Annotated in this window: 52 protein-coding genes (1 of these 52 running past the window's edge); 18 read left to right on the plus strand and 34 right to left on the minus strand. The window is 70.0% G+C overall.

The window, feature by feature from the left end; translation table 11 throughout:
- The 4 genes from FBY21_RS19800 to FBY21_RS19815 form a co-directional block, all read left to right on the plus strand.
- Positions 1–2,138: the 3' portion of a putative bifunctional diguanylate cyclase/phosphodiesterase gene (locus FBY21_RS19800; RefSeq protein ID WP_142013121.1), read on the plus strand. It extends 94 nt beyond the left edge of the window; only the last 2,138 of its 2,232 coding nucleotides appear in the window; the start codon falls outside the window, past its left edge; it ends in the stop codon at positions 2,136–2,138.
- Positions 2,135–3,718, plus strand: a complete 1,584-nt coding sequence (locus FBY21_RS19805; protein WP_142013124.1) for a PAS domain-containing methyl-accepting chemotaxis protein — start codon at positions 2,135–2,137, stop codon at positions 3,716–3,718. Before FBY21_RS19800 ends, FBY21_RS19805 begins: the two co-directional genes overlap by 4 nt.
- Positions 3,719–3,787: 69 nt before the next feature.
- A complete protein-coding gene (locus tag FBY21_RS19810; RefSeq protein ID WP_044401421.1) occupies positions 3,788–5,161 on the plus strand; it encodes a M16 family metallopeptidase in 1,374 nt (457 codons plus the stop codon).
- 77 nt (positions 5,162–5,238) lie between these two features.
- Positions 5,239–6,270: a DUF5924 family protein gene (locus tag FBY21_RS19815; protein WP_044401418.1), complete on the plus strand. Its 1,032-nt coding sequence runs from the start codon at positions 5,239–5,241 to the stop codon at positions 6,268–6,270.
- Between the two features lie 291 nt (positions 6,271–6,561).
- Here the strand turns inward: FBY21_RS19815 and FBY21_RS19820 are convergent, their stop codons facing one another.
- From FBY21_RS19820 to FBY21_RS19845, 6 genes are all read right to left on the minus strand, one after another.
- Positions 6,562–7,788, minus strand: coding sequence for a nucleoside recognition domain-containing protein (locus tag FBY21_RS19820; protein WP_074969981.1), 1,227 nt, complete (start codon positions 7,786–7,788; stop codon positions 6,562–6,564).
- 273 nt (positions 7,789–8,061) lie between these two features.
- On the minus strand, positions 8,062–8,526 hold the full coding sequence (locus FBY21_RS19825; protein WP_142013126.1) for an inhibitor of vertebrate lysozyme family protein: 465 nt from the start codon (positions 8,524–8,526) through the stop codon (positions 8,062–8,064).
- Positions 8,527–8,535: 9 nt separating this feature from the next.
- On the minus strand, positions 8,536–8,697 hold the full coding sequence (locus tag FBY21_RS19830) for a DUF1328 domain-containing protein (protein ID WP_044406249.1): 162 nt from the start codon (positions 8,695–8,697) through the stop codon (positions 8,536–8,538).
- Positions 8,698–8,725: 28 nt separating this feature from the next.
- On the minus strand, positions 8,726–8,932 hold the full coding sequence (locus FBY21_RS19835; protein WP_074969975.1) for a hypothetical protein: 207 nt from the start codon (positions 8,930–8,932) through the stop codon (positions 8,726–8,728).
- A 17-nt stretch (positions 8,933–8,949) separates the two neighbouring features.
- Positions 8,950–9,213, minus strand: coding sequence for a hypothetical protein (locus FBY21_RS19840; RefSeq protein ID WP_044406243.1), 264 nt, complete (start codon positions 9,211–9,213; stop codon positions 8,950–8,952).
- Positions 9,214–9,253: 40 nt separating this feature from the next.
- Positions 9,254–9,688 carry a ferritin-like domain-containing protein gene (locus FBY21_RS19845; protein ID WP_044406241.1) on the minus strand — a complete coding sequence of 145 codons (435 nt, stop codon included), beginning with the start codon at positions 9,686–9,688 and terminating at the stop codon, positions 9,254–9,256.
- A gap of 285 nt (positions 9,689–9,973) precedes the next feature.
- Between FBY21_RS19845 and algB the strand changes: the two genes are divergently transcribed.
- Together algB and FBY21_RS19855 are read left to right on the plus strand one after the other, a co-directional pair.
- The gene (algB, locus tag FBY21_RS19850; protein WP_044406239.1) at positions 9,974–11,323 is read left to right on the plus strand and encodes a sigma-54-dependent response regulator transcription factor AlgB; all 1,350 of its coding nucleotides are present in this window, start codon (positions 9,974–9,976) and stop codon (positions 11,321–11,323) included.
- Positions 11,320–13,107, plus strand: a complete 1,788-nt coding sequence (locus FBY21_RS19855; RefSeq protein WP_142013129.1) for a KinB sensor domain-containing domain — start codon at positions 11,320–11,322, stop codon at positions 13,105–13,107. Before algB ends, FBY21_RS19855 begins: the two co-directional genes overlap by 4 nt.
- A 9-nt stretch (positions 13,108–13,116) precedes the next feature.
- Here FBY21_RS19855 and FBY21_RS19860 read toward each other — a convergent pair whose 3' ends face one another.
- The 3 genes from FBY21_RS19860 to FBY21_RS19870 form a co-directional block, all read right to left on the minus strand.
- Entirely contained in the window at positions 13,117–13,902 is a 786-nt protein-coding gene (locus FBY21_RS19860) for an N-acetylmuramoyl-L-alanine amidase (protein WP_074969971.1), read from the minus strand.
- Positions 13,899–14,492, minus strand: coding sequence for a MarC family protein (locus FBY21_RS19865; RefSeq protein ID WP_142013132.1), 594 nt, complete (start codon positions 14,490–14,492; stop codon positions 13,899–13,901). The genes FBY21_RS19860 and FBY21_RS19865 overlap by 4 nt, the downstream gene beginning before the upstream one ends.
- Before the next feature lie 72 nt (positions 14,493–14,564).
- Entirely contained in the window at positions 14,565–15,185 is a 621-nt protein-coding gene (locus tag FBY21_RS19870; RefSeq protein WP_142013135.1) for a hypothetical protein, read from the minus strand.
- Between the two features lie 194 nt (positions 15,186–15,379).
- On the opposite strand from FBY21_RS19870, the gene FBY21_RS19875 reads away from it, so the two are divergent.
- Complete coding sequence (locus tag FBY21_RS19875) at positions 15,380–16,798, plus strand: DASH family cryptochrome (RefSeq protein ID WP_142013137.1); 1,419 nt, start codon at positions 15,380–15,382, stop codon at positions 16,796–16,798.
- 7 nt (positions 16,799–16,805) lie between these two features.
- Here FBY21_RS19875 and FBY21_RS19880 read toward each other — a convergent pair whose 3' ends face one another.
- The 5 genes from FBY21_RS19880 to FBY21_RS19900 form a co-directional block, all read right to left on the minus strand.
- Positions 16,806–18,860, minus strand: a complete 2,055-nt coding sequence (locus FBY21_RS19880) for a GGDEF domain-containing protein (protein WP_142013139.1) — start codon at positions 18,858–18,860, stop codon at positions 16,806–16,808.
- Positions 18,857–19,732, minus strand: a complete 876-nt coding sequence (locus tag FBY21_RS19885) for an endonuclease/exonuclease/phosphatase family protein (RefSeq protein ID WP_142013142.1) — start codon at positions 19,730–19,732, stop codon at positions 18,857–18,859. The genes FBY21_RS19880 and FBY21_RS19885 overlap by 4 nt, the downstream gene beginning before the upstream one ends.
- A gap of 19 nt (positions 19,733–19,751) precedes the next feature.
- Complete coding sequence (locus tag FBY21_RS19890) at positions 19,752–20,384, minus strand: thiol:disulfide interchange protein DsbA/DsbL (RefSeq protein ID WP_142013145.1); 633 nt, start codon at positions 20,382–20,384, stop codon at positions 19,752–19,754.
- A 151-nt stretch (positions 20,385–20,535) separates the two neighbouring features.
- Entirely contained in the window at positions 20,536–21,141 is a 606-nt protein-coding gene (locus FBY21_RS19895) for a c-type cytochrome (protein ID WP_142013147.1), read from the minus strand.
- Positions 21,142–21,195: 54 nt separating this feature from the next.
- On the minus strand, positions 21,196–21,486 hold the full coding sequence (locus tag FBY21_RS19900; RefSeq protein ID WP_142013150.1) for a c-type cytochrome: 291 nt from the start codon (positions 21,484–21,486) through the stop codon (positions 21,196–21,198).
- 177 nt (positions 21,487–21,663) lie between these two features.
- On the opposite strand from FBY21_RS19900, the gene yihA reads away from it, so the two are divergent.
- Entirely contained in the window at positions 21,664–22,320 is a 657-nt protein-coding gene (gene yihA / locus FBY21_RS19905; RefSeq protein WP_142013152.1) for a ribosome biogenesis GTP-binding protein YihA/YsxC, read from the plus strand.
- Positions 22,321–22,568: 248 nt separating this feature from the next.
- On the opposite strand, the gene polA is transcribed toward yihA, so the two are convergent.
- Positions 22,569–25,319, minus strand: a complete 2,751-nt coding sequence (gene polA, locus FBY21_RS19910; RefSeq protein WP_142013155.1) for a DNA polymerase I — start codon at positions 25,317–25,319, stop codon at positions 22,569–22,571.
- A 77-nt stretch (positions 25,320–25,396) separates the two neighbouring features.
- On the opposite strand from polA, the gene FBY21_RS19915 reads away from it, so the two are divergent.
- Positions 25,397–25,681, plus strand: a complete 285-nt coding sequence (locus tag FBY21_RS19915; RefSeq protein ID WP_044403825.1) for a DUF2782 domain-containing protein — start codon at positions 25,397–25,399, stop codon at positions 25,679–25,681.
- Between the two features lie 32 nt (positions 25,682–25,713).
- A complete protein-coding gene (locus FBY21_RS19920; protein WP_142013158.1) occupies positions 25,714–26,664 on the plus strand; it encodes a homoserine kinase in 951 nt (316 codons plus the stop codon).
- 430 nt (positions 26,665–27,094) lie between these two features.
- On the opposite strand, the gene FBY21_RS19925 is transcribed toward FBY21_RS19920, so the two are convergent.
- From FBY21_RS19925 to FBY21_RS19935, 3 genes are all read right to left on the minus strand, one after another.
- Positions 27,095–27,781 (minus strand): NrdJb, encoded by a 687-nt coding sequence (locus FBY21_RS19925; protein ID WP_044403830.1) that lies wholly within the window; start codon positions 27,779–27,781, stop codon positions 27,095–27,097.
- Between the two features lie 12 nt (positions 27,782–27,793).
- Positions 27,794–29,929 carry an adenosylcobalamin-dependent ribonucleoside-diphosphate reductase gene (locus FBY21_RS19930; protein WP_142013160.1) on the minus strand — a complete coding sequence of 712 codons (2,136 nt, stop codon included), beginning with the start codon at positions 29,927–29,929 and terminating at the stop codon, positions 27,794–27,796.
- Between the two features lie 145 nt (positions 29,930–30,074).
- Positions 30,075–31,052: a zinc ABC transporter substrate-binding protein gene (locus FBY21_RS19935; RefSeq protein ID WP_083422369.1), complete on the minus strand. Its 978-nt coding sequence runs from the start codon at positions 31,050–31,052 to the stop codon at positions 30,075–30,077.
- Between FBY21_RS19935 and FBY21_RS19940 the strand changes: the two genes are divergently transcribed.
- The 3 genes from FBY21_RS19940 to znuB are packed head-to-tail and all read left to right on the plus strand — an operon-like array spanning position 31,051 to position 33,132.
- Complete coding sequence (locus tag FBY21_RS19940; protein ID WP_044403839.1) at positions 31,051–31,551, plus strand: Fur family transcriptional regulator; 501 nt, start codon at positions 31,051–31,053, stop codon at positions 31,549–31,551. The two genes, FBY21_RS19935 and FBY21_RS19940, sit on opposite strands and share 2 nt — an antisense overlap.
- Positions 31,548–32,354: a zinc ABC transporter ATP-binding protein ZnuC gene (gene znuC, locus FBY21_RS19945; RefSeq protein WP_074970010.1), complete on the plus strand. Its 807-nt coding sequence runs from the start codon at positions 31,548–31,550 to the stop codon at positions 32,352–32,354. The genes FBY21_RS19940 and znuC overlap by 4 nt, the downstream gene beginning before the upstream one ends.
- Positions 32,347–33,132 (plus strand): zinc ABC transporter permease subunit ZnuB, encoded by a 786-nt coding sequence (gene znuB, locus FBY21_RS19950; protein WP_044403842.1) that lies wholly within the window; start codon positions 32,347–32,349, stop codon positions 33,130–33,132. The genes znuC and znuB overlap by 8 nt, the downstream gene beginning before the upstream one ends.
- Here the strand turns inward: znuB and FBY21_RS19955 are convergent.
- On the minus strand, positions 33,129–34,778 hold the full coding sequence (locus tag FBY21_RS19955) for a GMC family oxidoreductase (protein WP_142013163.1): 1,650 nt from the start codon (positions 34,776–34,778) through the stop codon (positions 33,129–33,131). The genes znuB and FBY21_RS19955 overlap by 4 nt on opposite strands.
- A gap of 234 nt (positions 34,779–35,012) precedes the next feature.
- On the opposite strand from FBY21_RS19955, the gene FBY21_RS19960 reads away from it, so the two are divergent.
- The 4 genes from FBY21_RS19960 (at position 35,013) to FBY21_RS19975 (ending at position 38,503) form a co-directional block, all read left to right on the plus strand.
- Complete coding sequence (locus FBY21_RS19960) at positions 35,013–35,825, plus strand: hypothetical protein (protein ID WP_142013165.1); 813 nt, start codon at positions 35,013–35,015, stop codon at positions 35,823–35,825.
- 179 nt (positions 35,826–36,004) lie between these two features.
- Positions 36,005–37,012 carry a methionine ABC transporter ATP-binding protein gene (locus tag FBY21_RS19965; RefSeq protein ID WP_044403850.1) on the plus strand — a complete coding sequence of 336 codons (1,008 nt, stop codon included), beginning with the start codon at positions 36,005–36,007 and terminating at the stop codon, positions 37,010–37,012.
- Positions 37,012–37,677: a methionine ABC transporter permease gene (locus tag FBY21_RS19970; protein WP_044403853.1), complete on the plus strand. Its 666-nt coding sequence runs from the start codon at positions 37,012–37,014 to the stop codon at positions 37,675–37,677. Before FBY21_RS19965 ends, FBY21_RS19970 begins: the two co-directional genes overlap by 1 nt.
- Before the next feature lie 55 nt (positions 37,678–37,732).
- Positions 37,733–38,503, plus strand: a complete 771-nt coding sequence (locus FBY21_RS19975; protein WP_074969941.1) for a MetQ/NlpA family ABC transporter substrate-binding protein — start codon at positions 37,733–37,735, stop codon at positions 38,501–38,503.
- 465 nt (positions 38,504–38,968) lie between these two features.
- Here the strand turns inward: FBY21_RS19975 and FBY21_RS19980 are convergent, their stop codons facing one another.
- From FBY21_RS19980 to FBY21_RS20045, 14 genes are all read right to left on the minus strand, one after another.
- The gene (locus FBY21_RS19980) at positions 38,969–39,370 is read right to left on the minus strand and encodes a YbaN family protein (RefSeq protein ID WP_044403858.1); all 402 of its coding nucleotides are present in this window, start codon (positions 39,368–39,370) and stop codon (positions 38,969–38,971) included.
- Complete coding sequence (locus FBY21_RS19985) at positions 39,363–39,956, minus strand: biliverdin-producing heme oxygenase (RefSeq protein ID WP_044403861.1); 594 nt, start codon at positions 39,954–39,956, stop codon at positions 39,363–39,365. The genes FBY21_RS19980 and FBY21_RS19985 overlap by 8 nt, the downstream gene beginning before the upstream one ends.
- Before the next feature lie 116 nt (positions 39,957–40,072).
- Positions 40,073–41,407, minus strand: a complete 1,335-nt coding sequence (locus FBY21_RS19990; protein ID WP_107330552.1) for a TolC family outer membrane protein — start codon at positions 41,405–41,407, stop codon at positions 40,073–40,075.
- Entirely contained in the window at positions 41,407–42,729 is a 1,323-nt protein-coding gene (locus tag FBY21_RS19995) for an HlyD family type I secretion periplasmic adaptor subunit (RefSeq protein ID WP_142013167.1), read from the minus strand. Before FBY21_RS19995 ends, FBY21_RS19990 begins: the two co-directional genes overlap by 1 nt.
- Positions 42,730–42,742: 13 nt before the next feature.
- Positions 42,743–44,518 (minus strand): type I secretion system permease/ATPase, encoded by a 1,776-nt coding sequence (locus FBY21_RS20000; protein ID WP_142013170.1) that lies wholly within the window; start codon positions 44,516–44,518, stop codon positions 42,743–42,745.
- A gap of 156 nt (positions 44,519–44,674) precedes the next feature.
- On the minus strand, positions 44,675–45,277 hold the full coding sequence (locus FBY21_RS20005; RefSeq protein WP_044410248.1) for a heme acquisition protein HasA: 603 nt from the start codon (positions 45,275–45,277) through the stop codon (positions 44,675–44,677).
- A gap of 77 nt (positions 45,278–45,354) precedes the next feature.
- Positions 45,355–48,015: a TonB-dependent receptor gene (locus FBY21_RS20010; protein ID WP_222119528.1), complete on the minus strand. Its 2,661-nt coding sequence runs from the start codon at positions 48,013–48,015 to the stop codon at positions 45,355–45,357.
- Between the two features lie 147 nt (positions 48,016–48,162).
- Positions 48,163–49,152 carry a FecR family protein gene (locus FBY21_RS20015; protein WP_142013172.1) on the minus strand — a complete coding sequence of 330 codons (990 nt, stop codon included), beginning with the start codon at positions 49,150–49,152 and terminating at the stop codon, positions 48,163–48,165.
- Between the two features lie 67 nt (positions 49,153–49,219).
- Positions 49,220–49,732, minus strand: a complete 513-nt coding sequence (locus tag FBY21_RS20020; RefSeq protein ID WP_044410239.1) for an RNA polymerase sigma factor — start codon at positions 49,730–49,732, stop codon at positions 49,220–49,222.
- 84 nt (positions 49,733–49,816) lie between these two features.
- Positions 49,817–50,452, minus strand: a complete 636-nt coding sequence (locus tag FBY21_RS20025) for an SCO family protein (RefSeq protein WP_044410236.1) — start codon at positions 50,450–50,452, stop codon at positions 49,817–49,819.
- Between the two features lie 147 nt (positions 50,453–50,599).
- Complete coding sequence (gene cyoE / locus FBY21_RS20030) at positions 50,600–51,505, minus strand: heme o synthase (protein ID WP_074969925.1); 906 nt, start codon at positions 51,503–51,505, stop codon at positions 50,600–50,602.
- A gap of 23 nt (positions 51,506–51,528) precedes the next feature.
- The gene (locus FBY21_RS20035; RefSeq protein WP_142013174.1) at positions 51,529–52,572 is read right to left on the minus strand and encodes a COX15/CtaA family protein; all 1,044 of its coding nucleotides are present in this window, start codon (positions 52,570–52,572) and stop codon (positions 51,529–51,531) included.
- 21 nt (positions 52,573–52,593) lie between these two features.
- On the minus strand, positions 52,594–53,172 hold the full coding sequence (locus FBY21_RS20040; protein ID WP_107331452.1) for a hypothetical protein: 579 nt from the start codon (positions 53,170–53,172) through the stop codon (positions 52,594–52,596).
- Positions 53,147–53,917, minus strand: a complete 771-nt coding sequence (locus FBY21_RS20045) for an SURF1 family protein (protein ID WP_253543757.1) — start codon at positions 53,915–53,917, stop codon at positions 53,147–53,149. The genes FBY21_RS20040 and FBY21_RS20045 overlap by 26 nt, the downstream gene beginning before the upstream one ends.
- Positions 53,918–53,948: 31 nt before the next feature.
- Here FBY21_RS20045 and FBY21_RS20050 point away from each other — a divergent pair, with 31 nt between their 5' ends.
- Positions 53,949–54,152, plus strand: coding sequence for a twin transmembrane helix small protein (locus FBY21_RS20050; protein ID WP_044410219.1), 204 nt, complete (start codon positions 53,949–53,951; stop codon positions 54,150–54,152).
- Positions 54,153–54,166: 14 nt separating this feature from the next.
- Here FBY21_RS20050 and FBY21_RS20055 read toward each other — a convergent pair whose 3' ends face one another.
- Positions 54,167–55,054, minus strand: coding sequence for a cytochrome c oxidase subunit 3 (locus FBY21_RS20055; RefSeq protein WP_142013179.1), 888 nt, complete (start codon positions 55,052–55,054; stop codon positions 54,167–54,169).
- Positions 55,055–55,074 lie beyond the last annotated feature (20 nt).

The raw sequence follows: 55,074 nt of genomic DNA on the forward strand, positions 1-55,074 counted from the left end.
CCCTGGACGCGGAGCGCCTGAACCGCCATGCCGACGCCATGGAGGCCGTCCACCTGGCCTTCGTCGAGCACCTCTACGCGCACCTGGAGGCGTTCCCGCCGCTGGCCAGCATCCTGCGCAACCCGGCCACCCTGGCCCGGCTCAAGGCCAGCCAGCTGGACTACTACAAGCGCCTGTGGAGCGGCCCCTACGACCCGGACTACGTGCTCAACCGGCTGCGCGTGGGGCTGGTGCACCAGCACGTCGGCGTGGACCTGAAGTGGTACCTGGGCGCCTACCGCCTGTACCTGGCGCAGATGGTCGAAAGCCTGCTGGGCGACAGCGACGCCACCCGCACCCTGGGCAGCCTGCTGAAGGTGGTGTTCTTCGACATCTCCCTGGCGGTGGACACCTACAGCGCCGCCCAGCGCCAGGCCCTGGAGGACAGCGAGGCGCGCTTCGCCCGCGCCCTGCGCGGTGCCCACGACGGCATCTGGGACTGGGACCTGGCCCACGACCGGCTCTACGTCTCCGAGCGCTGGGCGAGCATGCTCGGCCTGCCCCGGGACGCCCTCGGCGAGACCAGCGCCGCCTGGTTCGCCCGCGTCCACCCCGACGACCTGCCAGCCCTGCGCCAGGCCATCGACGCCCACCTGCGTGGCGACGCGCCCTGGCTCAGCCACGAGTACCGCATCCGCCAGCAGACCGGCGGCTACCTCTGGGTGCAGGTGCGCGGCGTTGCCGAAGGGCAGCGCATGGCCGGCTCCCAGAGCGACATCAGCCAGCGCAAGGCCACCGAGCACCAGCTCAGCCATGCCGCCCGCCACGACCCGCTCACCGGCCTGGCCAACCGCCTGCGCCTGGACGAGCTGCTGCAACAGGCCCTGCAGCGCCAGCTCAAGCCCGGCGCTCGGCAGGCGGCGCTGCTGTTCATCGACCTGGACCGCTTCAAGCTGATCAACGACAGCCTCGGCCACGCCGTGGGCGACCGCGTGCTGGTGGAGGTGGCCCAGCGCCTCAAGCGCTGCCTGCGCCCCGGCGACCACCTGGCGCGCTTCGGCGGCGACGAGTTCGTCGTGCTGCTGGACGACCTGGCCCACCTGGGCGATGCCGAACAGGTGGCCAAGCGCATGCTGGAAAGCCTGCACCAGCCGTTGCACCTGGACGACCGCACCCTGGTGGTCAGCGCCAGCATCGGCTTCACCGCCCTGCAGGCCGAAGGCCAGACCATCGACGCGCTGCAGGCGGCGGACCTGGCGCTGTACCGCGCCAAGGAATCCGGCAAGGCGCAGATCGCCCGCTTCAGCCAGGACCTGCAGACCGCCGCCAAGCAGCGCCTGGAACTGGAAAGCGCCCTGGCCCAGGCCCTGGCGCGGCAGGAGTTCTTCCTCCACTACCAGCCCATCTGCCGGGTCGACCAGGGCCAGCCGCGCCTGGTGGCGGTGGAGGCCCTGCTGCGCTGGCGCCAGGGCGATGCCCTGGTGTCCCCGGCGCGCTTCATCCCGGCCCTGGAGGAGTCCGGCGAGATCATCGCCGTGGGCGACTGGGTGCTGCGCGAGGCCTGCCGCCAGACCCGCGCCTGGCAACGGGCCGGCCAGGCCGACCTGCGCTGCTCGGTCAACCTCTCCAGCCGCCAGCTGCACCAGCCGGGCTTCGCCCAGCGGCTGCGGGCGATCCTCGCCGAGACCGGGCTGGACCCGGCCAGCCTGGTGCTGGAGATCACCGAGAGCCTGCTGATGCAGGACGGCGCCGACACCCTCGCCTGCCTGCGCGAGCTGGCCTGCCAGGGCGTGCGCCTGGCGCTGGACGACTTCGGCACCGGCTACTCGTCCCTCGGCTACCTCAAGCGCTTCCCCCTGCACATCCTCAAGGTGGACCGCAGCTTCATCGCCGGCGTGCCCGACGACGCCGAACTGCGCACCATCTCCCGCGCCATCATCGGCCTGGGCGCCAGCCTCGGCCTGGAGGTGATCGCCGAAGGTGTGGAGAGCCCGGCCCAGCTGGACTTCCTCCTCGACGAGGACTGCCGCTACGCCCAGGGCTTCTGGTTCAGCCAGCCGCGCGCCCCGGACCACCTGCAGCGCCTGCTGGACGGCGAGGACAGCTTCGCCTGCCTGCACGGGCAGCCCAGCCGCACCTTCGAGGGGGTCCAGCGATGAAGCGCAACCTGCCGGTCACCGGACGCGCGGTGGACTTCCCCGCCGACGCCAACATCCTCTCCACCACCGACCTGAAAGGCGTGATCACCCACGTCAACCAGGACTTCATCGACATCAGCGGCTTCACCCGCGAGGAGCTGCTGGGCCGCAGCCACAACATGGTGCGCCACCCGGACATGCCGCCGGCGGCCTTCGAGCACCTGTGGCAGACCCTCAAGGCCGGCCGCAACTGGATGGGCCTGGTGAAGAACCGCTGCAAGAATGGCGACCACTACTGGGTCAGCGCCTTCGTCACCCCGGTGGTGCGCGAAGGCCAGGTGGTGGAGTACCAGTCGGTGCGCACCCGCCCCACCCGCGAGCAGGTGGCCCGGGCCGAGCGGCTCTATGCCGAGCTGTCCAGCGGGCGCCCGCTGCGCCCGCCGCCCCTGCCATTGCACCTGCGCCTGCTGGGCGGCCCGTTGCTGGGTGGCGTGCTCGGGTTGCTGACCCACGCCGTGCTGGCCCCCGAGGGCGAGTGGGCCGCGCTGCCCTCGCTGCTGGTGGCGGTGCTCACCGCCGGCGCCTGGCTGCGCTGGCAGCTTCGCCCGCTGGACGCCCTGCTGGCGCGGGCCGGCGCCATCGCCGACAACCCCCTGAGCCAGGCGGTGTACTGCCAGCGCCACGACGAATTCGGCCGCCTGGCGCTGTGCCTGCAGATGCTGGAGACCGAAGCCGGCGCCCTGGTGGGGCGCATCGCCGAATCCTCCCACCTGCTGGCCGAGCACGCCGAGCGCCTGGCCGAGGCGGTCAGCCGGGGCAGCGCCGGCAGCCAGCGCCAGCTGGAGGAGACCGACCAGGTGGCCGGCGCCATGAGCCAGATGGCCAGCAGCGTGCAGGAGGTGGCGCGCAGCGCCCAGCACAGCGCCAGCGCCGCCGACCGCACCGACGACGCCGCCCGCCTGGGCCGCGAGGAAGTGCAGGCCACCTGCGAGCGGATCGCCGAACTGGACCGCGAGGTGCGCGAGGCCGGCTGGGTGGTGGAAACCCTGCAGGCCCGCAGCGGCGAAATCGGCCAGGTGCTCGACGTGATCCGGGGCGTGGCCGAGCAGACCAGCCTACTGGCGCTCAACGCCGCCATCGAGTCGGCCCGTGCCGGCGAGGCCGGGCGCGGCTTCGCCGTGGTGGCGGACGAAGTGCGGGCCCTGGCCGGGCGCACCCAGCAGTCCACCGCCGAGATCCACCGCATGATCAGCGCCCTGCAGAGCTGCAGCGAACAGGCGATGCAGGCCATGCGCCGCAGCGGCGAACGCGCCGGCGACAGCCTGGAGCAGGCCCGGCGCGCCAGCCAGGCGCTGGAGCAGGTCAACCAGCAGGTGGCGGCGATCACCCACATGAGCCTGCAGATCGCCAGCGCGGTGGAGCAGCAGGGCGCCGCCGGCGACGAGATCCAGCGCAGCCTGGAGGCCATCCGCCTGGCGGCCGACCAGAACGCCGCCAGCGGCCAGTGCAGCCACCACAGCGCCGGCGAGGTGGCAGGGCTGGCGGTCAACCTGCGGCAGTTGGCGCTGCAGTTCTGGAGCGGGCGGCGCAGCCTGTCGTAGACGGGCACGGGGGCGGACGATCCGCTATGCTCGGCGCTTCGTTCCCGCCAGCCGCCGTCCCCGCCCGCCATGCGCTACCTGCTTTGCCTGCTGCTCCTGCTCGGCACCCCGGCCCACGCCTTCGACCGTGACCAGGTCGAAGGCTACCTGCTGGAGAACGGCCTGCAGGTCATCCTCAAGCCCACCCCGAACCGGGGCCACGTCTCCATCCGCCTGGTGGTGGGGGTCGGCTTCGACGACTTCGCCTGCGACGAGAAAGAGCTGCCGCACCTGCTGGAGCACCTGTTCTTCAGTGGCCTGCCCGGCAACGGCGAGGCCGACCTGGAGGCGCGCATGCAGGCCCTGGGCGGCGAGTGGAACGCCTTCACCAGCGACAGCGACACCGCCTTCGTGCTGGAAGTGGCCGCGCGCAACCAGCGCCAGGCCCTCGACCTGCTGCTGGCGATCCTCCGCGAAACGCCCCTGGACGAGGGCCGCGTCGCCGCCGCCAAGCGCGTGGTGCAGCGCGAGGGGGGCGGCCACTACTCGCACCTGGAGCGCCTGCTGGACCACCAGTCCCTGGGCCGCGAGGCCCACGAGCAGCTCGCCGTGGAGCTGGGCCTGGCCTGCGCCGAGCGCCCCTCGGTGGAGGGGCTGACCTTGGAGCGCCTGCAGGATGTGCGTGACACCTGGTACGGCGCCAACAACATGTCCCTGATCGTGGTCGGCGACCTCGACCCGCGCCTGCCCGCCTACCTCGATCGCCGCTACGGCGAGCTGCCGCCGGTGGAGGTGCGCGAGCACCCGGCGCTGCCCACCATCAGCGCCGAGGCCGCGCCGCGCCTGACCCTGCGCAAGGGCCTGGTGGGCAATGGCGCCACCCTGCACTGGATCTTCCCCGAGCCGCTGGAGGATGGGGCCGACTACGCCACCCTGGAGCTGCTGCAGGACTACCTGGACTGGGAGCTGTACCAGCAGCTGCGCATCCGCAGCGGCCTCTCCTACGGCCCCTGGACGGACCGCCGCGCCTATGGCGGGCAAAGCTTCACCAGCCTCAACGCCGACCTGGAGCGCGAGGACCTCGACGAAGCGGTGCAGGTGCTGCAGGACACCACCCGGCGCCTGCGCGAGCATGGCGTCGACCGGACCAGCTTCGAGCGCCTGCGCCGGCTGGCGGTGGATCGCCAGGCCTGGGCCGCCCAGGGCGACGTGGCCCTGGCGGACTACTACTGGGGCGCCCTCGGCACCTACCAGGACGGGCGCTTCGAGAGCACCGCCAAGGCCTTCGCCCAGGTCACCCCGGAGCAGGTCGACAGCACCGTCCGGGCGCTGTTCGCCGAACCGGGCTACCTGCGCATCGAGGCACCGCTGCTGACCTACGAGCAACTGGCCTGGCTGCTGGCCGCGCTGCTCGCCCTGCTGGCCCTGGCCGGCTGGTGGCTGCACCGCCGCCTGCGGCGCTGAACTGGCCGTCGGCCCGGCTTCTCAGCCTGCGGCCGACGGCAGTATCCTTCCGCCCCCGCCTGCCACGCCGCCCTGCCATGACGTTCTGGAAAGACCGCCTGTTCGCCCTCATCGCCTTCATCCAGCGCCACCCGCGCCTGGTGGCGCTGTACGGGTTCTGCTCGGGGGTGGGCAGTTTCATCCTGGTGGACCGTGGCGCGCGCCTGGCCAAGGTGGTGGCGGTGCTGATGCTGGTGAGCTGGGTCTGGCTGCTGGCGGAGAACCTGTTCCGCCGGGCCATCGAGCGCTGGCTGAAGATCGAACTGCCGCCGGCGCTGACGCGCTTCCTGACCCAGCTGATCCACCAGGAAAGCTTCTTCTTCGTGCTGCCGTTCTTCTTCATCACCACCAGCTGGAACAGCGGCCAGGCCCTGTTCACCGGGGTGCTGGGGCTGGCGGCGCTGTTCTCCATCACCGACCCGGTCTACAACAACGCCCTGGCACCGCGCCGCTGGCTGTACCTGGCCTACCACTCCCTGGCGCTGTTCGCCGTGCTGCTGACGGCGCTGCCGATCATCCTGCACCTGACCACGGCGCAGAGCTTCCAGTGGGCCCTGGGCATCGCCGTGCTGCTGTCGTTCCTCAGCCTGTGCAGCGCCATGCGCGTGCGCAGCCTGCGCCGGGGCCTGGCCCTGGTGGGGCTGACCCTGGCCCTGGGCGCCGCCGGCTGGCTAGGCCGGGTGATGGTGCCGCCGGCCACCCTGTGGCTGACCGAAGTGGCGGTGACGCCGGAGATGAACCAGCGCACCCCAGGGCAGGGCGTGGAGCAGATCTCCGCCGCCAAGCTGCGGGCCGACGGCCTCTACGCCTACACCGCGATCAACGCCCCGCGCGGGCTGAACGAGCGCATCTACCACGTGTGGCGCTTCGAGGGCCGCGAGGTGGACCGCATCGCCCTCGACATCCACGGCGGCCGCGAGGCCGGCTACCGCGCCTGGACCCACAAGCAGCGCTTCCCCGCCAACCCGGTGGGCAAATGGCAGGTGCGGGTGGTGACCGAGGCCGGCCAGATGATCGGCACCCTGCGTTTCGAGGTCACCGAAGACCCGTTGCCGCCCAAGCCCCGTTGAGCGGATGCACGGCCCAGCGGCGGTGGGATGCCGTGGCGGTGGGCTGAAGCCCACCCTACGAACGGTGGCTCGGGGTTCGATGCGGTTCGCCGAGCTCGCCGCATCCTACGAACGGCACTCGGCACGGCCACGACGGTGGATCGGTGAAGCGCGATCCCCCCTACGAAGCGGGGCATGGCGGCAAACGCAGGATGGGCTGAGCGGTGCGACGCCCATCATTGCCCGGGCGCCGGGTTCGATGCGGAGCGCCATAGCCCGGGCTTCAGCCCGGGAAGCGCCGGGAAGCCGGGATCAGCCGAAGAACCAGTAGCACACGCCGATGGAGGCCAGCACGCCGGCGAAGTCCGCGAGCAGGGCGCAGCCCACGGCGTGGCGGGCGCGCTGGATGCCGACGGCGCCGAAGTACACGGCGAGCACGTAGAAGGTGGTCTCGGTGCTGCCCTGCACGGTGGCGGCGACCAGGGCGGGGAAGCTGTCCACCCCCTGGCTCTGCATTGTCTCGATGAGCATGGCCCGCGCGGCGCTGCCGGAGAACGGCTTGACCAGCGCGGTGGGCAGGGCGTCGACGAAGCGGGTGTCCCAGCCGGCCCACTCCACCAGGCTGCGGATGCCGTCCAGGCCGAACTCCAGTGCGCCCGAGGCGCGCAGCACGCCGACGGCGCAGAGCATCGCCACCAGGTAGGGCAACAGGCCCTTGGCCACGTCGAAGCCTTCCTTGGCGCCGTCCACGAAGGCTTCGTAGACCGGCACCTTCTTCAGGGCCCCGGCGAGCAGGAAGACCAGGATCAGCCCGAACAGCACCAGGTTGCCCAGCAGCGAGGACAGCGCCGCCAGGGCGGTGGCGGAGAGCCCGGCGAGCACCGCCATGAAGGCGCCCAGCAGCAGCGCACCGGGCACCAGGTAGGCCAGCACCACCGGGTCCCACAGGCGCAGGCGCTGCATCACGGCAACACTCAGCAAGCCCACCAGGGACGAGGCGGTGGTGGCCAGCAGGATGGGCAGGAACACCAGGGTCGGGTCGCTGGCACCCTGCTGGGCGCGGTACATGAAGATCGACACCGGCAGCAGGGTCAGGGACGAGGCGTTGAGCACCAGGAACAGAATCTGCGCGTTGCTCGCCACGGTGGCGCTGGGGTTGAGCTCCTGCAGGGCCTTCATGGCCTTGAGGCCGATGGGGGTGGCGGCATTGTCCAGGCCCAGGCCGTTGGCGGCGAAGTTGAGGGTGATCAGCCCCAGCGCCGGGTGCCCGGCCGGCACCTCGGGCATCAGCCGGCGGAACAGCGGCCCCAGCAGCCAGGCCAGGCGCTCCACCAGCCCGGCGCGCTCGGCGATGCGCAGGAAGCCGAGCCAGAGGGTGAGGGTGCCGAACAGCAGCACCATGACCTCCACCGAGAGCTTGGCCATGGCGAACAGGCTCTCCACCATGGCCGCCCAGACGCCGGGATCGCCGCCGATCCAGCGTGCCGCCGCGGCGGTTGCCGCCACCAGGAAGAAGCCGAGCCAGAGGCCGTTGAGCATGGGGATGTCCCTCGAATCCGATGGGGGCGGATGATAGCGGCGGGCATCGGGGCGGCGCCAGAAGGGCTACCGGACGGGTGGCCAGCTGTGGGCTGGACATCAATGAGCCGCGCCGGGCGTCCCGTGTGGAACGCCCGGCGTCGGTTTCGCCTGACCCGGCCCGCCTGTGCGGAGGTACCCCTTGTACCCCTAGGTCATGCCGCTCCTGTCGACGCGGAACAACCCGGCCCCCTGGTCATGTGGCCCCGCCTGCGGGGCCTGTGGTCTGAATGCTCAGTACCAGTTCGGATCACGCCGGAGCTCGGCGTCGAGGATCGCCTTCTGGGCCTCGTCCGGCTCGCCCAGCCAGCGCAGGCTGGCGTGGCGGCTGGGCGATTTGTCCGCCGGCAGGCCCGGCGGGACCTGCACCAGCAGGGCGTAGGCGTCCTCCTTGTCCCAGCTGAAGGCCACCAGCAGCTTCTGGTGGGCGCAGTCGGCGCTGTCGCACAGCTGGCCCACCAGGTACTTGTCGCCATCCTCGTTGACCGCCTGCATGGGCGTGGCGGTGCCGCTGAGGTTCATCACCCATTCGGGCAGGCGGCTTTCGTCCTCCACCAGGTCCTGCCACGTCTCGCGGTACTGCGGGTCGGTGCCCAGCAGTTCGTTGAGGCGGTACTCGGCGTCGGTGTCGGCGGCCAGCGCCGTGCTGCCGGCAAGGCCCAGCAGCAGGGCGGCGCAGAGTGGGCGCAACGTGCGCATCGGGCCTCCCTAGCCGCGGCGGCGGCCGAAGATGAACGAGACGATGAACAGCACCAGGAACAGCACGAAGAGGATCTTCGCGATGCCTGCGGCGGTGCCGGCGATACCGCCGAAGCCCAGGACAGCGGCGACGATGGCGATGACGAGGAAGGTAAGGGCCCAACTGAGCATGGTGAGTTCTCCTGCGTGGTAGGTAGGTTCAGCGCGCCAGGCCGAGGCCGAGGTCGTGCTGTGCACCGAACGAGGCGGAGGCTTCGTCCTGGGGCGTGTGGGGATCCGGGGTGTCGAGGTCGAGGTCGCTGAGGTAATGGCTTTCCAGCAGCGCGTTGCCCATCGCCAGGGCGCTGGCCAGGGCCAGCAGGCTGAGGGTGAGCAGGGCGGCGAATACGAGGGCCAGGGTCCACATGGTCGTGCTCCTTGGGGTCAGAACACCCAGCGCGGTTGCTGCGTCGGTTCGAGGAAGCGCTGTTGCGCCACGGTGTGCAGGTCGTCCGCCGGCGCGGTGGCCGGGCGCTGGTCCGCCGCCGGCGTGGGCACCACTTCGATGTGGGCGGGCAGCGCGGGCAGGTGTTCGCGAGCCTTGAGGGCGCTGCGCAGCTGGTGTTCCACCAGCATCAGCAGGAACACCGCGAAGGCGACCAGCAGGCCTTTGCCGATGAGCGCGAGACGGGGTTGTGGACGGTTCATGCCGGTTCTCCTCCCTGCACAGGTGGCGGACGGGGCCGCCTCAGGCCATGGACTGCTTGAGGCTGCGCATGCGGTCGTGGCAGGCGCGGACCTTGGGCATTTCCACCGCGATCAGCTCGCGGACCTTGGGTTCGGCGGTCTCCAGGGCATCCTCGAAGGCGTGCAGGATGCGGTCCTCGGCCTGCTCCAGCTGGCCGACGTAGGCGGCGTACTCGTCCTTGGCCAGGGCGGCGCGGGTGTCGGCATAGACCTGGCGCAGGGTGCCCATGAGGGTGCCGCCGGTGGAGGGCGTCTCGTGGTTGGCGGCGACGCGCACGGTGAGCGCCTGGATGACCTCGGTCTTGGCACTGGCCATCTCGCGGAACAGGCTCTGCAGGTTGGGGTCGCGGACTTCTTCGATGGCGTGCTGGTAGAAGCGCTCGCCGTCGCGGGTGATCTCGATCAGTTCATTCAGTTGTGCGGTGGTGCTGGTCATCTTCCGTTCTCCTGGTCCGAGCGATTCCGGACGCTCTCGGCAGGAGATTTCGCAAGCGTTGTGCCAGGTTTTGAAAAAGTCGTTTTTCCTTTTAAAACAGTCAGTTAGCCTCGCTCCGAAAATACCGCCTGCATGCAGGCTGCAATCCGTGTAAGAAATCATCTTGCAACTTGCACGATCTTTCCTGGACTAAGCACCAGACGGCCACCTAGGCCCCCTACGCGTCCCGCCCCGGTGGCGGGGTACGCGCCCTCGAACAACGACACGACACAGCGGAGCAAGAACATGGCATCGGCAACGGAAACCCGCGGACGCATCCTGCTGGTGGATGACGAATCGGCGATCCTGCGCACCTTCCGGTACTGCCTGGAGGACGAGGGCTACAGCGTGGCCACCGCCAGCAGCGCGGCGCAGGCGGAGGCGATCCTGCAGCGGCAGGTGTTCGACCTGTGCTTCCTCGACCTGCGCCTGGGCGAGGACAACGGCCTGGACGTGCTGGCGCAGATGCGCGTGCAGGCGCCGTGGATGCGGGTGGTGATCGTCACCGCGCATTCGGCGGTGGACACGGCGGTGGACGCCATGCAGGCCGGCGCGGCGGATTACCTGGTCAAGCCCTGCAGCCCCGACCAGCTGCGCCTGTCGGCGGCCAAGCAGCTGGAAGTGCGCCAGCTGACCGCGCGCCTGGAGGCCCTTGAGGGCGAGGTGCGCAAGCCCGGTGACGGCCTGGACTCCCAGAGCCCGGCGATGATGGCGGTGCTGGAAACGGCCCGGCAGGTGGCCAACACCGACGCCAACATCCTCATCCTCGGCGAGTCGGGCACCGGCAAGGGCGAGCTGGCCCGCGCCATCCACGGCTGGAGCAAGCGGGCGAAGAAGGCCTGCGTGACCATCAACTGCCCGTCGCTGTCGGCGGAGCTGATGGAGAGCGAGCTGTTCGGCCACACCCGTGGCGCCTTCACCGGGGCCAGCGAGAGCACCCTGGGTCGGGTCAGCCAGGCCGACGGCGGCACGCTGTTCCTCGACGAGATCGGCGACTTTCCCCTCACGTTGCAGCCCAAGTTGTTGCGCTTCATCCAGGACAAGGAATACGAGCGGGTGGGCGATGCTGTGACCCGCCGCGCCGATGTGCGCATCCTCGCCGCCACCAACCTCAACCTGGACGAGATGGTCCGCGAGGGGCGCTTCCGCGAGGACCTGCTCTACCGCCTGAACGTGATCACCCTGCACCTGCCGCCGCTGCGCGAGCGCACCGAGGACCTGCTGGGCCTGGCCGAGCGCTTCCTCGCGCGCTTCGTGAAGGACTACGCGCGGCCGGCCCGGGGCTTCAGCGAGGCGGCGCGGGAGGCGCTGCTGAACTACGCCTGGCCGGGCAACGTGCGCGAGCTGCGCAACGTGATCGAGCGCGCCAGCATCATCTGCGGCCAGGAGCTGGTGGACGTCGGCAACCTCGGCCTGAGCGAGGCGCCGAGCGCCAACAACGCCCCGCGCATCGGCGCCGCCATGAGCCTGGAGGACCTGGAGAAGGCCCACATCGCGGCGGTGCTGGCCACCAGCGACACCCTGGACCAGGCGGCCCGGACGCTCGGCATCGACGCCTCCACGCTGTACCGAAAGCGCAAGCAGTACGGCCTATGAGGTTCCCGATGAAGCTGCGCACACGGCTGTTCCTCAGCATCTCCGCGCTGATCACCGTGGCCCTGCTGGGACTGTTGCTGGGGGTGACCAGCGTGATGCAGCTGGCGCGTTCCCAGGAGCAGTTGATCGCCTACAACTTCTCCACCATCGACCTGGGCGAGCAGATGCGCCGCCACCTGGGCGACCAGTTGGTGCTGCTGACGGCGCCGCACACCGACCCGGTGAAGCTGCACGACGCCCAGCAGCACTTTCGCAGCGTGGTGGAGCGGGGGCTGATGAATGCGCGGGACGAGAGCACCCGGGAGGGCTTCCGGGCCATCGCCGAGCATTTCGCACGCTTCGTCGAGGTGTCGGCAACGCCGGCCCGCGACGACCGCCAGCCGATGGACGATGTGGCCTTCAGCGAGGCCCTGAACGCCACCCGCAACGCCATGCTGGACCTACAGCGCCTCGCCCTGGACAACATCTCCAGCACCGAGCGCTACACCCGCGAGCGGGCGGTGCTGGTGGCCGGGTTGCTGGGCCTGCTGGCCCTGGCGGTGCTGCTGATCGGGGTGGTGACCGCCCACGGCATCGCGCGGCGCTTCGGCGCGCCCATCGAGGCGCTGGCGCGGGCGGCGGACCGCATCGGCCAGGGTGATTTCCAGGTCACCCTGCCGCTCTCCTCGGTGAGCGAGATGGCCTCCCTGAGCCGGCGCTTCGGGCTGATGGCCGAGGCGCTGCGGCAGCTGAAGGAGACCAACATCGAGAAGATGCTGGCCGAGCAGCGGCGGCTGAAGGCGGTGCTGGACAGCATCGACGACGGCTTGCTGATCCTCGACCGCGATGGCCGCATCGAGCACGCCAACCCGGTGGCGCAGCGCCAGCTGGCCTGGGACACCGAGCAGCTGGGCCAGCCGCTGAGCCGGGCCCTGGCGGTGCCGGCGCTGGAAGAGACCACCCGGCGGGTGCTGGCCGGCCAGGCCCTGGACCAGGTGCACCCGGACCTGGACATCCTCGCCGAGGGCGAGCACCGCCTGCTGAGCTGGCGGCTGACCCCGGTGAGCCTGGACGATGCGCGGGTGCTGGGCGCGGTGATGGTGCTGCGCGACGTGACCGAGCAGCGTGCCTTCGAGCGGGTGCGCAACGAGTTCGTGCTGCGCGCCTCCCATGAATTGCGCACGCCGGTGACCGGCATGCAGATGGCCTTCGGCCTGCTGCGCGAGCGGGTGAAGGTGGCGCCGGACTCCCGCGAGGCGGACCTGCTGCAGACGGTGGACGAGGAGATGCAGCGCCTGGTGCGGCTGATCAACGACCTGCTGCACTTCTCCCGCTACCAGAACGGCATGCAGACCCTGACCCTGGCGCCCTGCGACCTGGACGAGCTGCTCGGCGGGGTGCGCGAGCGCTTCCTGGCCCAGGCCGAGGAGCGGCAGGTGGCCATCGAGCTGGACCTGCAGGGCCCGCTGCCCCGGGTGCCGGTGGACCGGCCGCAGCTGGAGCGGGTGCTGGACAACCTGATGAGCAACGCCCTGCGCCACGCCCCCCGCGACGGGCGTATCCGCCTGCAGTCACGCCGCCACGGCGAGCGGGTGATCCTCAGCGTGGAGGACAACGGCGACGGCGTGCCCTACAGCCAGCAGGCGCGCATCTTCGAGCCCTTCGTGCAGCTGGGGCACAACCCCGGCGGCGTGGGCCTGGGGCTGGCGCTGTGCAAGGAGATCGTGCGGCTGCACGGCGGGCGCATCGGCATCTATTCGCGCCCCGGCGAGGGGGCGCAGTTCTACCTGACGCTGCCGGTGTAGAAGCGGCGCTCAGCGCGCGCCGCGGTTGAGTACCAGCAGCAGAGCGGCGGTCTCGGCGTCCGGCTGGCCGTCGTAGCGGCTCGGGCGGTACTTCATCTGGAAGGCGGCGATGACGTTGCGGGTGGCTTCGTCCAGCTGGCCGTTGCGTGGCACGGCGTAGCCCTGGCGCTCCAGCTGCATCTGGAACCAGTCCACGGTGGGCAGGGCGGTGGCGAAGCGCACCTGTTCCTCGGCCACGGCGCGGTCGTCCGGCCAGGGCACCAGGCCGGCGTCGGCCAGGCGCTTCCAGGGGAACAGCGGGCCCGGGTCGACCTTGCGCTGGGGAGCGATGTCGCTGTGGCCGATGATGCTGCCCATCGGCAGGCCGTGGCGCTTGACCAGGTCCTTGAGGAGCGGGATGAGGGCGTTGATCTGGCCCTCGTCGAAGGGCTCCCATTCCAGCCCGTGGCCGGTCTGCCGGTAGCCTTCGTTGACCAGTTCGATGCCGATGGTGCTGGCGTTCAGCCAGGTGCGCCCCTGCCATTCGCTCTGCCCGGCGTGCCAGGCGCGGCGGTCCTCGCCCACCAGCTGGTAGACGGTGGGCGGCTGGGCGCCGATCAGGTAGTGGGCGCTGACGTCGCCTTCGGTCAGCAGGTGCAGGGAGTTGGCCAGGTTGGTGGAGGTGTAGTGCAGGACGATGTACTGCACCCGGCTGTTCTGGTTCTGCGAGGGGTGGCTGCGGTCGATCTGCAGGCCGTCGTGGGCGCAGCCACCGAGCAGGGTCAGGCACAGGCCGAGGGGGAGAAGTCGTTTCATGGGCGGATGTGCAACACGCTTTGCAGGTTGTCCAGGAGCATGTCGACGCTGAGCATGATCAGCAGCATGCCGGTGAGGCGCTCGACGGCCATGAGGCCGCGCTCGCCGAGGAAGCGCTGGAGGAAGGCGGCCTGCAGGAGGATCACGGCGGTGCAGGCCCAGGCCAGGATCACGGCGATGTACAGCTCCCACAGCTGGCCCTGGTGGGTGTTGCGCAGGGTCATCAGCACGGCGAGGGCGGAAGGGCCGGCCACCGCCGGGGTGGCCAGGGGCACCAGCATCGGTTCGCCGCCGGGCAGGTCGCCGAGCACGCCTTCGGGCCGGGGGAAGATCAGCCGCAGGGCGATGATGAAGAGGATGATGCCGCCGGCGATGGCGATGGCCTCGCGGGACAGGCCCAGGCCGCTGAGGATGTTCTCGCCGAAGGTGAGGAACAGCAGCAGCAGGCCGAGGGCGAACACCAGCTCGCGCAGGGCAACCTTGAGGCGTCGCTCGGGGGCGACGTTCTTCAGGGCGGCGATGAAGATAGCGATGTTCCCGAAGGGGTCGGTGACCAGGAAGATCAGCACCGCGATTCCGAGGATGTCCATGAGCGCTCCTGTGCGGGATACGGAATGGTAGGAGGGTGGGCCGGGTGCCGTCGAGCGGCACCCGGCGAGGCGTCAGAAGCGGTAGCGCAGGGTGCCGCGCAGGGCGCGCTGGTCGCCCGGCAAGGGCAGCAGGCGGTCGTCGCCCTGACCCAGGCCGCCGCTCTGCTGCAGGTACTGCAGGCCGAGCAGCAGCTCGCGCTCGCGGGAGAAGAAGTAGTCGCCGGCATCGAAGCTGAGTTGCGGGCTGAAGCCGAAGCCGGCCGCCCGCGAGCCTTCGCTGCCGGCCCAGTCGAGGCCGCCGTCCAGCAGCCATTCGCTGTCGCCGATGCCGAAGGCATACAGCCAGGTGCCGCTGAGCTGGGCGGTGCGGCCCGGTTCGCGGGCGTCGTCCCGGGGCAGCAGCGCCAGGTCCAGCAGCTCAAGCTCCGGCGCGGCGACGATCAGGCTCAGCCCGCTCAGGGCCAGGTGCTCGGCACTGCTGGCGTGCCAGCCGAGGCCGGCGCTGGCCAGGGGCGGGCGCGGGGCCTCGTTGCCGGGGCGGACGAAGCTCTCCCCGGCAGAATAGGGCAGGGTGGTGAACGCCAGGTTGCTGTCCATCAGCGGCAGCAGGGATTCGGCAGGCGCCTGGGCGGAGCACAGGCCCAGGGCCAGCGCGCCCAGCCAGCAGGCGGCGCGGTGGAAGGATGCACGCATCGAAAGGCTCCGGTGAGGATGACGGCCCCCCGTTCATCGCGGGGGTGCCAGGCAAGGGGGCGCGATTATACGCAGCCGCCCGGCGTGCGTCCGGCCCTTCCGGACGGCACTGTTCAACGACCGGAAATTGCCTATAACGTGTACAGACACTAGGACAACCCGGGAAACGGACCTGCCCAATGAGGACCCTCGCCATGCGTCGCCTGCTCTGGTTCAAACAGGACCTGCGACTCGACGACCACCCGGCCGTGCAGGCCGCCCTGGGCGCCGAGCGCGTGTTGCCGCTGTACGTCTTCGACCCGACCCTGCTGCGCCCCGGCCCCCTCGGCACCCGCCCGATGGGCGTGCACCGCATGCGCTTCCTGCTGGAAAGCCTGGCAGCGCTGGACGGCGAGCTGCGCCACCGTGGCTCACGCCTGCTGGTGGTTCAGGGCGTGGCGTCCCAGGTGATCCCGGCGCTGGTGGACCACCTGCAGCTGGACGAGGTGCTGACCCTGGACGAGGTGGCACCGGCGGCGCGGACGCTGATCGAGGAGACCCGCCAGGCCCTGGCCGGCGTGCCGCTGACCACCTTCGCCGGCGATACGCTGTTGCGCCGAGAGGAGCTGCCGGCGCCGGTGGAGGCCCTGCCGGCGGTGTTCAGCCAGTTCCGCGACCAGGTGCAGCAACGCCTCAGCGTGTTCCAGCCGCGCTCGGCCCCGGCCGCCCTGCCCCCGACGCCGGAACCGGCGGACCGGCTGTTCGAGCCGCTGCCGAGCCTGTCCCGCCTCGGCCTGGGGGAGCCCCTGGCCCATGTGAACAGCACCTTCCCCTTCGCCGGCGGCGAACCGGCGGCCCTGGCCCGGGTGCGCGACTACCTGTGGGAAGGGCGCGGGGTGCGCGACTACGAGACCACCCGCTACGGCCTGACCGGAACCGAATATTCCTCGAAGTTCTCCCCCTGGCTGGCCAACGGCTGCCTGTCGGCACGCCGGGTGGTGGCGGAGCTGCGCCGCCACGAGGCGCAGTACGGCGCCAATGCCTCGACCCGCCTGCTGTGGGAACAGGTGCTATGGCGCGACTTCTTCCGCTGGACGCTGCTGCGCCACGGCGAGGCGCTGTTCCAGCCCGGCGGCGTGCGCGCCACGGCGCGGGCACCGCAGAACCTGGACGCGCGCTTCGAGGCCTGGTGCCACGGGCGCACCGGCCTGCCCCTGGTGGATGCGGCCATGCGCGAGCTGGCGACCACAGGCTTTCTCGCCCACCGCCTGCGCCAGGTGGTGGCCAGCTACCTGGTCAGCGACCTGCAGCAGGACTGGCGCCATGGCGCGGCCTGGTTCGAGGAGCACCTGCTGGACCACGAGCCGGCGAGCAACTGGGGCAACTGGGCCTACTTGGCCGGGGTGGCGAGCGATCCGCAGCGCAGCCAGGCGTTCAATGCCCTGCGCCAGGCGCGCCATCTGGACCCGGAGGCGGAGTACGTGAGCCTGTGGCTGCCGGAGCTGCGGGCGGTGCCGCGCAACCTGCGGCACACACCTTTCGTGCTGTCGCGCCTGCAACTGGATGCGCTGGACTACCCGCGCCTGGAGCAGGTGCCGGAGGCGTGGAAGCCCTACCTGACGAGCGCAGCGTAGGCGGCGCTCAACCCAGTTCGATGCGGTTGCGGCCGCCGCGCTTGGCCCGGTAGAGGGCCTGGTCGGCACGCTCGAACGCAGCCGCGTCGCTTTCCCCCTGCGCGAAGGACACCAGCCCGCCCGAGAGGGTGATGGTCACCGGCTCGCCCTTGAAGTGGAACGGGCACTGCTCGATGCCGGCACGCAGGTTGTCCAGCAGCTGGCGGCCGCCGTCGAGCTGGGTGGCGGGGATCAGCAGGACGAACTCCTCGCCACCGAAGCGGGCGATGAAGTCGGTCTTGCGCAGGCGCTTGGCGATCTCGCCGGCGATCAGCTTGAGCACCTTGTCGCCGGCCAGGTGGCCGTAGTTGTCGTTGATCCGCTTGAAGTGGTCGATGTCCAGCACGCCCAGCAGCAGCTCGCCGCCGTAGCGCTTCCAGCGCGCCACTTCCAGCTCCAGGCGTTCGCTCCAGGCGGCGCGGTTGGGCAGGCCGGTGAGGGTGTCGCGCAGGGCTTTCTGGCGCTGCTCTTCAAGGTGGTCGCGGAAGGTGTTGGCTTCCTGCTCCATGGTGGAGACGCGCTCGATGAGGCTCTGCAGGCGCCCACTGACCTCGGCCTCACGCACTTCGCGCTCGCGCTGGAAGCTGTTCATGGTGCTGAGCAGGCCTTCGAGGCGCTGCTCGACGGCGCGCTTGAGGTCGTCCAGGTCGGTGGCTTCCTGCACGCTGCTCTGCAAGCCGCTGACCTGCTCGCGCAGCTGGTCGTCGAGCTGGCGGGCGTTCTGCAGTTCGTCGTTGTAGCCCTGGTGGGCGCTGGTGAGGGTGGCGACGAAGGCCGCCAGGCGCTCGTTGAGCTGCTGCAGGTAGCCGGCGAATTCGCGATGGCCGTTGTCGGTGATGGCCAGCACCAGCACGGCGAGGTCATCCAGCACGGGAACCAGTTCGTACCAGTTGAGGTTGCCTTCCAGGCGCCGCCGCAGGTCTTCGGCCTGGGGCTTGTGGCGTTCGGGCAGCTCCAGTTCGTCCAGCAGGCTGCGCAGGCTGGCGGCGACGTGGGGGGCGACCGCGCTGTAGCCGGGCTCGGGGGCGGGCGGCAGTTCGTAGGCCGGGTCCCCTTCGCCGGTGATCAGGCTGTGGGGCATGGGTAGGCTGTCGAGGCCCGGGCGGGGTTCATCCGCAGCGGCTACGGACCGGACGGCGGACGCGGGCGCTGCCTCGGGCGTGGCCGGGCTGGGCGCGAGGGCGACCGGGGCGGCTACGGGCGGGGCATCCGGCGCTGGGGTGCTGGGGGCGACGGCGTCTGCCGCCGGCTCGGGAGCGCTCGGCGGGGCTGCGGTGCTGGTTGCAGGTGCAGGTGCAGGTGCAGGTGCAGGTGCAGGTGCAGGTGCAGGTGCAGGTGCAGGTGCAGGTGCAGCAGCCTGGGGCGCGGCGGCGGGGCTGTCCAGCGCGTCGTCGTCCTCATCGTCGTCCGGGGCCGGGGCGGGCACCGGGGCAGGCGCGGCCGGAGCGTTGGCTACGGGGGCATCTTGCGCGGCGGGCAGGGCCTCGTCGGCCCCGCCCTCGCCGTTGCCGAACAGGCGCTGCAGCAGGCCGGGGCGCGGCGGCGGGGCGTCGCCGGTCAGCACTTCGAGGGCGCGGTTCTGCAGCTCGCTCAGTTCGCTGAGCAGGGCGGGCATCTCACGGGAGCTGCCGGCGCGCTCGTCGAGGCGCTTGGCGAACTGCTTGAGGGATTTGCGCACGTCCCGTGGCACGTCGAGCTTGAGCAGCTGGTTGGCCAGGCCACCCAGGGCGCCGACGTTCTGCTGGATGCGTTGCTGGCGGCGCTGCTCGGAGTCGAGCACGGCCTTTTCCAGCCGGGGGATGAGGGCGGACAGGCCGGCGTCGATCTTGTCGCCACGGATGATCTCCCGCAACTCCTGCATGCAGGCGTCCACCGACTTGTCGGTGCCTTCGGCGGCCAGGGAGCTGCGCACCAGGCCCCGGCGCAGCAGGTCGAGGCGCGCCTCCCAGAGGCGTTCGAGCTTTTCCTGCTCTTCCAGGCTTTCCAGGTACTTGGCTTTCCAGCGCTGGCCGTCGTCGCTCATGGTGCGGATCCGGAAGGGTCGAGCCTGGCCGGGAGTGCGTCGCCGCGCAGGAAGGCGGGCAGACGGATGTCCACGGCCACCGGCAGGTGGTCGGAGATGGGTTGGCTGAGCACCTGCACGCGCTCCAGGGTGAGGCTGGGGCTGAGCAGGATGTGGTCGAGGCAGCGCTGGGGGCGCCAGCTCGGGAAGGTGGCCTCGACCTGCGGCGCCAGTAGCCCGAGGTCACGCAGGGGCGAGTGGTGCAGCAGGTCGGTGGCGTGGGTGTTCATGTCCCCCATGAGCACCTGATGGCGGTAGTTGCCGATCAGCTCGCGGATGTAGGCGAGCTGGCGGGTGCGGGCCTTGGTGCCGAGGGCGAGGTGCATCATGACCACCACCAGGGCGTCGTCGCCCTCGCCGAAGCGCATGAGGATGGCGCCGCGACCGGGCGGGCCGGGCAGGGGGTGGTCTTCCAGCTGGGTGGGCTGCAGGCGGCTGAGCAGGCCGTTGCTGTGCTGCGCCAGGCGCCCGAGGTTGCGGTTGAGTTGCTGGTACCAGTAGGGAAAGGCACCGAGCTGGGCCAGGTGTTCGACCTGGTTGACGTAGCCGGAGCGCAGGCTGCCACCGTCCACTTCCTGGAGGGCGACGAGGTCGAAGTCACCCAGGAGGGCGCCGATGCGCTGGAGGTTGCCGGCTCGCCCGGCATGGGGCAGGAGGTGCTGCCAGCCGCGGGTGAGGTAGTGACGGTAGTGACCGGTGTTGATGCCGACCTGGATGTTGAAGCTGAGCAGGCGCAGCCGCCCGTCTTCGGGCAAGCCGCTGGCGTCGCAATGAGGGTTGACCTGCGCGGTGCGCAGGCCAGCGGTGCGATCGTTGCTCCAGCGGCGCAGCATGGGCCTGCCCCGGTGCCGCTTACTTCGCGGCACGCTCCTTGGCGATCAGGTAGTCGGCGACGGCAGTGGTCTGCTCCAGGCCACCGGAGGAGCCGATGTCGAAGCGGTACTTGCCGTTGACGATGAGGGTCGGTACGCCGGAGATCTGGTAGGCAACGGCCAGCTTCTTGGCTTTCTCCATCTGGCTCTTCACGCCGAAGGAGTCGAAGGCCTTGAGGAAGGCTTCCTTGTCGACACCGTGGGCGGCGAGGAAATCAGCCATGGCTTCCTTGGTGGCGAGCTTGTTGCCTTCCTTGTGGATGGCGTCGAACACGGCTTTGTGCACGCTGTGCTCCACACCCATGCTCTCGAGGGTGATGAACAGCTGGCCGTGGACGTTCCACAGGCCGCCGAACATGGCGGGAACGCGCACGAAGTTGACGTCTTCCGGGAGCTTCTCGGACCAGGCGTTGACGGTCGGTTCGAATTGGTAGCAGTGCGGGCAGCCGTACCAGAACAGCTCCACCACCTCGATCTTGCCGGGCTTGGAGACCGGCACCGGGCTGCTCAGCTCGACATACTGCTTGCCCACCTGGATGTCTTCGGCGTGGGCGGCGGTCATGCCGAACAGGCTCGCGCTGGCGAGTACGGCGGAAAGGATCAGGTTACGCATGCTTGGCTCCTAGACGGATCGTGGGGTTCTGCGACGGGCCCAGCTTCGACCGGGGGCCGCTGGGCGGGTTCCGCATTGTAGCGAGGCTGCCAATGAAAAAGGGTGGCCATAGCCACCCTTTCATTTACCGTTTACTACCGCTCGGGAAAGCTTAGTGCAGACCCTGGATATAGCTGGAAACGGCTTCGATGTCCTTGTTGCTCAGCTTGGCGGCGATGGCGCGCATGATCATGTTGTCGCCGTCGTTGGTGCGGTTGCCTTCGCGGAAATCGGTCAGCTGCTTGGCCACGTACTGGGCATGCTGGCCACCCAGGTGCGGGAAGCGGGCAGCGGCGTTGCCGGCGCCGTTCGGGGAGTGGCAGCCGGTGCAGGCGGGCATGCCTTCTTCCAGCTTGCCGCCACGGAACAGGGCTTCGCCACGGGCCACCAGCTTGGGATCGGCGGCGCCGACACTGCCGGACTGGCTGGAGAAGTAGGCGGCGATGTCCTGCAGGTCCTGGTCGCTGAGGTTGGTCAGCAGGCCGGTCATTTCCAGCACCTGGCGCTTGCCGTCCTTGATGTCATGCAGCTGCTTGAGCAGGTAGGGCTCGCCCTGGCCGGCGAGTTTGGGGAAGTTCGGGGCAAGGCTGTTGCCGTCCGGACCGTGGCAAGCGCCGCATACGGCGGCCTTGGCCTGGCCGGCCTTGGCGTCGCCTGCGGCGTGGGCCAGACCGGTGATGCCCAGGGTCAACAGCAGACTCACGAGTACTTTGTTCATCAGCTAATCCAATTACGGCTAAGGGTGAAAGAATCTAGCGCCCGACTACCTTCGTTATTGGCTCATCCACTGGATGACCGCTTTGTAGTCTTCGGCACTGCAGTCCATGCACAAGCCTCGGGGAGGCATGGCGTTCAAACCATTGATGACGCTCTGAACCAGAGCATCAGTGCCCTTGGCCAGTCGCGGCTCCCAGGCCGCCTTGTCGCCCTTCTTGGGCGCCATAGGCAGTTGACCATTGTGGCAGGCCCCGCAGGTCCGGTTGAAAACGGCTTCCGGATCCTGAGCAGCCTGAGCGCCAAAGGCCAGCGCCGCAAGGCTTGCGACGAATACCATCTTCTTCATGATCAACCTCATCAGAGGGGCTTCGCCGGGCTTTCTGCAGTGCCCTGGTCGTTCCCGTGGCCCTTGTACCCTGGGGGATAAAGCGCACACTAAATCTGCGGCATTATATACTGGCGCTGCCCAAACGGAAACGAAACCGCCCTCTGCGACACCAGGTCGCACCCTGTGGACTCCTTCATGTCATTCAAGAATCCGATCATCGGCCTGTGCCAGCAGGCCCGCTTCCTCATCAGTGCCGCCAAGGTGGACCAGTGCCCGCCCGACCAGGGCCTGGAGGTCGCCTTCGCCGGCCGCTCCAACGCCGGCAAGTCCAGCGCGCTGAACACCCTGACCCACGCCAACCTGGCGCGTACCTCGAAGACCCCGGGCCGCACCCAGCTGCTCAACTTCTTCTCCCTGGACGAGGACCGCCGCCTGGTGGACCTCCCCGGCTACGGCTACGCCAAGGTGCCGATCCCCCTCAAGCAGCACTGGCAGCACCACCTGGAGGCCTACCTGAGCAGCCGCGAGAGCCTGGTCGGCCTGGTGCTGATGATGGACATCCGCCACCCGCTCACCGACTTCGACCGCCTGATGCTGGACTGGTCCAGCGCCGGCCACATGCCGCTGCACATCCTCCTGACCAAGGCCGACAAGCTGGCCTATGGCGCCTCGAAGAACGCGCTGCTGAAAGTGCGCCAGGAAATCCGCAAGGGCTGGGGCGATGACGTGAGCATCCAGCTGTTCTCCGCACCCAAGCGCCAGGGCGTGGAAGAGGCCCAGGCCGTACTGGCCCGCTGGCTGCAGCTGGGCGAGGAATTCGAAGAAGACGGCGACGGCGCATCCGACGCCTGAATCGCAGGCAAAAAAAACCCCGGACTTCGTATGGGGAGGGGGAAGTTCCGGGGTTCAAGTCTGAACCGCTAGGGCGGGGTTCAGATATCTGCCAACACTAAACACAGCAAAAGGAGCATCGAAGGCTTCACCAGCCATTCCCAGTCTCTGACCGGGCATGCTTCACAAAAGTTCACCGCTGCGTCAGAAATTATTCGTCCGGTCAGCGCTGCCCCTTATGCGAAACAGCGCTAAGCCGATGGGCGCACTCAGTGCGCCTCGTCCCAGTTGTCGCCCACCCCGACTTCCACCACCAACGGCACATCCAGCTCGGCGGCATCGCTCATGAGCGGACGGATGGCGTCGCGCACGGTGTCCACCAGGTCCTCGCGCACCTCCAGCACCAGTTCGTCGTGCACCTGGAGGATGACCCGCGCATCCAGGCCGCTCTCCTGCAGCCAGGCATCCACCGCCACCATGGCGCGCTTCATGATGTCCGCCGCCGTGCCCTGCATCGGCGCGTTGATCGCGGTGCGCTCGGCGCCCTTGCGCATGGCCTGGTTCTTCGAGTGGATTTCCGGCAGGTACAGCCGGCGCCCGAACAGCGTCTCGACGAAGCCCTGGGCAGCCGCCTGCTCGCGGGTGCGCTCCATGTAGGCGAGCACGCCGGGGTAGCGGGCGAAGTAGCGGTCGATGTACGCCTGGGACTGCTTGCGGTCGACGCCGATCTGCTTGGCCAGGCCGAAGGCGCTCATGCCGTAGATGAGGCCGAAGTTGATGGCCTTGGCGCTGCGGCGCTGGTCATTGCTGACCTGGTCCAGCTCGACGCCGAAGACTTCCGCCGCCGTCGCCCGGTGCACGTCGCGGTCATGACGGAAGGCGTCCAGCAGGCCTTCGTCCTTGGCCAGGTGGGCCATGATGCGCAGCTCGATCTGCGAATAGTCCGCCGCCAGCAGCTTGTAGCCCTTGGGTGCGACGAAGGCCTGGCGGATGCGCCGCCCTTCGGCCGTGCGGATCGGGATGTTCTGCAGGTTCGGATCACTGGAGGACAGGCGCCCGGTGGCCGCCACCGCCTGGTGGTAGGAGGTGTGGATGCGCCCGGTGCGCGGGTTGATCTGCTCCGGCAGCTTGTCGGTGTAGGTGCTCTTGAGCTTGCTCAGGGAGCGGTACTGCATGATCACCTTGGGCAGCTCGAAGTCCTGCTCGGCCAGGTCTGCCAGCACGTTCTCGGCGGTGGAGGGCTGGCCGGTGGCGGTCTTGGCCAGCACCGGCAGGCCGAGCTTCTCGTAGAGGATGGCGCCGAGCTGCTTGGGCGAGCCCAGGTTGAACTCCTGCCCGGCCAGCTCGTAGGCCTGGCGCTCCAGGGCCACCATCTTCTCGCCCAGTTCCAGGCTCTGCTGGCCCAGCAGCTTGCCGTCCACCAGCGCACCGTTGCGTTCGATGCGCGCCAGCACCGGCACCAGCGGCATCTCGATGTCCTTCAGCACCGTGACCAGGGACGGGACGGCCTCCAGCTTCTGCCACAGCGCCTGGTGCAGGCGCAGGGTCACGTCGGCGTCCTCGGCGGCGTAGGGGCCGGCCTGCTCCAGGGCGATCTGGTCGAAGGTCAGCTGCTTGGCGCCCTTGCCGGCGATGTCCTCGAAGCGGATGGTGCTGTGGCCCAGGTACTTCAGGGCCAGGCTGTCCATGTCGTGGCGGGTGGCCGTGGAGTCCAGCACATAGGACTCGAGCATGGTGTCGAAGGCGATGCCCTGGACAGTGATGGGGGTCGAGGCGTTGGCCAGGACGTTCATGTCGTACTTGGCGTGCTGGCCGACCTTGGCCTTGGCCGGGTCTTCCAGCAGCGGCTTCAGGGCCTGCAGCACCGCGTCGCGGTCCAGCTGCGCGGGCACGCCCATGTAGCTGTGGGCCAGGGGCACGTAGGCGGCTTCGCCGGCTTCCACGGCGAAGGACACCCCAACCACCTGCGCCTGCTGGGCGTCGAGGCTGGTGGTCTCGGTGTCGAAGGCGATCAGCGGCGCCGCTTCCAGCTTCTTCAGCCAGGCGTCGAACTGCGCCTGCTCCAGCACGGTTTCATAGCGCGTCTCGACGGCCGGCTCCGCAGGGGCATCCAGCAGGGCCAGTTGTTCGCCGTCCGACTTGGCCTGGCGCTGCAGGTCATCCAGCCAGCTCTTGAACTCCAGGGTGCGGTACAGCTCGGCCAGGGCCTCGCGGTCCGGCTCGCCGGGGTGCAGGGCATCGATCGCGACGTTCAGCTCCACGTCGCACTTGATGGTGGCGAGCTGGTAGGACAGGTAGGCCATGTCCTTGTGCTCCAGCAGCTTGGCCGGCAGCCCCTTGGCGCCGCGGATCGGCAGCTCGGGCACCTTGTCCAGGCTGGCGTAGAGCACATCGAGCCCGCCGCCCACGCCGGTGAGCAGGCCCAGGGCGGTCTTTTCGCCCACGCCGGGCACGCCGGGGATGTTGTCGACCTTGTCGCCCATCAGGGCCAGGTAATCGATGATCAGCTCAGGACCGACGCCGAATTTCTCTTTCACGCCATCGATGTCCAGCGTGCTACCGGTCATGGTGTTGACCAGCGTAATGTGCGGATCGACCAACTGCGCCATGTCCTTGTCGCCGGTGGAGATCACCACCTGGCGCCCGCCCGCCGCGCTCTGCCGGGCCAGGGTGCCGATCACGTCGTCGGCCTCCACGCCCTCGACGCACAGCAGCGGCAGGCCCAGGGCCCGCACCGTCGCGTGCAGCGGCTCCACCTGCACCCGCAGCTCGTCGGGCATGGACGGCCGGTTGGCCTTGTACTCGGCGAACATCGCATCGCGAAAGGTCCCGCCCTTGGCGTCGAAGACCACCGCGAACGGGCTGTCCGGGTACTGCTTGCGCAGGCTCTTGAGCATGTTCAGCACACCCTTGACCGCACCGGTGGGCAGGCCCGCCGAAGTCATCAGCGGCGGCAGGGCATGGAAGGCGCGGTACAGGTAGGAGGAACCGTCGACGAGGACGAGAGGGGCTTGGCTCATGCGTGAATTCAACCTTTATTCACCGGACCCGCAGTAGAATGGCCCGGTCATTGACGATAAGGGACAAGGTTACCACCATGCGCGCTTTCAACCGCCTGTTGCTCGCCGGTCTGCTGGCCCTCCTGCCGGTGAGTGTCTTCGCCGACGACGAGGCCCCCTCGCCGGAACCCGATGTCACCATCCGCCAGGACGGCGACAAGACCATCCAGGAATACCGTGTGAACGGCTTCCTCTATGCGATCAAGGTCACCCCCAAGGGTGGCAAACCCTATTTCCTGGTCCGCGCTGACGGCGACAGCAACTTCATCCGGTCGGACAACCCCGACATGCTGATCCCGCAGTGGGAGATCTTCAGCTGGTAAGGCCGCCACGGTGGCCGTAACAAGGTAGTCGAATGTCCGTTTTCACCCCGCTGCAGCGCCCCGAACTCGAAACCTTCCTCGCCCCCTACGGGCTGGGCCGGCTCCGGGACTTCAAGGGCATCGCCGAAGGTTCGGAGAACAGCAACTTCTTCGTCAGCCTGGAGCGGGGTGAATACGTCCTGACCCTGGTGGAACGAGGCCCGGTGGCCGACCTGCCGTTCTTCATCGAACTGCTGGACGTGCTCCACACCGCCGGCCTGCCAGTGCCCTACGCCCTGTGCAGCGAAGACGGCCAGGCCCTGCGCAGCCTCGCCGGCAAGCCCGCGCTGCTGCAGCCGCGCCTCGCCGGGCGCCACCTGCGCGAACCCAACCCGCACCACTGCGGCGAAGTCGGCACGCTGCTGGCGCGCATCCACCTGGCCACCCGCGACCAGCCCATCGAACGCAAAAGCGACCGCGGGCTGGACTGGATGCTCAGCGAAGGCCCGCACCAGGCCGAGCGCCTCGACGCCCAGGCCCGTCCGCTGCTGGAGCAGGCCCTGGCCGAGATCGAACGCCTCAAGCCCCGCATCCAGGCCCTGCCACGAGCCAACCTGCACGCCGACCTGTTCCGCGACAACGCCCTGTTCGACGGCCCGCACCTGGCCGGGGTGATCGACTTCTACAACGCCTGCTCCGGCCCGATGCTCTACGACCTGGCCATCACCCTCAACGACTGGTGCTCCGACGACGACGGCCAGCTCGACGAGGCCCGCGCCCGCGCCCTGCTCGGCGCCTACGTTGCCCTGCGCCCCTTCACCGCCGCCGAGGCCGAACTCTGGCCGACGCTGCTGCGCGTCGCCTGCGTGCGCTTCTGGCTGTCGCGCCTGATCGCCGCCGAGGCCTTCGCCGGCCAGGACGTGCTGATCCACGACCCCGCCGAATTCCAGCGCCGCCTGGCCCATCGCCAGGTGGTGGAGCTGCCGCTGCCCTTTGCGCTCTAGGGCGCCTCTGCGCCCCGTAGGGTGGGCTTCACCCCACGCGGGTGCCTGTCTGTCCTAGGCATCCCCGTCGATACTCCGCTGCCCAAGCTCGGGCATACCGCAAACCGTAGCCTGGGCTTCAGCCCAGGGATGGCGGGTGTAGACGGTCATGCATGGTGGTTTCAAGGGGTTTGCCGGCGCAACGCATGCTTGTCTGGCGTGAAGATACGCTTAGGCGCAGACATCCCTGTCGATACTCCGCTGCCCAAGCTCAACCCCGGCCCGGCCATCCATGGCCGGTCGTTCGCCCTTCAAAACGCATGCTCGTCTGGCGTGAAGATCCGCTTAGGCGCAGACATCCCTGTCGATACTCCGCTGCCCAAGCTCAACCCCGGCCCGGCCATCCATGGCCGGTCGTTCGCCCTTCAAAACGCATGCGTTTTGAACGGGCTCACCCACATTTCGAGTGCCCGCAGTTGAGGCAGGTGGCGCAGCCGTCCATGCGGACGACGGCCTGGGTGTTGCACTTGCCGCAGAGCTGGGCGCCGGGGGGGAAGCCTTCGCCGGGTTCGGCGGTGGTGGTGCCGAGGCTGGCTTCGTAGGCGGCGCGCTTTTCGGCGAGGAAGCGCTGCTGCTCCGGATCGGGCTGGGGGCCCTGCATCAGGCCGATGGCCACCAGGTGGCGCTCCAGCACGGCGCCGATCTCGGCCACCAGGGAGGGCATGTACAGCCCGCCGCGCTTGAGGTAGCCGCCACGGGGGTCGAACACCGCGCTCAGCTCCTCCACCAGGAAGGTGCAGTCGCCGCCCTTGCGGAACACCGCCGACATGATGCGGGTGAGGGCGACGATCCACTGGAAGTGCTCCATGCCCTTGGAGTTGATGAAGATCTCGAAGGGCCGGCGCTGCTCGTGGGGCGTGCCGGGGTTGAGGACGATGTCGTTGATGGTCACGTACAGCGCGTGCTCCGACAGCGGCGACTTGATCTTGTAGGTCGCCCCCACCAGGGTTTCCGGGCGCTGCAGGGTCTCGTCCATCTGCACCACGGCGGCCGCTTCCTCGGCGGCGCGGCGGGCGCGCTCGGCCTCCACGTCCACCACCTGGAAACCCTTGATCCGCTGGTTGATCTTCACGCTCATCGCCGCCTCCGCTCAGTAACGCCCGTAGTAGCCCTCCTTGAGGGCCTCGTACAGGTTCGCCGCCGTGTGCACCTCGCCGTCGTACTCCACCTCCTCGTTGCCCTTCAGCTCCACCACACTGCCGTCCTCCAGTTCGAAGCGGTAGCGGGTCTTCTCCAGGTCCGCGTCCTTCACCAGCACGCCCTGGAAGGCCGCCGGGTTGAAGCGGAAAGTGGTGCAGCCCTTCAGGCCCTGGCGCCAGGCGTAGAGGTAGATGTCCTTGAAGGCCTCGAAGGGGTAGTCGGTGGGCACGTTGGCGGTCTTGGAGATGGAGGAGTCGACCCACTTCTGCGCCGCCGCCTGGATGTCCACATGCTGGGCGGGGGTGATGTCCTCGGCGGTGACGAACCACTCCGGCAGGCCATGGCCCGCCGACTCGGCCCCCGGCGCCGCCTGCGGGTCCACCAGGGCGCGGTAGGCCAGCAGCTCGTAGCTGACCACCTCGACCTTCTGCTTGGTCTTGCGCCCGGGGCGGATCAGGTTGCGTGAATAAACGTGGGCGAAGCTCGGCTCGATGCCGTTGGAGGCGTTGTTGCCCAGGCTCAGGCTGATGGTGCCGGTGGGGGCGATGGAGCTGTGGTGGGTGAAGCGCGCGCCCACCTCAGCCAGTTGCGCCACCAGCTCCGGCGCGTGCTCGGCGATGCGCTGCATGTAGCGCGAGTAACGCGCGTGCAGCACGCTGCCGGGCACCGAGTCACCCACCTTGTAGCCGTCGGCAGCCATCTCCGGGCGCTGCCGGAGCATCGCCTCGGTCACCGTGAAGCGCTGCGCCAGCAGCGGTGCCGGGCCTTTCTCCTTCGCCAGGTCGAGGGCCGCCTGCCAGCCCACCAGGGCCATCTCCCGGGCCACTTCCTCGGTGAACACGCAGGATTCCGGGCTGCCGTAGCGCAGGCCGAGCAGGGCGAGCGCCGACCCCAACCCGAGGAAGCCCATGCCATGGCGGCGCTTGCCGGTGATCTCCTCGCGCTGCTGCGCCAGGGGCAGGCCGTTGATCTCCACCACGTTGTCCAGCAGGCGGGTGAAGACCTTCACCACCTCGCGGAAGCGTTCCCAGTCGAACCGCGCCTGGTCGGTGAACGGGTCGTCGACGAAGCGGGTCAGGTCGATCGAGCCCAGCAGGCAGGAACCGTAGGGCGGCAGCGGCTGCTCGCCGCAGGGGTTGGTGGCACGGATCGCCTCGCACCACCAGTTGTTGTTCAGCGCGTTGACCCGGTCGATGAGGATGAAGCCCGGCTCGGCGTAGTCGTAGGTGGAGGCCATCACCATGTCCCACAGGTGCCGCGCCTTGAGCCGACCGTAGATGCGGCAGGCCACCCGGCCATCCTCCCGCACCTGGTAGCCCGCGTGGATCGGCCAGTCGCGCCAGAGCACCTGGGCCGGGTCGTCCAGGTCCACCTCGTCCAGCTCGCGGGCATGCAGGGGAAACACCAGCGGCCACTCGGCGTCCTGCTCCACGGCCTGCATGAAGGCATCGGTCACCAGCAGGCTGAGGTTGAACTGGCGCAGGCGGCCGTCCTCGCGCTTGGCGCGGATGAACTCGCGCACGTCCGGGTGGGCGATGTCGAAGGTGGCCATCTGCGCCCCACGCCGGCCCCCGGCGGAGCTGACGGTGAAGCATATGCGGTCGTACACGTCCATGAACGACAGCGGCCCGCTGGTGTGCGCCCCGGCACCGGAAACGAAGGCGCCCCGGGGGCGCAGGGTGCTGAACTCGTAGCCGATGCCGCAGCCGGCCTTGAGGGTCATGCCGGCTTCGTGGACCTTGCCGAGGATGTCGTCCATGGCGTCATGGATCACCCCCGAGACGGTGCAATTGATGGTCGAGGTGGCCGGCTTGTGGGCCTGGGCACCGGCGTTGGAGAGGATGCGCCCGGCCGGCAGCGCCCCCTGGCGCAGGGCCCAGAGGAAACGCTCGTACCAGTGCTCGACGTCCTTCGGCTCCACCTCGGCCAGGGCCCGGGCCACCCGTTGCAGGCTGTGGTCCGGGGTGTCGTCCAGCGGCGTACCGTCGCGCCGGCGCAGGCGGTACTTGCTGTCCCAGATGTCTTCGGAAGCCGCCTGCAAGGGCAGCGGCAGGCGGGTCTTTGCGGGGGAGCCGGTGCGGGTCATAGGGGTCGGAGCCTCCTGTCGCCGGGGCAGAGATGTCCCGAGAGGAAGTTAGACCGTCGACCAACGAAAAGTCGTCGCGACTCGACCGATGGTGTGGCTTGTGCGCGCGCAGGCTACGCGCTGTGGATAAGTGGCCCGGGGCGCCTCAAAGCGCCTCCAGGCACCCCGCCAGGCCCTGGGCCAGGTCGTCCAGCAGGCGCTCGTAGCCACCTGCGGCCACCGGCACCTGCATGCCCAGTGCGTCCAGCTCGGCCAGGCGCACCGGCAGGCCCTGGGTCAGGGTCTCGGCCAGGCGCGGGCGCACCGGCGGCTCGCTGAACACGCAGCTGGGGCCGGCCGCCCGCAGGCGCTCGCGCATCGCCGCCACGTGGCGGGCACCCGGCTGTACCTCGGCCGCCACGCTGAACACCCCGGCGTGACGCAGGCCGTAGGCGCTCTCGAAGTAGTCGAAGGCCTCGTGGAAGACGAAGAACGGCTTGCCGCTGACGGCCGCCATGCGGGCCTTGAGGCGAACGTCGAGCTGGTCGAGGCGCTCGCCGAAGGCCTTCAGGTTGGCCTGGTAGCGCGCCGCGTTGGCCGGGTCCGCCGCCGACAGGTCCGCCGCCATGCGGGCAGCGATCACCCGGGCGTTGGCCGGCAGCAGCCAGAGGTGCGCGTCCAGGGAGCCGGGGCGGTGGTCATGGTCGTGCTCGTGGGCGTCCTCGTGCTCATGCTCGTCGTGGCCGAGGGCTTCGAAATGGCGCAGCTGCATGCCCGGCAGGTCCTGCACCGCCACAGCCGGCGCGCTGCGCCCGGCGATCACCTTGGGCAGGAAGCCTTCCAGGTCCGGGCCGACCCAATACAGCAGCGGCACCTCGCGCACCCGCCGTACGTCGGACGGCCGCAGCGCGTACTGGTGCGGCGAGGCCCCCGGCGGCAACAGCACCTCGGGCTCACCCACGCCGTCCTGAACGGCAGCGGCGATCAGCTGCAGCGGCTTGATGCTGGTCAGCACACGGACGTCGGCGCCGGCCGGCAGCGCCAGGCAGGCAAGGAGGGCGAGCAGGACGAGACGCGACACGGGGAGGACTCCGACACAAAGGCGTAATAGAATAACGTCTCTTTGACTCAACGTCGCCGCCATGCTCAAGCCGATCAAGACCCAAGCCCCCCTGGCCTGCCGCCCCCACGACCACTCCCACTGCGTGCGGGATGCGCTGGCCGAGGCCGAAGCCCTGTGCGCCCGCGACGGCCTGCGCCTGACCGCCCTGCGCAAGCGCGTGCTGGAGCTGGTCTGGGCCAGCCACAAGCCCCTGGGCGCCTACGACATCCTCGGCGTGCTGACCGAGGAAGACGGCCGCCGCGCCGCACCGCCCACGGTGTACCGCGCCCTGGAGTTCCTCCTGGAGAACGGCCTGGTGCACCGCATCGCCTCGCTCAACGCCTTCGTCGGCTGCAACCACCCCGGCGAAGCCCACCAGGGCCAGTTCCTGATCTGCCGCCAGTGCCAGACCGCCATCGAGCTGGAACAGTCGGCCATCAGCGACGCCATCGTCGCCAGCGCCCAGGCCGTCGGCTTCGCCGTGGAAGGGCAGACCGTGGAAGTGGTCGGCCTGTGCGCCACCTGCCGGGGCAAGGCATGAGCCAGGACGCGCTGATCCGCCTGGAGGGCGTCGGCGTCACCTTCGCCGGCCAGGCAGTGCTGCAGGACGTGGGGCTGACCCTGCGTCCCGGCGAGATCGTCACCCTGATCGGCCCCAACGGCGCCGGCAAGACCACCCTGGTGCGCACCGTGCTCGGCCTGCTGCAGCCCCAGCGCGGCAGCGTCTGGCGCAAGCCGCGCCTGCGCATCGGCTACATGCCGCAGAAGCTCCAGGTGGATGCCACCCTGCCGCTCACCGTGCTGCGCTTCCTGCGGCTGGTGCCGGGGGTCGACCGCGCCGCGGCGCTCGCCGCCCTCAGCGAAGTGGGCGCTCCCCAGGTGATCGACAGCCCGCTGCAGACCGTTTCCGGCGGCGAGTTGCAGCGCGTGCTGCTGGCCCGCGCCCTGCTGCGCGAGCCCGAGCTGCTGGTGCTGGACGAACCCGTGCAGGGCGTCGACGTCGCCGGCCAGGCCGAGCTGTATCGCCTCATCACCCAGCTGCGCGACCGCCTCGGCTGCGGCGTGCTGATGGTCTCCCACGACCTGCACCTGGTGATGAGCACCACCGACCAGGTGGTGTGCCTGAACCGCCACGTGTGCTGCTCCGGCCACCCCGAGCAGGTCAGCTTCGACCCGGCCTTCGTCGAGCTGTTCGGCAAGGACGCCCAGAGCCTGGCCGTCTACCACCATCACCACGACCACGAACACGACCTCCACGGCGAAGTGATCGAGCGCCCCGGCTTCCCCACCGGCACCCGCTTCACCCCCGTTCACACGCACGGCCCCGACTGCAACCATGGCTGATTTCCTCGTCAACGCCCTGCTCGCCGGCCTTGCGCTGGCCCTGGTGGCAGGCCCGCTCGGCTCCTTCGTGGTGTGGCGGCGCATGGCCTACTTCGGCGACACCCTGTCCCACGCCGCCCTGCTGGGCGTGGCCCTGGGCCTGATGCTCGACATCAGCCCGACCCTGGCGGTGACCGTCGGCTGCGTGCTGCTGGCGGTGCTGCTGGTGACCCTCCAGCAGCGCCAGCCGCTGGCTTCGGACACCCTGCTGGGCATCCTCGCCCACAGCACCCTGTCCCTCGGCCTGGTGGCCCTGAGCTTCATGAGCGAAGTGCGGGTGGACCTGATGGGCTACCTGTTCGGCGACCTGCTGGCGGTGAGCCCCACGGACCTCGCCTGGATCCTCGGCGGCAGCGCCCTGGTGCTGGGCCTGCTGGTGCCGCTGTGGCGGCCGCTGCTGGCCATCACCGTGCACGAGGAGCTGGCGCGGGTGGAGGGCCTGCCGGTCACCGCCATCCGCCTGGCGCTGATGCTGCTGATCGCCGTGGTGATCGCCGTGGCCATGAAGATCGTCGGCGTGCTGCTGATCACCTCGCTGCTGATCATTCCCGCCGCCGCCGCCCAGCGCCACGCCCGCACCCCCGAGCAGATGGCCGTCGGCGCCAGCCTGCTGGGCCTGGTGGCGGTGTGCGCCGGCCTGGCGCTGTCCTGGTTCAAGGACACCCCCGCCGGCCCGTCCATCGTGGTCTCGGCGGCGGCGCTGTTCCTGCTCAGCTTCGCCGCCCCGCGCCGCACCTAGCCGACCGTCGCCGGCTCGCTGCGCGCGGGCTGGCGGACGCTTGAGCGGCGATCCTCGAGGATCATCCGCGCCGCCTTCTCGGCGATCATCAGCGTCGGCGAGCAGGTGTTGCCCGACACGATGGTCGGCATGATCGACGCATCCACCACCCGCAGCCCCGGCACCCCGTGCACCCGCAGGCGCGCGTCCACCACCGCCTCCCGGTCCGCACCCATGCGGCAGGTGCCCACCGGATGGAAGATGGTGGTGCCGATGTCGCCCGCCGCCTGGCGCAGCTCCGCCTCGCTCTGCAACGCCGGGCCCGGCAGGTACTCCTCCGGCCGGTAGGGCGCCAGTGCCGGCGCGGCGGCGATGCGCCGGGTCAGGCGGATAGCGTCGGCGGCCACCCGCAGGTCCTCCTCCTCGCTCAGGTAGTTCGGCTGGATCAGCGGTGGCGCCTTCGCCTCGGCGGCGCGGATGTCCACCCGGCCCCGGCTGGCCGGACGCAGGTTACACACCGAGGCGGTGAAGGCGGGGAAGGGGTGCAGCGGCTCACCGAAGCGCTCCAGGGACAGCGGCTGCACGTGGTACTCCAGGTTCGCCCGTTGCTGCTCCGGGCCGGAGCGGGCGAAGGCGCCCAGCTGGCTCGGCGCCATGGCCAGCGGGCCGCTGCGGCTGAGCAGGTAGCGCAGGCCCATGCCGGCCTTGCCCCACAGGCTGCCGGCCATCTGGTTGAGGGTCGGCACGCCGCTGACCTTGTAGATCAGCCGCAGCTGCAGGTGGTCCTGCAGGTTGCCACCCACCCCCGGCAGCTCGTGCCGCACGCCGATGCCGAGGCGCTCCAGCAGCGGCCGCGGGCCGATCCCCGAGCGCTGCAGCAGCGTCGGCGAACCGATGGCTCCCGCCGCGAGGACCACCTCCCGCGCGGCGAAGCTGCACAGGTCGCCCCGCCAGCGCGCCACCACGCCACAGGCGCGGCCCTCTTCGAGCACCACCCGCTCCACCTCCACATCGGTCAGCACCCGCAGGTTCGGCCGGCCCAGCACCGGCCGCAGGTAGGCCTTGGAGGCGTTCCAGCGCACGCCGCCGCGCTGGTTCACCTGGAAGTAGCCACAGCCCTCGTTGTCACCGGTGTTGAAGTCATCCACCGGGGCGATGCCGGTCTCCCCGGCGGCGGCACGGAAGGCCTCCAGCAGCGCCCAGGACAAGCGCTGCCGCTCCACCCGCCACTCGCCCCCGGCGCCGTGGTGCGCCGACGCGCCGCCGAAGTGGTCCTCGCAGTGCTTGAACAGCGGCAGCACCTCGTCCCAGCCCCAGCCGGGGTTGCCCAGCGCCGCCCAGTGGTCGTAGTCCGCCGCCTGGCCGCGCATGTAGATCATCCCGTTGATCGATGAGCTGCCCCCCAGCACCCGCCCGCGCGGGTAGCCCAGGGAACGGCCGTTCAGCCCCGGCTCGGCCTCGGTGCGCAGGCACCAGTCGGTGCGCGGGTTGCCGATGCAGAACAGGTAGCCCACGGGAATGTGGATCCACGGGTGGTTGTCGCGCCCGCCGGCTTCCAGCAGCAGCACGCGACAGGCCGGGTCGGCCGATAGCCGGTTGGCCAGCAGGCAGCCGGCCGGGCCGGCGCCGACGATCAGGTAGTCGTAGGGGAGGGGTTCGAGGTCCATGGGGCCTTCCTCTTATTGTCATTTTGTCGGGCAGGGCCGAGCCTAGCAGGCCGCCGGCCCGGTCGGCCGGAAAGGCCGGACCCGCCTCGGCTGATTTTCCCGACGGCCGGCGAACGCCAGGCCAGGCAACGGGTCTGATAGCACGCTGAGGGCAGGCCCGCGCCTACACTTTTGTCCTGCCCGGTCGCGCCGTGTAGAATTGCGCGTTTTTTGAACAAACCGAGAATCGCAGGAATGAAGCCGTTCGCAACCCGATACCTTCCCGTTATCGCGATTTCCCTGCTGTTAGCCGCGTGCCAGAGCAAACCCCAGGACACCGTCATCCCCGCCGATGAACTGGTCACCCGTTTCCGCCAGCTCGACCTGACCCTGGCCAACGGCCAGCTCGCCGAGGCCGAGACCCAGCTCAAGGCCTTGCAGACCAGCGCCGCCGGCGACACCCGCCTCGAGCAGTACCAGCGCCAGCTCTCCGAAGCCTGGCTGAAGAAGGGCCAGGCCGCCCTGCAGCAGGGTGACCTCAACAGCGCCACCACCGCCCTCAGCCACGCCCGCAGCCTGATGCCCCAGGCCCCGGCGCTGACCACCGGCCTGGACGGCGCCATCGCCCACGCCCGAGCCAGCGAAAGCGAGCGTGCCGCCCAACTGGCCGCCGCCCGTGAAGCCGCCGCCCGTGCCGAGCAGGCGCGCCAGCAGCAGCTCGCCGCCCAGCGCCAGGCCGCCACCCCGGCGCCCCAGGCCCAGCCGGTGGAGGAGAAGCCCGCCGCCCCCGCACGCCCGGTGCGCCGTGTCGCCAACGACGTGGCCCTGCCGATGCTGGACAACGACGACAACGAGCGCCTGCGCAGCCTGCTCGACGCAGTGGCCGCCGACGTGGTCGCCTTCGACTGCGACGTGCGCCTGCATGTGCGCGAAGCCAAGCAGTACCCCTGGGTGGTGGCCCTGCTCCAGGCCCGGGTGAAGAAGCTCGACCCTACCTACAAGCTGCGCCTGGCCCACAGCATCGACCCCAGCCAGACCCCGCGCCTGCAACTGAACCCCGCACGCTGATCCCCCGCGCCCGGCCCCCTCGCGGGCCGGGCCGCAAAACCCCGCTTTCGCCCCCGCGTTATTCCAAGTGGCTATACCCCTAGGCCGACAAAGATTTTCGGCCACACCCCGCGAAGCGGTAGACTACGCGGCTTTTTAGGCCCCATCGGGCCCCCGAGAGCCCCACAAGGTTTCCCTACGTGATCGAATTCCATGACGTCCACAAGGCGTATCGAGTCGAAGGCCGCGACATCCCCGCGCTGCGACCGACCGACCTGAGCGTGGCCCAAGGCGAAGTGTTCGGCCTGATCGGCCATTCCGGTGCCGGCAAGAGCACCCTGCTGCGGCTGATCAACCGGCTGGAGGAGCCCAGCGGCGGGCGCATCGTCATTGACGGCGAAGACATCACCGCCCTCGACGCCGAAGGCCTGCGGCGCTTCCGCCAGCGCGTCGGCATGATCTTCCAGCACTTCAACCTGCTGTCCTCCAAGACCGTCGCCGACAACGTCGCCCTGCCGCTGAAGCTGGCCGGCGAACTGTCCCGCGCCGAGATCGAGCAGCGCGTCGAGGAACTGCTGGCCCGGGTCGGCCTCGCCGCCCACGCCCGCAAGTACCCCGCCCAGCTTTCCGGCGGGCAGAAACAGCGCGTCGGCATCGCCCGCGCCCTCGCCACCCGACCGAAGATCCTGCTCTGCGACGAGGCCACCAGCGCCCTCGACCCGCAGACCACCGGCCAGGTCCTGCAGCTGCTGGCGGAGATCAACCGCGAGCTGAACCTGACCATCGTCCTCATCACCCACGAGATGGACGTGATCCGCCGCGTGTGCGACCGCGTTGCGGTGATGGACGCCGGCGTCATCGTCGAGCAGGGCCCGGTGGCCGACGTCTTCCTCCACCCGCAGCACCCCACCACCCAGCGCTTCGTCCAGGAGGACGAGCAGGTGGACGAAGGCGAGCAGCGCGAGGACTTCGCCCACGTCCAGGGCCGCATCCTGCGCCTGACCTTCCAGGGCGAAGCCACCTACGCCCCGCTGCTGGGCACCGTCGCCCGCCAGACCGGGGTGGACTTCAGCATCCTGGCCGGGCGCATCGACCGCATCAAGGACACCCCCTACGGCCAGCTGACCCTGGCCCTCACCGGCGGCGACATCGAGGCCGCGCTGGCCTGCTTCCGTGAAGCGGACGTTCACCTGGAGGTCCTGCGCTGATGAACGAACTCATCGCCAACATCGACTGGTACGAAATCTGGCTGGCCAGCCTCGACACCCTCATGATGCTGGGCGGCTCGCTGCTGTTCACCGTCCTGCTGGGCCTGCCGCTGGGCGTGCTGCTGTTCCTCACCAGCCCGCGCCAGCTGTTCGAGAACCGCGCCGTCTACAGCCTGCTGTCGCTGGTGGTGAACGTGCTGCGCTCGCTGCCGTTCATCATCCTGCTGATCGTGATGATCCCCTTCACCGTCCTCATCACCGGCACCTCCCTGGGTGTCGCCGGCGCCATCCCGCCGCTGGTGGTGGGCGCCACGCCGTTCTTCGCCCGCCTGGTGGAAACCGCCCTGCGCGAAGTGGACCGCGGCATCATCGAAGCCACCCAGGCCATGGGCGCCACCACCCGCCAGATCGTGGTCAACGCCCTGCTGCCGGAAGCCCGGCCGGGCATCATCGCCGCCATCACCGTCACCGCCATCACCCTGGTGTCCTACACCGCCATGGCCGGCGTGGTGGGCGCGGGCGGCCTCGGCGACCTGGCCATCCGCTTCGGCTACCAGCGCTTCCAGACCGACGTCATGGTGGTCACCGTGGTCCTGCTGCTGGTGCTGGTGCAGATCCTGCAGACCGTCGGCGACAAGCTGGTGGTGCATTTCTCCCGCAAATGAAAGGATGGCCGGCGTCCACCCGACCCGGCCCTCGCATTCCCATAAGGAGCGTTCCATGAAAAAACTGCTGGTGGCCGCTGCCGCCTTCGCCGCCCTCTCCGCCCAGGCCGACACCCTGACCGTGGCCGCCACCCCGGTGCCCCACGCGGAGATCCTCGAATTCATCAAGCCCCAGCTGGCCAAGGAAGGCGTGGACCTGAAGATCAAGGTCTTCACCGACTACGTGCAGCCCAACGTGCAGGTGGCCGAGAAGCGCCTGGACGCCAACTTCTTCCAGCACCAGCCGTACCTGGATGAGTTCAACAAGTCCAAGGGCACCCAGCTGGTGAGCGTCGCCGGCGTGCACATCGAGCCCTTCGGCGCCTACTCCAGCAAGATCAAGAAGCTCGACGAACTGCCCCAGGGCGCCTCGGTGGTCATCCCCAACGACGCCACCAACGGCGGCCGTGCCCTGCTGCTGCTGGCCAAGGCCGGCGTGATCACCCTCAAGCCCGAGGCCGGCATCACCGCCACCCCCAAGGACATCGCCGAGAACCCCAAGGGCATCAAGGTGCGTGAACTGGAAGCGGCCACCCTGCCGCGCGTCCTGACCCAGGTCGACCTGGCCCTGATCAACACCAACTACGCCCTGGAAGCCAAGCTGAACCCCACCAAGGACGCCCTGGCCATCGAAGGCAGCGACTCGCCCTACGTGAACATCCTGGTATCCCGCGCGGACAACAAGGACAGCGCCGACATGCAGAAGCTGGCCAAGGCCCTGCACAGCCCCGAGGTGAAGAAGTTCATCGAGGAGAAGTACAAGGGCGCCGTGGTACCGGCGTTCTGATCGCTTCCCGGTCATGAAGAAGCCCGCTCATCGAGCGGGCTTTTTTGTGGCTGTGCCGCCGTTCCTCGGTTGCCACCCCCTGAGAACCCTGCAGCCACGCGCTCCCGGCACTCCTCTTGGAGGGCAGAGTGGTGCAGATCCGAAGCGCACGCTGACGTCGTGTCAGGCGACCAAGGGGAAGCGGGGACACTGCCCCTTCAGGAGGCCGAGCGCAGTCGTTGCGCAGGGGGACGAGCGGCATGGATGCCGCGAGAGGCGCGCCAGGCCAGGGATGGCCCATCGCGCCGGCCCCCGTAGCAGCGACGGAGCGAGGGGAGTCCCGCGAAGCGGGACCCGGATGCAGGGGCGAGCCCTTTTGGTTACTTTTCTGGGCGATTGAGAAAAGTGACTCGCCTGGGAAGGCGAAACAGAACGCATCAGCACACGCGATAACGAGCTGGGCTCGAATACCTCAAGCAGTTGGCATCACTGCGATGCGACCACCCGCTCCGGCCGCGACCAGATCCACGCGGCCCCGAACGCCATCCCCACTCCGGCCATGACCACCGACGGCGTGTGCGACACGGTGCAGGCCATCAACGTCAACCCCAGGCTCATGCTGACGCTGGCCGCCAGCTTGGTGCGGCGGGTGATCACCCCGCCACGGCGCCAGTTGCGCAGCGGCGGGCCCAGCAGGCGGTGGTTCTCCAGCCAGGCGCTGAGGCGCGGCGAGCCGCGGGAGGCGGCCCAGGCCGCCAGCAGCACGAACTCGGTGGTGGGCAGCCCCGGCAGCACCACGCCCAGCAGCGCCAGGCCGATGGCCAGGTAGGCCAGGGCCACCCACAGCCAGCGCAGGCGGCCAGGTGTGGGGGCGGGGGTATCAGGCAAAGCAGCGTTCCAGGTGGTCGGTGAAGCGGTTGAACGCCGCGATGGCGGCGGCCTCGGCCAGGCGCTCCTGCTCGGCGTCCAGCGCCAGGCCGTCGAGGGTGGCGACGAAGGCCTTCCAGCCCTGGGCGCGGCCGCCGGCCGGCTCGCCCAGGTGGCGGGCGCCGAAGGTGTCGGAAAGGCCCAGGCCCTCGGCACGCTTGTAGAGGAACGCCGCGCCGAGCTTGGAACCCTCGGAAACGAACAGCCAGCCCAGGGCCGCGCCCAGGCTCAGCCCGACGGTGGGCGCCTCGCCCTCGACCGCCGGCAGCGGGTGGCCCAGGTCCGCCAGGTCGGCCTTGGCCTGCTCGTGACGGGCACGGGCCGGCAGGTCCTCGAACAGCTGGCCCAGGCTGGCGTCGGCGTATAGCCCGGCCAGGTCCATCTGGAACAGGTACTGCGCCGCGACGAAGCGGGCGAAGTGCTCACGCTTGCCGAACGGGTCGTGGCTCTTCACCAGCGCGTCCAGGCGGCTGTGGGGCTCGTGGGTGACCTGGTTCAGGCGCTGGGAGCGCAGGGGATGGGACAGTTGCGGCTGGGATGCGGTCATGGCGATGTCTCGATTCGAGTGAACTGCCCAGGCGAAGCGCCGGGCCTTTCACACATGACGTTTTAGCGAACGAGACTCAGTAAAAATAATTGGACAGCGCCGTCATACCGTGTCGGCTAGCCCCGCGCCTCGTCGCTGAAATACCCCGCCAGCGCCTCCAGGTCCCCCGGCACCAGTTGCCCCGCCAGATACCGCAGCTGCAGCCATGCGCGCAGGTAGCCGTAGCGCGCCTGGGCCAGGTCGCGGCGGGCGCTGTAGAGCTGCTGCTCGGCATCCAGCACGTCGAGGTTGACCCGCTCGCCCCCGGCCACGCTGCGCCGGGTCGCTTCGATCAGGGTGCTGGCGGACTCCACCGCCAGGGCGTAGGCGCGCAGCTTGGCGGCGCTGCTGGCGCAGAGGTTGAACTGCTGGCGCAGCTGGTTGAGGGTCTCGGCGGTCTGCGCGTCGAGGCTGTGGCTGGCCTGCTCCACCTCGGCCACGGCGCGGCGGGTGGAGGCGCTGACGGCGCCCCCGGCGAACAGCGGCAGGCTGATCTGCAGGCCGATGCTGTCGGTGTCGTATTCCTGGTTGTAGGTGCTCTCGGAGCCGGAGCGGGTCTTGCTGGTGCTGGCGTAGGCGCTGACGGTGGGCAGGTGCCCGGCGCGGTTGCGCTCCACCGCGTAGCGGGCCCGGTCGAGGGCGTGGCGCTGGGCGGCCAGCTCCGGATTGGCGGCCAGGGCGAGGTCGCGCCAGGTCTCGAATCGCGCCGGTTGCAGCGGCTGCAGGGTGAAGTCCTCCGCCAGCGGGGTGAGGTCCTGCACCGCCAGGGGCTCGCCGACGATGGCCTGCAATTGGCGCAGGGCGGCGTCGAGGTTATCCACAGCCTCGATCTCCTGGGCGCGGGCTAGCTCCAGGCGGGCGCCGGTTTCCAGCAGGTCGGTGCGGGTGCCTTCGCCGGCCTGGAACAGCCGCTGGTTGAGCTGCAGCTGCTCGGCATAGGCGCGGCGCTGGGCCTGGACCAGGGCGATCTGGTCCTGGGCGAACAGCGCCTCGCTGTAGGCGCTGAACAGGCGCACCAAGAGTTCCTGGCTGCGCCCGCGGTAGCGCGCGTCGGCCATCAGCGCCTCGGCCTCGCCCTGGCGGTAGGCGGCCCAGGCGGCGTAGTCGAACAGCGGCTGCTGCAGAGTCAGGGTGGAGGCGCGGCTGCGGTAGTCACGCTGGCTGGTGACGTTGCCCTGGGTGCTGGCCTGGGTCACTTCGGAGTCATTGCGCGCGCTGCTGTAGCTGTAGGACAGCGTCGGCAGCAGCCCGGCCCGGCCAATGGCGCGGGCCTCCTGGCCGGCATCGCGCTCGGCCAGGGCGGCTTGCAGGGTCGGGTCGTTGCGCAGGGCCAGGGCGTAGGCGTCGCGCAGGTCGAGGGCGCTGGCCGGCCAGGCGAGCGCCAGCAGCAGGGCGGGGAGCAGGGCGCGCATCAGTCCTCCGACAGGGCTAGGTGCAGGCGGTCGGCCAGGGGCTTGAACAGGTAGTTGAGCAGCGAGCGCTCGCCGGTGCGGACGAACGCCTGCACCGGCATGCCCGGGCGGATGTCGAGGCCGGCCAGTTCCCGGGCACCGTCCTCGCTGACGCGGATGCGCACCTGGTAGTAGGGCTCGCGGGTCTGCTCGTCGAGCAGGCGGTCGGCGGACACCAGCACCAGCTCGCCGGGCACCCGGGGCGTGCTGCTCTGGTTGAAGGCGGCGAACAGCAGCTCCACCGGCAGGCCGGGGCGCAGGCGGTCCACCAGCTCCACCGGGGCGCGGGCGTCCACCAGCAGCGGCGCATCGCGGGGCACCACCTCCATCAGTTGCTGGCCGGGGGCGATGACCCCGCCGGGGGTGAACACCGCCAGCCCCACCAGGGTGCCGGCCACCGGGGCGCGCACCTCGGTGTGGGCCAGTTCGAACTCGGCGCTGGCCAGGCGGCTGGCCAGTTCGCCGAGGCGCAGGCGGTTCTCCACCTGCTGCTGGTGCAGGTCGCGGCGGTACTCCTCGGCCTGCTGGCGTTCGCGCCAGCCCAGCTCCTGCACCTGCTGGCGGGCGTGGCCGATGGCGCCGACGGCTTCGCCCAGCTCCCCGTCGAGCTGGGCCAGCAGGCGCTCGTTCTCCAGCAGGCGGTTGCGCGGGATGTAGCCCTCCTGCGCCAGCCCGCGCAGCCCCTGGAGCTGCTGCTGCAGGGCTTCGCGCTGTTCGCGGCGGTAGCGCTGGGCGCTCTCCAGCCCGGCGAGGTGGGCGCGGGCACCGGCCAGCCCCTCGCGCAGGGCGGCCTGTTGCAGGCGCTGGGCTTCGCGGCGGCTGGCGAACAGCTGCTGGTGCAGGGCCTGGCTGGCCTGCATGTCGGGGTCGTCGGCCGGCAGGCTCGGCGGGAAGCGCAGCTGCGCCTGCCCTTCGGTTTCGGCCGCCAGGCGCACGGCGGCGGCCTGGGCGTCGCGGTATTGCTGGCGCAGGGTGTCGCGTTCGGCGCGCGGGCGGGTGGCGTCGAGGGTGAGCAGCACCTGGCCGGCGCTCACGGCCTCGCCGTCGTGCACCAGCAGGCGCGCCACCACGCCGCCGGTGGGGTGCTGCACGGCCTGGCGGTGGCCGGCGACCACCACGCTGCCGCTGACGGCGACGCCCTTGTCCAGCGGGGCGAGGGCAGCCCAGAGCAAAAAGCCGCCGAAGCCGGCCAGCACCAGCCAGCGGCCGAGCCGCGCGGGGCGGTGGTCGTCGAGGGGCAGCACATCGGCCAGGGGGCGGGGGGCATCGGGCAAGGCGGGCATGGCAATCCTCGGCTCAGGAGCGGGTGGCATCCAGGCGGTAGTTGAGGCTGTAGGCGGAGGCGGCCCGGCGGGGGGCGGGCGCAGGGGCCGGGGCGACGGCGGGCGGTGCAGCGGCGGGCTCGCGCTGCAGGGCCTGGAGCACCCGCGCGGCGGGGCCGAAGGCCTGCATCTGGCCGCCCTTGAGCACCAACAGGTGGTCGACGCTGGCCAGCAGGCTGGGCTTGTGGGTGATCAGCACGCGGGTGCGGCCGGCTTCGCCCAGGCGGGCGAGGGCGTCCAGCAGGGCGTGTTCGCCGTCTTCGTCGAGGTTGGCGTTGGGCTCGTCCAGCACCACCAGGGCCGGCAGCCGGTAGAGCGCGCGGGCCAGGCCGATGCGCTGGCGCTGCCCGCCGGAAAGGCCGGCGCCGCCCTCGCCCAGGCGCGTGTCGTAGCCCTCGGGCAGGCGCAGGATGAGTTCGTGCACGCCGGCCAGGCGCGCGGCCGCCACCACCTGCTCGGGGTCCGGCTCGGCGAAGCGGGCGATGTTCTCGGCCACGCTGCCGGCGAACAGTTGCACGTCCTGGGGCAGGTAGCCGATGTGGTCGCCCAGGCGCTCGCGGTCGGCCTGGGCGAGGTCGGCGCCGTCCAGGCGGACCTTGCCGCCGGCCGGCTCGGCGGCACCCACCAGCAGGCGCGCCAGGCTGGACTTGCCGGAACCGGAGGCGCCGATGATGCCGAGGGACTGCCCGGCCTCCAGGGCAAAGCCGATGGCGGCCAGGCAGGGTCGCCGGCTGCCGGGGGCGAAGGCGGACAGCTGCTCCACCTCCAGCGCGCCCCGTGGCGCCGGCAGGGGCATGCCGGCACGGCGTGGCGGCTCGGCCTGCAACAGGGCCTGCAGGCGCTGCCAGGCGTCGCGGGCGCCGCTCCACTGGCGCCACACGGCGATCAGCTGGTCGATGGGCGCCAGCACCCGCGCCATGAGGATCGAGCCGGCGATCATCATCCCCGGGGTGATCAGGTGTTCCAGCGCCAGCCAGGCGCCGAGCCCCAGCACCAGGGACTGCAGACCCAGGCGCACGCCCTTGGAGAGGGCACCGACGGCGGCCATGCGTTCGCTGGCCAGCCCCTGGCAGGCGAGGAAGCCACGGTGCTGCGCCAGCCAGCGCGCCCGCAGGCGGCCGAGCATGCCCATGGCGTCGATGGCCTCGCCGTTGCGCAGGTGCCCGGTGGCCTGCTGACTGGCCTGTTGCGCCAGTCGCCCGGCCTGCTGCAACAGGCCGTGGCTGACCCGCTCGTTGAGCCAGGCCAGGGCCACCAGCGCCAGGGCGCCGACCAGGGCGAAGAGGCCGAGCCAGGGGCTGAACAGGCCGATCACCACCAGGTACACCGGGAACCAGGGGGCGTCGAAGAAGGCGAACAGCGCCGGCCCGGTGGCGAACTGGCGCAGGCTGTTGAGGTCGGCCAGGGCCTGGGCCGGGCTGGCACCGCTGCGGCTCGCGGCGCGGTAGGCGGCGTCGTGGACGCGGGCGTTGAAGGCCATGTCCAGGCGCGCACCGAGGCGGATCACCACCAGGCTGCGCAGCCACTCCAGCGCGCCCATGAAGGCGAACAGGCCGAGGGCCATGAGGGTCAGCATCAGCAGCGTCATGGCGTTGCCCGAGGCCAGGACGCGGTCGTAGACCTGCAGCATGTACAGCGCCGGCACCAGCATCAGCAGGTTGATCACGGCGGTGAACAGGCCGACGTTGAGCAGCGCCGGGCGGCTGGCGGCCAGGGCCTGGCGCAGGTCATCAGGGTGAAGGGTGGTCATGGACGGCCCCAGGGGCGCCGGCGGCAGGTTGACGCCCACCCCGGCGGCTCACAGAATTCGCACCCTCCGCAGCCCTCGCCCGCCAAGACTCGGGCTGCGGGGGTCACTCCACGCGAATGGGGGTCACCCTCCATTCGCGTCTCCTTTTCCCGCCGATCAGGCCGCCAGGGCCAGGTCGTCCAGCGGCTGCTGCAGGCCCACCGCTTCGGCCGGTGCCACGCTCAGCGGGCCGGCTGCCAGGGCGGCCGCCACGGCGTCGAAGGTGCTGGCGGTGGACACGCCGTAGTCGTCCAGCAGGTCGTTCAGCACGCTTTCCAGGGCGCTGGTGTTGCCGCCCATCAGGCCGTAGACCACCTGGTGGACCGCGCCGGCGTGGCCTTCGCTGAGCAGGCTCGACAGCCCCAGGCCGCTGAAGCTGGCCTCTTCCTTGCCCGCGCCGAACTCGAAGCCCGAGGCGGTCTTGGTCAGGTCGCTGCCCAGGGACACGCTGTCCAGGTTGCCGTACAGGGTGTGGGCCGGGCTGGAGAACAGCGAGTAGCTGAGGTTGCCTTCGGCGACGAAGCCGGCGTCGCTGTTGGGGCTGGTCAGGGCGTACTCGGTGCCGCTGAGGGCGCCGGGGTAGAAGCCGCCGGTATTGACGCCGTCCTGCACCTGGCCGGGGCGGTGGTTGGCATCGCCGAAGTAGCCGGCCCAGTCGGCCAGGTAGTCGGTGATGGTCCAGCTGGCGTAGGTGGCGGAGTAGGAAATCGAAAGGCTCATGCAGTGTCTCCAGTTGAGGTTTCCGCCGCGCGGCACGGCGCTGCGCGACGGCTTTGCCCGTCATGGGCAAATCCGGGTCAGAAGGTGTATTCCACGGTGCCCTGCAGGGTGCGGCCCCGGCCGAGGGTGAAGGCGAGCACGTCCCCCAGGGGCACCAGGTAGGCGCGGTCGGTGACGTTTTCCAGGGCCAGGCGCAGGGTCAGGTTGTCGGTGGCCTTGTAGCTGCCGTAGAGGTCGTAGACGGTGTAGGCCTTCCAGTCCGCCGGGTAGACCTGCTCGCGTGCGGCGGCGTCGCCGGCGTCCAGGGCGTAGCCCTCGCTGTAGCGGGCCCGCGCGCCGAGGTCGAGGCGGCCGTCGAGCAGGCGGGTGCCGAGGGTCAGGCTGCCGCGGTCCATGGGCATGTGCTCGGCGCTGCCCATGTGGCCGCCGCAGCTCACCATGGCGTTGGCGGTGGCGTTGGGCACGTAGCCCGTCACCGGCGGACGGCGGCCGCTGCCGTAGACGGGGGACACCGCGCCGCCGAGCCAGGCCTCGTTCGAGCAGTACTCGTTCTCGCCGATCATGTGGGTGTAGGCGAGGTTGCCGTAGTAGGCGCCCATGTCGTAGTCGAGGGCGTACTCGACGCCCCGGAAGCGGGTGCTGGTGCGGTCGTTGACGTAGGCCGACACCCCCAGGGCGGCCACCCCCACCCCCGGGCGCTGCAGCCCGACCGACATGTAGGTGAAGTCGTCGATGCGGGTGTCGAAGTAGGCCACCTTCAGGCCCAGGGCATCGCCGTCGGTGAAGAGGTTCTGCTTGAAGATGTTGACCCCCACTTCCCAGGACTGGGAGCTTTCCGGCTTGAGGAAGGGGTTGGGGTACATGGTTTCCGCGCTGCTGCCGTGGGGCCGGCCGGAAATCAGCGTCTCGGTCACCGCCGGCGGGCGCCAGCCCTCGCCGTAGCGGGCGAAGAGCTGCAGCCAGTCCGGGCCGGGCTTGAGGGCGATGCCGAAGGTGGGCGAGAACGCGCCTTCCTCGCGGTCCACCTCGTAGCGCAGCGGGACGCTGTAGGTGGGGTTGCCGGGGGTGTTGAGGCGATAGAGGGTGATGTTGAAGCCCGTTTCGCCCTCCAGGTGGTAGCGGTCGTAGCGCAGGCCGGCGTCCAGGGTCAGCCAGTCGTCGTAGTCGAGCTGCAGGTTGGCGAACAGGCTGCCCATGGCGCGGTCGCCCTTGGGGGTCATGCCTTCGGACACCGGGAAGCCCACGGCGGAGCCGCTGGCCACGGCCTGGGTGGAGTCGGGGCGGACCTTGTCCTGGAAGTACTCCAGGCCGTAGTTGGCCTTGAGGGTGGTGAGCTCGCCGAGCAGGAAGGTGGAGGTGTTCTCCAGCTGCAGGCCGTAGGTGTCGGTCTGGTAGGTGATGGCGTAGCCGGCGCTGCTGCCACGGGCCAGGGTGGTCTGCCGGTTGCGGTTGTCGACGTGGTAGAGCTTGGCCTTGAAGTCCACCAGCAGGTCGTCGGGGCTGTAGCTGTAGTCCAGCGCGACGTTCTGCGACACCACGTTGCTGCTGCCGAGCTTCTCCCAGAGCTCGGCCTTCTCCACGTTCATCATGTTGGCGTCGTCGTAGGCCACCTGGGTGCGCAGGTAGCTGAGCTGCACGCGCTGGTCGGCCGGCAGGTTGAGGCCGAGCTTGGCCAGGCGCGAGCGCATGGTGGAGCCGGAGTAGGCCACGGGCGAGTGCTTGATGCGCTCCTCGACGCCAGGGTTGAAGCTGGAGCCGGTGCGCAGCTGGCCGATGCTGCCGTGGGTGCCGGGGTCGTAGTCGCCCAGGTGGCGCTCGCTGGCGGCGAAGAGGAGGTCGCCGACCTCGTTGCCCAGGGCAAAGGCACTGCTGCCGATGAAGTCGGTGCCGTTGGCGTAACCGCCCAGGCCGGTGGTGGCGCGCACGCGGCCGCCGAACTCCTTGCCTTCGTGGATAAAGTCGCGGGCGTTGAGGGTGCTGAACTCGGCCACCCCGCCGATCACCCCGGCGCCGCCCATGCCGGAGGTGGCGCCCTTCTCGATGGTCACGGCGGAGAGCAGTTCCGGGTCGATGTACATCGTGCCGTTGCGCTGCTGGTGGCCGCTCTGCTGGAAGTTCTGGCGCATGCCGTCGATGTTCATGTTGACCCGGCCGTAGTCCTGCAGGCCGCGGATGTTCACCGAGAGGCCCGGGTCCTGCTGGCTGACGGCGGTGTACACGCCGGCGCTCTGTTCGAGCATGTCGGCGGCGTGACGCGGCGGGTTGCGGTCCAGTTGCTCGCGGTCGATCACCGCCACCGAGCGGGGGGACTCGTAGACCCAGTCGTGGGCGTTGGCCTGGCCCTGCACCTGAGTGGCGCCCAGCTCCAGGACGTCGCCGCTGGCTTCGCGCACCAGGCTGACCTCACGCGGGGAGGTGAAGCGGAAGCTCACCGGGGTGCCCCGCAGCAGGCGGCGCAGGGCCTCGTCGGCGGCGTAGCGGCCCTGCACCGGGGCGCCCTGGAGGTCGGCGAAGCGCGAGGCGTCGAAGATCACCTGCACGCCGGACTGTTCGGCGAAAGTGAGCACCGCCTGGTCGAGGGCCTGGGCCGGGATGTCGAAGGCGACCTGGACGGCTTCGGCGTGGACCTGTTCCACCGCGACCAGGGGCAGGGCCCCCGCGCCGATCAGGGCCCAGTGTCCCCCCAAGACGAGCAGCGAACGGCGGAATCGCCGGCCCATCCCTTTGCGTGCGTTCATCGTGTGTTCCTGTGGCTGCTTGGTGTTGTTCGGTGAATGCAAATCACTCTCAACAGCAAGACGCGCCACTCACGCAAAGTCAGTAAAAGAAATTTCCGCGCGGGTGGGAGGGCAGGCCGCAGGCCCGTCGATACGGGCCCGGGAGGGTCAGTAGAGGAAGGTGGCGCCGGGCACGTCCAGGCGCTGGGCGTGCAGTTCGTGGGTGAGGGTGTCGAGGGCCTCGTCGAGGATGTCGAGGCGGAACACGCCGCTGACCTCCCGGCGCGCCAGGCGGGCGTCGGTGACCACCAGGCGGCGGGTGCGGTAGCGGTTGAGCTGTTCGGCCACCTCGGCCAGAGGCACCCGGTCGAACACCAGCACCCCGCGCCGCCAGCTGCTGGCCCGCTGCAGATCAAGCCCGAGCAGGGGCTGGATGCCCTGGACGCGGTCGTAGCGGGCGCTCTGGCCCTCGCTCAGTACCCGTTCACCGGGAACGCCTTCGAGGTTCACCGCGACGCTGTGTTCGAGCACGCCGACCCAGGCCCCTTGCCCGCGCTCCCCCACCAGGAAGCGGGTGCCGAGGGCGCGGGTGGTGCCACCGGCACTTTCCACCACGAAGGGCCGGCGTTCGTCACCCCCCATGGGCGCGACGCTGAAGCAGGCTTCCCCGGCCAGCAGGCGGACGCGCCGCTCGCCGTCGCTGTAGAGGACGTCGATGGCGCTGCGGGAGTCCAGCTCCACCTCGCTGCCGTCGGGCAGGGTGACCCGGCGTACCTCGCCGGTGCCGGAAGCGTAGTCGGCCAGCAGGGGCATCAGCAGCGGACGGCCCGCGTCCACGCCCAGCACCGCCACCAGCAGCAGCGCGGCGACCCCGCTGGCCCAGCGCCAGCGACGGCGCGTGCGGGGGGCCGGGCGCGCGGCGTCCCTGGGTGCACGACGGCGCGACGGTTCACCGGCAGCCGGTTCGTCGGCCAGTTGGCCAAGGGCGTCCCAGGTGGCCTGGGCGAAGGCCAGCGCCTCGGGGTGGCGCGGGTCGGCCTGGCACCAGCGCGCCAGGGCCTCGGCCAGCGCCGGGTCCGGGTCGCCCTGGCTGAGGCGCACCGCCCAGTCGGCGGCTTCCTCGCGTATTTGCTGCTCCCGCAGGTGCTGGCTGATCACGTCGGTCTCTCGTTTCTCGTTATAGGAAGGCTGACGTTCGGGGACGCCATTCACCGTAAACCATCCGTCAGTCGCTCCGCGGGCCGTCCTGCAGGCGCTGCATGACATGGGCGAGGGCCTTGGCCAGGTGCTTCTGCACCGAGCTGTCGGAGATATCCAGCTGGCGCGCCACTTCGGCATGGGTCAGGCCGTGCAGGCGGTTGAGGCGGAAGATCTCGCGGGTGCGCGGCGGCAGCTCGGCCAGGGCTTCGCGCAGGCGGCGCCGATGCTGCTCGGCGGCGGCCTGTTCGTCCAGGGGCGGGGCGTCTTCGACGATCTCGTGCAGGGCTTCCTGGGGGACCAGGTCGGTGCGCCGGCGGGCCTGCTGGCGCACGTGGTCCACCAGCAGGTTGTGGGCAGTGCGGTAGAGGTAGGCGGGGCCGTTGTCGATGGCGTCCTTGCCGCGCTGCTCGGCCAGGCGCAGGAAGCTTTCCTGCACCAGGTCGGCGGCCAGTTGCGGGTCCCGTACCTTGCGCGTCAGCAGGCTGCGAAGGGCCTTGGCGTGCTGGATGAACAGGCTCTTGAGATCGGGCTCCGACAAGCGCGCTCCCTGGCTTTGACAGGAGAAGGGAGCGCCATCCTAGTTTTATTGAGAATCAATTTCAAATAAGAAATCGATACGGAATCAGCTGGCCGGGGTCACCAGAACCGGCAGCTGTTCCTTGAGCTTCTGGTTGTTCAGCGGGGCGCGGATGAAGCCGCGCTGGGTGCCGTCCGGGCCGATCACCACCAGGTTGCCGCTGTGGTCGACGGTGTAGTTTTCCTTGCTGGTGTCGGCCGGGATGAACGGGATGCTGACGGCGTTGGCCAGCTTCTGGATGCTGGCCAGCTCGCCGGTGGCGCCGAGGAAGGCCGGGTCGAAGTAGCCCAGGTACTGCTTGAGCTGCTGCGGGGTGTCGCGGTTGGGGTCGACGCTGACCATGACGATGCGCACGCGGTCGCGCGCGGCCTCGGGCAGCAGGCCCTTGAGCTCGCGCATCTGCGCCAGGGTGGTGGGGCAGATGTCGGGGCAGAAGGTGTAGCCGAAGAACAGCAGGCTCCATTTGTCCTTCAGTTCGTTCATGGCGATCGGCTTGCCGTCCTGGTCGGTCAGGCTGATGGCGGGCACGGTGCGCGGCTGGGGCAGCAGGACGATGCCGGCGTCGAGCAGGCGGGTGGGGTCGGCCTGGCGCTGGCCGTTGAGCACCTTGTTCACGGTCAGGCCCAGGACCAGGGCCACCAGGGCGATGAGGACGAATACGGTTTTCTGCACGCGGGTCATGGTTGCTCTTCGCTTGGAATGGGCGGTGCCGGCAAGCCTATCAGGCCCGGTGGGCCGGGGCTCGTCCGAACGCGGGGATGCGGCCTGCCCCTCGCGGCACTGGGCGCGAGGGGCGACGCATCAGGACCTACTCAGGGCCCGGGGGGCTCAGACCGCCAGCAGCAGGTAGTGATCCAGCAGCAGGGCGATGAAGAGCAGGAAAAGGTAGGCGATAGAGTACTTGAAGGTGCCGATGGCGGCGTGCGGTCGGCTGTCGCGGTAGAGCCTCCAGGCCCACTGCAGGAAGCGCCCGCCGAGCAGCACGGCGCAGGCCAGGTAGAGCAGCCCGCTCATGTGGATGGCGTAGGGCAGCAGGCTGACGGCGAACATCACCAGGGTGTAGAGGACGATGTGCACCTTGGTGTAGTGCTCGCCGTGGGTGACCGGGAGCATGGGGATGTCGGCCTTGGCGTACTCGGCCTTTCGGTGGATGGCCAGGGCCCAGAAGTGCGGCGGGGTCCAGGCGAAGATGATCAGCACCAGCAGCAGCGGCTCGGCGGAGACGTGGCCGGTAACGGCGACCCAGCCCAGCAGCGGCGGGGCGGCCCCGGCCAGCCCGCCGATGACGATGTTCTGCGGCGTGGCGCGCTTGAGGAAGCCGGTGTAGAGCACGGCGTAGCCCAGCAGCGAGGCGAGGGTGAGCCAGGCCGCCAGTTCGTTGGTGAAGCGCAGCAACAGGGCCAGGCCGGCCACCGCCAGCAACAGGGCGAAGGCCAGGGCCGCCAGCGGCGAGACGCGCCCGCTGACGACGGGGCGCTTGAGGGTGCGCGCCATGATGGCGTCGATGCGCCGGTCCACCACGTGGTTCACCGCCGCCGCCGCGCCGGCGCAGAGGGCGATACCGAGGTTGCCGAACACCAGGACCTCCCAGGCCACGCCGGCGCGGGTGGCGAGGAACATCCCCACCAGGGAGGTGATGATCATCAGCAGCACGACCTTGGGCTTGGTCAGTTCCAGGTAGTCCCGCCAAGTGGCGTGGACCTGGGTGTGTCCATGCTGGAGCAGCGTGGCCATGGCGTCTCTCCTTCTTCTTGTCGTCAGGCGGGCTTGCCGGCAGGCAGGCGCAGGGCGGGGTCGCCCGGTTCGATTGCCAGGGCTGGGGCGCGCACGCGGTAGTTCACCAGCACCAGGGTCAGCAGCAGCAGGGCGCCGCCGCCGTTGTGGGCCACGGCCACCGGCAGCGGCAGGTGGAAGAGCACGTTGCTGATGCCCAGCCCCACCTGCAGCGCCAGCACCGCCAGGAGCAGCCCGGCGAGGCGCCCGAGGCCTTCGCCGCGCAGGCGCCAGGCCAGCGCCAGCAGGGTCAGGGTCACCACCAGGGCGCCAAGGCGGTGGGTCATGTGGATGGCGGTGCGGGCGTCGCTGTCCAGCTGGCCGCCCAGGTAGTTGGGGCCGATGTGCTGGGTGAGGTGGAAGCCGTTGGCGAAGTCCATCGCCGGCCACCACTGGCCGTGGCAGGTGGGCAGGTCGACGCAGGCCACCGCCGCGTAGTTGGAGCTGACCCAGCCGCCCAGGGCGATCTGCCCGATCACCAGGGCCAGGGCCGCTGCCGCCAGCCGCCGCAGGCCCGCCGGCAGGCCGAGCGCCGGCAGCGCACCGGAGAGGCGCAGGCTGAGCAGGAACAGCAGGGCCAGGGTGGTGAAGCCGCCGAGCAGGTGGGCGGTGACCACCTGGGGCCAGAGCTTGAGGGTGACCGTCCACATGCCGAAGGCGGCCTGGGTGATGACCACGCCGAGCAGCACCAGCGGCAGGCGCAGGGGCTGGCCGTCACGCCCGCGCCGCACCAGGGCGTGCACCGCAAGGCCGAGGATGGCCAGGCCGAGGGTGCCGGCGAAGTAGCGGTGGATCATTTCGTTCCAGCCCTTCTGCGCCTCCACCGGGGCTTCGGGGAAGTGGCGCTCGGCGTGGGCCAGCTGGGCGTCGGTCTGCGGTACGCCGATGAAGCCGTAGCAGCCCGGCCAGTCGGGGCAGCCGAGGCCGGCGTGGGTGAGCCGGGTGTAGGCGCCGAGCAGCACCACCACCAGGGCCAGTACCGTGGCGACGGCGGCGAGGGGGAAACCGGGTCGGGAGGTGCGGGGCATGGCAGTCTCCTGCGGGCCGGGTCAGCCGATGTTGGACAGCTTCAGCAGGTGGCGCAGGTCGTCGAGCACGCGCTTGCCGGGTACCTGGCCGTCGTAGCGCAGCACCAGGTTGCCGTGGGGGTCGACGATCCACAGCTGCGGGACGCTGCCGCCGCTGGCCTTGCTGTAGGTGGCCGGATCCAGGCCGTAGCGGGCCAGGCGCGGGTAGTCGCGCTCCAGGGTCTGGCGGAAGGCTTCGTCGAGGCTGCCACTCAGGGCCAGGGCGTGGTCGGCGCGATTGGCTTCGCGGCCCAGGCCGATGTTGATCTGCCGGGCGAGGTAGACCAGCTGCTGGCAGTCGGCGGCGCAGCCGGCCGGGGCGGTCACCAGCAACTGCCAGCGCTCGGGGGCGGCGGCGCCCTGCACGCCGAGGTCTTCGCGCTGCTGGCCGTTGCCGATCAGCGTGCCGTGGTAGCTGCGCCCGTCAGGCACCCAGAAGCGCAGGTGGTACATGGCCGAGGCCAGCACCATGGGGCCGATCACCACGGCGAGGATCAGCAGCAGTTGCAGGCGCCCGCGGGCGCGGCGCGGGCGTTCAGGCAGAGCGAGGGCTGGCGTCATCAGGAAGCTCCCGTGCTTGGCGGATGCCGAGGTAGAGGTACAAGGCGCAGAGGGCGACGGCCATGGCGAACCATTGCACGGCGTAGCCCAGGTGGCGTTCGGGGCCCATGGCCACCACCGGCCAGTCGGTGTCGTAGGCAGCGCTGCCGGGCTCCAGGCGCAGTTCCAGGGGCAGGCCGCCACGGCCGAGGCGCTGCCAGAGCGCGGTGGCGTCCACCTGGTTGATCAGCTGCGGCCAGTCGCGGCTCTCCACGTGGCGCAGTTCGACGCTGGCGCCGGGCGGGAGGTAGGCCCAGGCATCGAGCACCTGGGCGGCGGCGGGGGTGTCGAAGGTCGGCGGGGTGCGGCGGTCGGGCCAGGGCAGCCAGCCCCGGTTGACCAGCACCCAGAGCCCGCTGGCGGGGTCGTAGAAGGGTTGCAGCAGTTCGACGCCGGGGCGGCCGTTGCGGATGCGGTTGTCCAGCAGGAGGCTGTGCTGGGCGTCGAAGCGACCCTGCAGGCGCACCCGCATGAAGGCGGGTTCGGGCTGGCGCTCCAGCTCCAGCACGCTCACCGGGTCGGCCTGCCGGCGGGCTTCGTAGCCGGCCAGCAGCTGGCGCTTCTCCTCGGCGCGGCCGAGCTGCCAGAGGCCCAGGCCGACCAGCAAAGGCAGCAGCAGGAGCACCGCCAGGGTGGGCACCCAGCCGGGTCGGAAGCGCCGGGCCCGGGGTCGCCGGGTGCCCGGGTAGGGCTGGCTATACTGCACGACGTCCCCCTTCTGTCGACGGAGTCGCCCCATGCTCAAGGCGCTCATCCTGGTGTTGCTGCTGGCCATGGTGGCCAGCCTGTTCAGCGGGCTGTTCTTCCTGGTCAAGGACGCCGGCAAGGGCCCCCGCCTGGTGAACGCCCTGACCCTCCGTGTGGTGCTGGCCGCGTCGATCCTGGCGCTGGTGGCCTGGGGCTTCTACAGCGGCCAGCTGGTGTCCCACGCCACCTGGTAATGCCTGCGGGCGGTTCAGAGCACGTAGACGAAGATGAACAGCCCCACCCAGACCACATCCACGAAGTGCCAGTACCAGCTGGCGGCTTCGAAGCCGAAGTGGTGTTCGGCGTCGAAGTGGCCGCGCAGGATGCGCACCAGCATCACGGTGAGGATCAGGGTGCCCATGGTCACGTGGGCGCCGTGGAAGCCGGTGAGCATGAAGAAGGTGGCGCCGTAGATGCCGGAGCCGAGGGTCAGGCCCAGCTCGTGGTAGGCGTGCACGTATTCCTCGGCCTGCAGGGCGAGGAAGCTGGCGCCGAGCAGGATGGTCAGGGCCAGCCAGATCTTCAGTAGCTTGCGGTTGTTCTTCTTCAGCGCGTGGTGGGCGAAGGTGACGGTGAAGCTGGAGGACACCAGCAGGATGGTGTTGATCAGCGGCAGGTGCCACGGGTCGATCACCGCCTTGGGTCCGGGGAACAGCTTGGGATCGGGGGTGTTCAGCAGCGGCCAGGTGTACTGGAAGTTCGGCCAGAGCATGTTGGCCACGCCCTTGGCCCCCTCACCGCCCAGCCAGGGACCGGCCCACATGCGGACGTAGAACAGGGCCCCGAAGAAGGCGGCGAAGAACATCACCTCGGAGAAGATGAACCAGCTCATGCCCCAGCGGAACGAGCGGTCCATCTGCGAACTGTAGAGCCCGCCGCGGCTTTCCTTGATCACCGCGCCGAACCAGCCGAACAGCATGTAGGCCAGGCACAGGGCGCCGATGAAGAAGATCAGCGGGCCATTGGACTCGGGCCGCGCGGCCTTGAGGTCGTTGAACCAGGTGCCCAGTCCGTAGACGGTGATGAGCATGCCCAGGGTGGCGATGATCGGCCACTTGCTCTGGGCGGGGACGTAGTACTGCTCGTGGCTAGCCATCGTGTCGTTCTCCTTGCGCG

Source organism: Pseudomonas sp. SLBN-26, from assembly GCF_006715895.1.
GTDB lineage: Bacteria > Pseudomonadota > Gammaproteobacteria > Pseudomonadales > Pseudomonadaceae > Metapseudomonas > Metapseudomonas otitidis.

Bases quoted from the DNA above. Each gene is read 5' to 3' on its own strand.
- FBY21_RS19805 (WP_142013124.1), top strand. From the start codon at position 2,135: ATGAAGCGCAACCTGCCGGTCACCGGACGCGCGGTGGACTTCCCCGCC.
- FBY21_RS19810 (WP_044401421.1), top strand. From the start codon at position 3,788: ATGCGCTACCTGCTTTGCCTGCTGCTCCTGCTCGGCACCCCGGCCCAC.
- FBY21_RS19815 (WP_044401418.1), top strand. From the start codon at position 5,239: ATGACGTTCTGGAAAGACCGCCTGTTCGCCCTCATCGCCTTCATCCAG.
- FBY21_RS19820 (WP_074969981.1), bottom strand. From the start codon at position 7,788: ATGCTCAACGGCCTCTGGCTCGGCTTCTTCCTGGTGGCGGCAACCGCC.
- FBY21_RS19825 (WP_142013126.1), bottom strand. From the start codon at position 8,526: ATGCGCACGTTGCGCCCACTCTGCGCCGCCCTGCTGCTGGGCCTTGCC.
- FBY21_RS19830 (WP_044406249.1), bottom strand. From the start codon at position 8,697: ATGCTCAGTTGGGCCCTTACCTTCCTCGTCATCGCCATCGTCGCCGCT.
- FBY21_RS19835 (WP_074969975.1), bottom strand. From the start codon at position 8,932: ATGTGGACCCTGGCCCTCGTATTCGCCGCCCTGCTCACCCTCAGCCTG.
- FBY21_RS19840 (WP_044406243.1), bottom strand. From the start codon at position 9,213: ATGAACCGTCCACAACCCCGTCTCGCGCTCATCGGCAAAGGCCTGCTG.
- FBY21_RS19845 (WP_044406241.1), bottom strand. From the start codon at position 9,688: ATGACCAGCACCACCGCACAACTGAATGAACTGATCGAGATCACCCGC.
- algB (WP_044406239.1), top strand. From the start codon at position 9,974: ATGGCATCGGCAACGGAAACCCGCGGACGCATCCTGCTGGTGGATGAC.
- FBY21_RS19855 (WP_142013129.1), top strand. From the start codon at position 11,320: ATGAGGTTCCCGATGAAGCTGCGCACACGGCTGTTCCTCAGCATCTCC.
- FBY21_RS19860 (WP_074969971.1), bottom strand. From the start codon at position 13,902: ATGAAACGACTTCTCCCCCTCGGCCTGTGCCTGACCCTGCTCGGTGGC.
- FBY21_RS19865 (WP_142013132.1), bottom strand. From the start codon at position 14,492: ATGGACATCCTCGGAATCGCGGTGCTGATCTTCCTGGTCACCGACCCC.
- FBY21_RS19870 (WP_142013135.1), bottom strand. From the start codon at position 15,185: ATGCGTGCATCCTTCCACCGCGCCGCCTGCTGGCTGGGCGCGCTGGCC.
- FBY21_RS19875 (WP_142013137.1), top strand. From the start codon at position 15,380: ATGCGTCGCCTGCTCTGGTTCAAACAGGACCTGCGACTCGACGACCAC.
- FBY21_RS19880 (WP_142013139.1), bottom strand. From the start codon at position 18,860: ATGAGCGACGACGGCCAGCGCTGGAAAGCCAAGTACCTGGAAAGCCTG.
- FBY21_RS19885 (WP_142013142.1), bottom strand. From the start codon at position 19,732: ATGCTGCGCCGCTGGAGCAACGATCGCACCGCTGGCCTGCGCACCGCG.
- FBY21_RS19890 (WP_142013145.1), bottom strand. From the start codon at position 20,384: ATGCGTAACCTGATCCTTTCCGCCGTACTCGCCAGCGCGAGCCTGTTC.
- FBY21_RS19895 (WP_142013147.1), bottom strand. From the start codon at position 21,141: ATGAACAAAGTACTCGTGAGTCTGCTGTTGACCCTGGGCATCACCGGT.
- FBY21_RS19900 (WP_142013150.1), bottom strand. From the start codon at position 21,486: ATGAAGAAGATGGTATTCGTCGCAAGCCTTGCGGCGCTGGCCTTTGGC.
- yihA (WP_142013152.1), top strand. From the start codon at position 21,664: ATGTCATTCAAGAATCCGATCATCGGCCTGTGCCAGCAGGCCCGCTTC.
- polA (WP_142013155.1), bottom strand. From the start codon at position 25,319: ATGAGCCAAGCCCCTCTCGTCCTCGTCGACGGTTCCTCCTACCTGTAC.
- FBY21_RS19915 (WP_044403825.1), top strand. From the start codon at position 25,397: ATGCGCGCTTTCAACCGCCTGTTGCTCGCCGGTCTGCTGGCCCTCCTG.
- FBY21_RS19920 (WP_142013158.1), top strand. From the start codon at position 25,714: ATGTCCGTTTTCACCCCGCTGCAGCGCCCCGAACTCGAAACCTTCCTC.
- FBY21_RS19925 (WP_044403830.1), bottom strand. From the start codon at position 27,781: ATGAGCGTGAAGATCAACCAGCGGATCAAGGGTTTCCAGGTGGTGGAC.
- FBY21_RS19930 (WP_142013160.1), bottom strand. From the start codon at position 29,929: ATGACCCGCACCGGCTCCCCCGCAAAGACCCGCCTGCCGCTGCCCTTG.
- FBY21_RS19940 (WP_044403839.1), top strand. From the start codon at position 31,051: ATGCTCAAGCCGATCAAGACCCAAGCCCCCCTGGCCTGCCGCCCCCAC.
- FBY21_RS19935 (WP_083422369.1), bottom strand. From the start codon at position 31,052: ATGGCGGCGACGTTGAGTCAAAGAGACGTTATTCTATTACGCCTTTGT.
- znuC (WP_074970010.1), top strand. From the start codon at position 31,548: ATGAGCCAGGACGCGCTGATCCGCCTGGAGGGCGTCGGCGTCACCTTC.
- znuB (WP_044403842.1), top strand. From the start codon at position 32,347: ATGGCTGATTTCCTCGTCAACGCCCTGCTCGCCGGCCTTGCGCTGGCC.
- FBY21_RS19955 (WP_142013163.1), bottom strand. From the start codon at position 34,778: ATGGACCTCGAACCCCTCCCCTACGACTACCTGATCGTCGGCGCCGGC.
- FBY21_RS19960 (WP_142013165.1), top strand. From the start codon at position 35,013: ATGAAGCCGTTCGCAACCCGATACCTTCCCGTTATCGCGATTTCCCTG.
- FBY21_RS19970 (WP_044403853.1), top strand. From the start codon at position 37,012: ATGAACGAACTCATCGCCAACATCGACTGGTACGAAATCTGGCTGGCC.
- FBY21_RS19975 (WP_074969941.1), top strand. From the start codon at position 37,733: ATGAAAAAACTGCTGGTGGCCGCTGCCGCCTTCGCCGCCCTCTCCGCC.
- FBY21_RS19985 (WP_044403861.1), bottom strand. From the start codon at position 39,956: ATGACCGCATCCCAGCCGCAACTGTCCCATCCCCTGCGCTCCCAGCGC.
- FBY21_RS19990 (WP_107330552.1), bottom strand. From the start codon at position 41,407: ATGCGCGCCCTGCTCCCCGCCCTGCTGCTGGCGCTCGCCTGGCCGGCC.
- FBY21_RS19995 (WP_142013167.1), bottom strand. From the start codon at position 42,729: ATGCCCGCCTTGCCCGATGCCCCCCGCCCCCTGGCCGATGTGCTGCCC.
- FBY21_RS20000 (WP_142013170.1), bottom strand. From the start codon at position 44,518: ATGACCACCCTTCACCCTGATGACCTGCGCCAGGCCCTGGCCGCCAGC.
- FBY21_RS20005 (WP_044410248.1), bottom strand. From the start codon at position 45,277: ATGAGCCTTTCGATTTCCTACTCCGCCACCTACGCCAGCTGGACCATC.
- FBY21_RS20010 (WP_222119528.1), bottom strand. From the start codon at position 48,015: ATGAACGCACGCAAAGGGATGGGCCGGCGATTCCGCCGTTCGCTGCTC.
- FBY21_RS20025 (WP_044410236.1), bottom strand. From the start codon at position 50,452: ATGACCCGCGTGCAGAAAACCGTATTCGTCCTCATCGCCCTGGTGGCC.
- cyoE (WP_074969925.1), bottom strand. From the start codon at position 51,505: ATGGCCACGCTGCTCCAGCATGGACACACCCAGGTCCACGCCACTTGG.
- FBY21_RS20035 (WP_142013174.1), bottom strand. From the start codon at position 52,572: ATGCCCCGCACCTCCCGACCCGGTTTCCCCCTCGCCGCCGTCGCCACG.
- FBY21_RS20040 (WP_107331452.1), bottom strand. From the start codon at position 53,172: ATGACGCCAGCCCTCGCTCTGCCTGAACGCCCGCGCCGCGCCCGCGGG.
- FBY21_RS20050 (WP_044410219.1), top strand. From the start codon at position 53,949: ATGCTCAAGGCGCTCATCCTGGTGTTGCTGCTGGCCATGGTGGCCAGC.
- FBY21_RS20055 (WP_142013179.1), bottom strand. From the start codon at position 55,054: ATGGCTAGCCACGAGCAGTACTACGTCCCCGCCCAGAGCAAGTGGCCG.